The sequence below is a fragment of the Pseudomonas sp. WS 5051 genome, assembly GCF_012985715.1.
In the GTDB taxonomy this organism is placed as follows: domain Bacteria; phylum Pseudomonadota; class Gammaproteobacteria; order Pseudomonadales; family Pseudomonadaceae; genus Aquipseudomonas; species Aquipseudomonas bubulae.
In genome coordinates this window covers 342725-398185 of sequence record NZ_JAAQWV010000005.1, presented here as the reverse complement: position 1 = coordinate 398185, position 55461 = coordinate 342725, and the positions used below count along the sequence as shown (strand labels likewise).

Genomic DNA, 55461 nt, shown 5'->3' with positions numbered 1-55461 from the left:
GGTTTTTTACGGCTCGTAACAAATAGAACTGTAAACACACCTTGTGAGGCTGCCAGTGAGAGCGCACAGCGCTTCTCGTCAAAGTGTTGATAGAAGGTGGTCAAGCTTTGGCGCCACTCATAAAGGCAACAGGGCTCTCAGGTGAAGGCCATCGGATAGCAATTTTGACGGGCAGGGTAGTGGCATGCTTCATACCCTGGCGCGCACTGTCGTCCCCCCACCTCGTCTGCGGGCTAAGCAGGTCTTTTTTTTCGCAGTTCTGCGCCTGGTTGACAGCGGACAGGGCCGCGGGCTGGGCGGAGAGTTTTGGAAGACGAGAGCCCTGCGGATTCCTGCAAAGGTAGGACTTTTTGATGCAAAGGAGTCAATTCACATCAACGTGGCACTTGTTCATTTCGGATTCAAAAGCATATTAGCTTTGGTTTCTTCGTCGATGATATTGCGAAGCGCCTCGAATAGAGGGGCGGCATCTGTGTATTTTTTGCCATAGGCAAGATTGAATTCGTAATCGAAGTCCGGTGGGTTCTTGCCCTGGTTGTGCTGAAGCATTGTTTCCAACTTATCTAGCGCCTTGACGGCTACCGCCTCTGGTGACAAAGCATTTTCGTAGTCGTCCCAAAGTGCCAATATCTCGGCTTTTAATGATTCATCCAGAGTATTGGTCAAGAGAATGAGGTCGCTCCTCTCTTGCTCGCTCTTGTTGGGAAACGAATCTTTATTGACGGCGGGAATGTCACCGCTGATGGCCTCTCCCAAGTCGTGAATGACACACATCTTGAGCATTTTTAACCTGTCGAGACCGGTCAGATAATCTCCAAAGACGACGGCCATCAGGCATAAGCGCCAGCTGTGCTCTGCCGTGCTTTCGGTTCGCCCGGAAGAGGTGTGCGCGTTTTAAGTACATCCTTGAGCTTTTCCGCCTCACGTAGAAATTGGAGGCGCCCTTTGATTTTTTCGATGTCCATGAACACCTCTGACTCTGTGGGCCGGACAGAATGTCCGCTCACCTGGTTCAGCCAGACTAGATCTCAAGATCATTAGCGTCTACGCATAAAATATGCAGGGTGCAGTCAGAGCGACTCAACCAGGCGTGTTGTTGCTCCGTCCGAAAGGGGGATTCGTGTCCAGCGACATAAGCTTTGGCTGATCGGAACAATGGACGAATGATTGTCGCCCGTTAGAAATTCCAGCGCTGGTGGTGCGAAGGCTTCCCGCCAACCCAGTCTATCCAGGTCAGCCTCCATGCTAATAATAGTTGGCGTAGCGAAGCGCCATAAAGAACTACCCAGCAGCTCGCTGACAGGAGTCGCGAATTGGGCTGCTCGCGAAGATGAACAAGCAAGCAAACGGTGCGTCAAATCACAAATGAGATGAACGGGGCGCGAGCTTTCACGAACCATTCGGCCCAGCGCTTGATCAGCGGCTGTAGTGAGGCGAGCAGCCAGCAACTTCTCAAGCTTTTCGTGTGCGAGGGAATCCAAATCCAGTACGCCACTTTCCCAGCGAGAGATAGTCGATTGGGTAACGCTAAACAACTCTGCGGCATGGGATTGTTTGACTTGGTGCAAGAGACGCCATCGCCGGAGCATGACTCCAGGTAAGGAAGGTTTTAGCAACATATCAGGCATATTGAGTTACAGAAAAAGTGGGAGTCTTGGCGAGTTTGATCTGTGCGAGCCCTGCATGCAAATTGCCTGGATAGTTGGAAGCTGGATCGACGTGCCAGCAGACAATGTCTTTTGCGGAGCTGCTCTAAATGACGGCCATATCATCTGCCATTTCCTATGTGATTCCGGGGCATAACAACAGTTCATGGATAGGCATAGGCTCATTAGCTACAGAGGTAAACAGCCGCAAGAAAGGATATGGCCTAAGCTGCCTGTCAATGCTGCTAGAAGGATATGAGAAACAACAAGCAACTACAGGGTTTATGCTTTTTCAAGACGTACAAACCAACATCTACAGATCAGCTGGTTTTGTTGCAGCAGAATCAATAGGCTATACAGGACCTCACCCGAGCTTGCTGCTCAGAATAAATGAACGGAATAATCAGGAAGCTGAGTATTTTTTAAAAAAACCGCCGAGCTATTTTTAATTGTTCATGAGCAAGGTGCTTACTGTTCTTGCCTTTTTTCGAGGGCTAAACGCAAAGAATACACATGCCCTATCAGGCAGCAGATCCACAAGTTGACACACAACCCCATGGGGCTGCCATGGGGCCGCTTGTTAGTCAGCAGATTCTCTACAGTCGTTATAAGCCGGGGGCCGTGATTTGAAAAAAACGGGTATGGACGGTTTCGAACCCCTCCTTAACCGCCACATTAAGTAAACACAGCCCCCTGATTTCCTACAGGATGTGCGGTTGATAAAGGCTTAGCCAGTTCTGAAGGTCACTGGCTAAGGTGATATTTATAGGGCGAGATCAAACAAATAGAAGCGGGTTGATAGCTTAAGCTTCCGGTTGCGTAAAGCTGTAACGGTTTGAGCGCTTATAGGTGCCGAAGTCATTAAACCTGACACCGGCGTCCGCTAAAACTTTATGGGCGAAGGGCGCGGTCATTTGGCGCAGGTAGAACGGGTCCTTGACCACAAAGTGATGAATGCAATGGGTGCTCCCGAAGTTGAAGCAAAACAACTGGAATGGCCACAGCCACCACCGGTTCATGACCTGGGTTTGCTGCAAGGGATTGCGTGGCATGACGTCGCCGAAATAGTGAATGTTGGAGCTGATAAAAAACAGGCAGAACTGACGGATGATATTGGGCGCGACGATAATCACCACTGCAGCATTGACCACCTGTATCAGCAGTGATGCGGCAGCAGAGAGCTCAACAGTGAGGCCCATCAGCGAGTTCACCCATGTGTAGAGGTGGTAACCCAGGAATATATACCAGCAGCCCCAGTACAGAAGCCCCATGGGCGCATTCAACCGAAGCACCTTGACGGTCAACCTGATTTTTTCTTGCCAGGTCGGTGCGAACAGGGCATTGACAATGCCAAAGACAAAACCGTCGATGAGTTTTAAAAAGCGCTTGGCCCCCCACTTGCTGCCGCTGGTGGTAATCCAGGCTTCAACATCGGTGTGGGTGCCGGATTCTTTATGATGATGAAAGTGCAGTTCACGCCGTAACCAGGGGCTGGGCATGCCGGGGCGGGCTATCCAGCACAGCAGCATCATCAGGTTGTGCGCCACGGGGTGTTTTCTGAAATACAGGCGATGAATCAAGTCGTGTTCAAGTTCATGAATAAATGACGTCAACAACGCATTGATTACAATACAAAGCCAGCCGGGAATAAGCCCTTTTATATACAGTGTGCCCGTTATTATCATGCCAGTTACAGAAACAGCCATCACGCTGGCGCCTATGGCATTCTGGAAACCCAGTACGCGATAGCGTTTACGTAGCTCATTACTGTGCTGTGTGATTTTTTGAGTAACGTCGTTAATTAAATCCTGCTCGGTTTTTGGCAAAGTCGTACTGGGTGCTCGAGAGTCAGTGTTCATCACTTCATCCTTTGAAGACGATGGGTTGGGATCGCTTCACTAGAAAAGCACATTTATTTTATTGGGCAAGTTTTAATGTTTTTATGGCGGGTTGGTCGGACGAGCGGATATATATCGTTATATTGTCGGACAATAACTTTGTGGCGCGGGGTTAACTTTTGCGTCGGGTTAAATATCGGCCTGAAAACTAACGGTTGATATTATGTAACTGGCCTGAACCGAATTGTTGCGAATGCTCGGTCGTGTGGCGCCGGGATTGAAGGATTACTACCCGGTAGTGCCATTGAGCGCTCCCATTCGAGCTCAAATGGATTTAGACGATGATAAGGCTGCTCCCCCTTTGGCGTGCTGTTGCTGAATGCGGGCTGCGCGCAGGCCCGGCAGTACACGCCACCTGCCGGTGCCCCCGGGCGCAGCGCTACCCGGTCACGGCCCAAGACTTGATTCAGGAAGGCGGACTGTTCAGGTCCAGTTCTCTGGAAATTGCTTGTTCCGCTTTCACGAATGCTGGGGTTTTGCCGGCATCGGCATAAATCTCTTCACCTTCTTCAATCCTGATGACCTCAGAGCCCTTCACATAGGGCATGGCCTGCTCTGCTTGCTCAAGCGCGCAATGAATCAGGCTTTGGGTAATGGTGGCTTCATCCAGGCCGTAGGCTTGGGCGAAAGCCTTGATTTTGACCAAATCACGCTTGTGCAGTGAAAGGCTGTATTCAACCCGCTCACTGGACTCCTGAGATCTGGACTCCCAGTTGTCGAGCATGGCCCTGAAGGCGTCCATATGGCTTCTCCTGTTTGACGGAAAGTGCTGCTGGACAGTATGGCTCAGGGTTCGCTGAAGTGCCTTCAGTTGCCATCCGTCAGAAAAAACAGCTTTGATTTAAACCTTTGCCATCACGTGCCTTCAGATTCTGTGCAGGGAATAAACCTGCCTTTTTCTGGAGGACGTTATGAAACACCTGATTGGCCCCAAACGCTTTGTGGCAGGTTGTGCCCTGGTCTGCTCCCTGATCGTGGCGGCCACAGCAGTCGCAGCCAGTCCGGCAGACTTTGTTGATGAGGCTCATGCAGCAGGGATTGCGGAGATCGAGACCAGCCGTATGGCGATCAGTAAAACCTCTTCGACGGACATAGAAAGCTATGCCGTGGAAGCCATCAAGGACCATACCAATGCCAATCGGGATTTGAAGGATCTTGCCAGCCGACTGGGCCTGCAGGTGTCCAGCGACGAGCAGATACTCGACAAGGCGAAAAAGCTGATGCTGCAAGTGCAGGAGGGCGATTCGTTCGACGCGGCCTATGCGGCCAATCAGGTCAAGGCCCATGAACAGGCTATCGAGTTGTACAAGGAGCAGGCGCAAAATCCCGAGTCACCGGAGTTGCAGGCGTTTGCCGAAAAGTACCTGCCCAAGCTGGAAATGCATCTGCTGATGGCGCAGAAACTGGTGGATGCCCACCACAAGTCCTGATCCTTTAAGTGCAAAAACGCCCGGTGAGTGATCGACCGGGCGTTTTATGCAACGTGGCGTGGCTCAGACCGCGATTTCGTTGAACCCGCAGTACTCTTCCCAGCTCATGTCCAGGGCTTCGGCGACTTCCTGATGCACTTCAAGGCGCATGCTCTTGAGTTCTTCAGGGGAGCGGGCGATCAGTTCCAGGGCCAGTTCCCAGGCTTCCAGGCCGCGGCTTTCGGCTTCGTCCTCAAAGGCCCACAAAATCTGTTGCTGGCGGTCCTCGGCGCTCAGCTCTTTCATTTCTTCGATCAGTTCAGGGTGCGCCTTGATAAAAGTATCCAGGGCCAGTTCGTTACGGGATTCTTTAGGGATCATATGGCGTCTCGGATGGTCAGGGCATTTTTCGCATGCTAGCGAGTTCGCATTACGATGAAAAGTGCCATATAGCTGCTTAGCCCACCGGTTGCAGCTTGCTTTCGCGCTGCAGGCTGTAACCCCATACCGCCAATGCCAGTGTCGCGACCACGGCGCCGACCACGACAATACCGTCCCAGCCATAGGCCGGGTAGGTCTGCGCACCTACCAGTGAACCCAGTGCGCCGCCAATGAAATAACAGGTGATGTAGCCAGCATTCAGGCGGTTGCGGGCTGCCGGGCGGACTTTGAACACCGCGTTCTGGTTGCTCACATGGACCAGTTGCACGGCAAAATCCAGGGCCAGCACACCGATCAGCAAAGCCACCAATGAATGCCCGGCAAATGCCATGGGCAGCCAGCAGGCCAGTAGCACCAGCAGGCCAGCGGTGGTGGCCTGTTGCCCCTTGCCGCGATCAGCCATGCGTCCGGCCCAGTTGGCCGCTACCGCACCGACGGCGCCGGCCAGGCCGAACAGACCGATCACCGCGTCCGAGTAGCTGTAGGGTGGTACCGCCAGCAAAAAGGCCAGGGGGGTCCAGAACAGGGCGAACAGCGAGAAGGTCAGCAGGCCCAGCAGGGCGCGCAGGCGCAGTACGGGTTCTTCGATAAACAGAGTGAACACCGACTTCAGCAGTTTTGGGTAGCTCAGCCCGGCGCTTTGATGGTGGTTGGGCAGGGCGCAATACAGCGAGATGGCACTGATCAGCATCAAGGCGGCAGCCACCAGGTAAATGGTGCGCCAGTCACCTGCCGATGACAGCGCGCCCGCTACGGTGCGGGCCAGCAAAATGCCCAGCAACAGGCCACTCATCAGTGTCCCAACGACCCTACCACGGCTTTGCGGGTCGGTCAGGCTGGCCGCCATGGGCACCAGCACCTGGGCCGATACCGAAAACAGTCCGGTCAGTGCCGTGCCGATCAACAGCCACGTCAACGAAGGGGCAAATGCGCTTAGCAGAAGGCCCAGGGCGCTGAGCACGGTCATGGTGACGATCAGTCGGCGTTGTTCGAACAGATCACCCAGCGGCACCAGCAGTAACAGGCCAGCGCCATAGCTGAGCTGGGCAGTGATAACCACGGTACCGGCGCTGCCCATGCTCAAGCCCAGTTGCTGGGCGATGGTGTGCAGCAGGGGTTGGGCGTAATAGTTGCTGGCAACAGCCAGGCCGGTGGCGGTGGCCATCAGCAGAATCAGGGCGGTGCTAAGAGGTTTTGTTGCAGCAGTAGACGTGGACATTGACTGTCTCGTTGGCATGGGGAATGCGACGAAGTATCAGAATGTCAGCGGAGAATGTCACTGAATATGTCGGCGGTTTTAAATTTTAAACCGCACAGCCCCTGGCAATAAACACCAGGGGCTGTGCAGGCAACAGTGGCAGCCGATGTTAGTTGCGACGCCCCAGCAGCAGGCCAACGACCAGACCGAAACCGGCCGAGATGGCCACGGTCTGCCATGGATGGCCACCGATATAGCTTTCCGTGGCGTCGACCACAGGCTTGGTGCGCTCGCGCACGTTGGTCACTGAATCCAGTGCCTGCTTGAGCTTGAGGCTCACCTGGGCACGCAGGGTTTCGCCTTCTTCACCGACCAGGGACACGCTGTCCTTGAGCAGTTTTTCAGATTCGGCAATCAGGTCTTGCAGTTCGCTGAACGCTTGATCCTTGATTTGATCTTCAGCTTGTACGGCATTTTTTCGAGCCATTGCGGTACTCCTTGCAGGTTAAAGGGGTGATATGTAATGGAGTCAACCCAATGCTAAAAAGTTGCATCTGATTTGCGCCTGAGCTGACAGCGTAGTCAAAAACCAGACTGAGACACTTCTTTGTAGGGTGTAAGATGTCACCTAATTAACACCGCAGGAAATTCACATGAGCTTCAACCTCGCCAACAAGCCTCTCGCAGAGCGTGCAGCGCTTGAAGATGAAAAATCCCGTTTGTACGACCTTTGGCAGAGCAACCTGGGCAAGGCCAAAGGGGATGCGGCGCGTTTGTTTGGTGAGCGTGCCAAGCGCAAGGGCAAGTGGGCTGAATGGGTGCGCTCGGAACTGGACGCCATGTCACCGCCGGAATACGCCAACATGGTGCGCAGTGAGTTGAACCGCATGGTGGCTGCTGCCAAGTAAGGCATGCATCAAACTTTGGTAGGAGCGGGCTTGCTCGCGATTCAGGTGCCGCGGTTTATCTGCTTGACCGGGGCGATACTATCGCGAGCAAGCCCGCTCCCACAGTTGTCTAGAGCGTTTCGCAAACGCTAAACACCTGTACCGCACCGCCTACATTGATCTGCACTTCATCATCAAGCTGTTTGCCCTGCAAGGCGGCCCCCAGGGGTGAGCGCGGGGTGATGACGGTGACCGTCTGCCCGCTGTGGTCGAGCTTGAGTCCGGCGGCATCGGGGGCGAGGAACAGCCACTGTTCGCTGCCATTTTCGGCTTCCAGCCTGACCAGCGCTCCGATCTGAATGCCCTGCGCCGGGTTGTACGGCGCAAGGGTCATGGCCCGGCAGGTTTTCAACGCCTGGCGAATTTCCTCAACCCGGCGTGCCTGTCCTGTGGCCAGATAGGACGCTTCCAGGCCGAGGGTGTCGTATTTGTTCTCGGCGATGTTTTCCGCATGGGTGGCCGCTTCATAGGCGGTTTGCGCCGCGCGCTGGAGGACATCGAGGTCGATTTCGAGTTTCTCCAGCATCAGCAGGTGCACAGCAGTCTTGTTCATGGTCGCAGCTTGATAGTGACGAACGTCGATTGTCGCACGAGTGCCGCGCAGATTAATCCGCCTCAAGACTTCTGTACGCAGCCAATTATGCGGACAATCCCCCCTTTTGAATGTTGGAGCCCGGTATGAAAGCCTCCTGGGATATTTTTTGCAGCGTGGTCGATAATTACGGCGACATCGGGGTGACCTGGCGTCTGGCCCGGCAGTTGGTGGCCGAGCATCAGCAGGGCGTACGGTTGTGGGTCGATGACTTGCGTGCGTTTGTGCCGTTGTGCCCCGAGGCGGATGTCGGCGCTGCGCAGCAATGGCAGCAGGGGGTTGAGGTTTGCCAGTGGCCGGCGCAGTGGCCGGCGACGGAGGTTGCCGACGTGGTGGTCGAGGCCTTTGCCTGCAAACTGCCTGAAGGCTATCTGCAGGCGATGAAGGCTCGCGAAAAACCGGCGTTGTGGATCAATCTCGAGTACTTGAGTGCCGAAGACTGGGTCAGCGGCTGCCACGGCCTGCCATCGATGCGGCCTGACGGTTTGAAACGGATGTTTTTCTTTCCGGGGTTTGATGCCGGTACTGGCGGGCTGTTGCGTGAGGCAGACTTGTTGCAGCGCCGCCACGCCTTTGAGCAGGACCCGCAGGCCAAGCAGGTATTTTTGCAGGGGCTGGGGGTTTGCCCGGCGCACAATGCGCGGCTGATTTCATTATTTGCCTATGAAAATACCGGGCTGGCCAGCTGGCTGGATGCAATGGCGGCGGGGGCCGGGCCGACCCACCTGCTGGTGCCACAAGGACGGATCATGGGTGATCTGCTGCAGTGGCTGGGTATTGAGCAGTTACCCCTGGGTGCGGTCGAACAGCGCGGGGCGTTGACCGTTCAGGCGTTGCCGTTCGTCAGGCAAGAGGATTACGACCACCTGTTATGGAGCTGTGATTTCAACGCAGTGCGTGGTGAAGACTCGTTTGTGCGGGCGCAATGGGCGGGGCGCCCCCTGCTGTGGCATATCTATGAGCAGGAAGAAGACGCGCACTGGGTCAAGCTCAACGCATTCCTCGACCTCTACGTCAAAGGCCTTTCGCCACAGGCAGCCCGGGCGGTTACCGGGCTTTGGCATGCCTGGAATGCTGGCGCCGAGATGGGCGAAAGCTGGAATGGGGTGCTCCAATGCTGGCCTGAAATCGCTGCACACGCTGAACAGTGGTGTCTGGAACAGTCATTACAGGCTGATCTTGCGCAAGCGCTAGTACTGTTTTATAGAAATTGGATATGATACGCGACCTAGATTTTTGTAAATCTCAATCCAAATTCGGATATTCGTAATGAAAACTGGTAAAGAGCTTAAACCCGGTACAGTCATCAAGCTCGAAAACGACCCTTGGTTGGTTCAGAAAGCTGAATTCACCAAGTCCGGTCGTAACAGCGCGATCATGAAGACCAAGCTGAAAAACCTGCTGACTGGCTACAAGACCGAAATCGTATACAGCGCTGACGACAAGCTGGAAGACGTGATCCTGGATCGCAAAGAAGCGACCCTGTCCTTCATCAGCGGCGACACCTACACGTTCATGGACACCACTGACTACACCATGTACGAGCTGAACGCTGAAGACATCGAAGCCGTTCTGCCATTCGTTGAAGAAGGCATGACCGACGTTTGCGAAGCGATCTTCTTCGAAGACCGTCTGGTATCCGTAGAGCTGCCGACCACTATCGTGCGTCAGGTTGACTACACCGAAGGTTCCGCTCGCGGCGACACTTCGGGCAAGGTGATGAAGCCTGCCAAACTGAAAAACGGTACCGAGCTGAGCGTTGCTGATTTCGTTGAAATCGGTGACTGGATCGAAATCGATACCCGTGACGGTGGTTCCTACAAGGGCCGCGCCAAGGTTTAAACCTTGCGTTAACCGCACGATGAAAAAGCCCGGCCTTGATGCCGGGCTTTTTTTTGCTCGATGAAAAAGCCCCGGTTCTGCGCTTTGCCCGGCGCCGGGGACTGGTTAGCATGGGTGCTCACAACGAGGGGTGGTAATGCTGATCGATTTTGTAATGTATGCAGCCTTGGGTATCGCCATGGGGGCGCTGGGCGGGTTGTTCGGAATTGGAGGCGGTCTGATCGCGATCCCGGTATTGGGGTTGTGGTTCGGTCTGGACCAGCAATTGGCGCAAGGCACGGCCCTGGCCATGTCGGTGCCCAATGTGTTCTTGGCGTTGTACCGCTATCAGCAACGCAACAGGATCAATTTGCGTCAGGCATTGCCGCTGGTGCTGATGAGTTTTTGCTTCGCCTGGTTGGGCGCGATGCTCGCCGTTGGCGTGGATGCGCGGATCATTCGCTGGGGCTTTATCGTCTTTTTGCTGGCGATCACCCTCTATAACCTGATCAAAATGTACACCTCGCCAGCCCCGCCTGTGGCCGGTTCACGCTATGGCTGGCCGTGGTTCGGGGTGCTGGGTGCCGTGGCAGGCACGACCGGCGGGCTGTTTGGTGTCGGTGGCGCCGTGGTGGCGGCGCCCGTGCTGACCAGTGTGTTCGGCACCACTCAAGTTGTGGCCCAGGGCCTGTCACTGGCCCTGGCTGCGCCAAGTACGGCGGTGACTTTGCTGACGTATGCAGTGCATGACGAGGTCAACTGGGCCATGGGCGTGCCGATGGCCATTGGCGGTCTGTTGAGCATCAGTTGGGGTGTCAGGCTGGCTCACGCCCTGCCGGAGCGCCTGTTGCGCGGCTTGTACTGCGGGTTTTTGCTGCTGTGCGCGGGGTTGCTGGCGCTCAAAGCTTGAAGCCTTCGACGATGTATTCGGCAAAGCACTCAATGATCGGTGACGACGCGCTGTTGGCTTTGCGTAACAGCACAATACTGGCTGAGGGAAGCTCCGGCAGGTTCTCGGCCGCGCCGATGATGCGCAGGTCGGGCGTCAGCAGGCTTTGTAGCTGGGCGGTGACGGCGAGCCCGGTGCTGACCACGGCGTTGATCGCCGCGAGGCTGGCACTGGTGTAGGCAACCCGGTATTCACGTTGTTGAATATCCAGGGCATTACAGGCCCAGGTCCGGCAAAAACAGTCGGTATTGAACATTGCCAGGGGCAGGGGTGTTTGTTCATGGGGCGAAAAGCCTTGGGCCACCATCCAGACAAAGCGTTCCTGGCGCAGGATCTGGCCCATTTCGGTACCGGGTTTGCGGGTTACGATCGTCAGGTCCAGATCATTACGCTGCAACAGCTGGGATGACGGCTCGCAATGTACCTCGACGTTGATCAGCGGGTAGTCCTGGGCAAAGCGCGACAATACGCCGGGCAAAAAACGCATCACGTAATCATCCGGCGAACCTATCTTCACCGTGCCCACCATCTGTGGTTGGCGCAGGGTGTTGAACACTTCGCTGTGCAGCTTGAGGATACGCCGGGCATAGCCGAGCAGCACCACGCCTTCCTGGGTCAGGCTGACAGTGCGCCCTTCGCGCTGGAACAGCGCACATTGCAGCACGTCTTCTTCCAGGCGTTTCATCTGCATGCTGACCGCCGACTGGGTGCGATTGACCGCTTCGGCGGCGCGGGTGAAGCCGCCGTGATCGGCGATGGCGGCAAAGGTGCGCAGCAGGTCGGTGTCGATGCTGGGAAATTCAGCCATTGATCAATCTCGCAGATGTATCGCATAAGAAACATTCGTTGGATTGATCTTATGCCCGCGCAGAAACTTGAGCCATACCACAGGAGGGCTCAAGTGATGAAAGGTCAAATAGGCGTGGCGTGGATTGCCCGGATTTCTCGCTGGTATCAACTGTCGCGGGAGCGGGCGTGCTTGCGGCAGATCAGTGATGCGGCGCTCAAGGACCTTGGGTTGAGCAGGGCGGATATCGAGGCCGAAAGCCATCGGGCTTTTTGGGATGATCCGTTTAACAGGTGAGGGCGGGGTGTTTGCTGCCCCTCACCCCAGCCCTCTCCCTGAGGGAGAGGGAGCTGTTTGTCGGTGTTCTTGAACCCGCGTGCGGTCAGTCCCCTCTCCCTCCGGGAGAGGGTTAGGGTGCTCTTCAGCGTTTGACCTGCTTCAGCGTCTCGGCAATCAAAAACGCCAGTTCCAGTGACTGATCGGCATTCATCCGCGGGTCGCAGTGGGTGTGGTAGCGGTCCGACAGGCCGTCTTCGGTAATCGGATTGGCACCGCCGATGCATTCGGTCACGTTCTGGCCGGTCATTTCGATATGAATGCCACCTGCGTAACTGCCTTCGGCATCGTGAACCTGGAAGAACTGTTTCACTTCACCCAGTATTTGCGCGAAATCACGGGTCTTGTAGCCGCTGCTGGCCTTGATGGTGTTGGCGTGCATCGGGTCGCAACTCCACAGCACCTGCTTGCCTTCGCCTTCTACCGCGCGGATCAGCTGCGGCAGGTGATCGCCCACTTTGTCGGCACCCATGCGCACGATCAGGTTGAGGCGGCCCGGGTCGTTGTCCGGGTTGAGGATATCGATCAGGCGGATCAGGTCTTCGTTGTTCATGCTCGGGCCGACCTTGACCCCGATCGGGTTGTTGACCCCGCGCAGGAACTCGACATGGGCGCCGTCCAGCTGGCGTGTGCGGTCGCCGATCCAGAGCATGTGTGCCGAGCAATCGTAGTAATCGTTGGTCAGGCTGTCGCGGCGTACGAAGGCTTCTTCGTAATTCAGCAGCAACGCTTCGTGGGCAGTAAAGAAGCTGGTTTCGCGCAGTTGCGGCGAGCTGTCCATGCCGCAGGCACGCATAAAGGCGAGGGTTTCATCGATACGGTCGGCCAGCTGGCTGTATTTCTCTGCCAGGGCCGAGTTGGCGATGAAGTCCAGGTTCCACTTGTGCACCTGGTGCAGGTCGGCAAAGCCGCCCTGGGCAAAGGCGCGCAGCAGGTTCAGGGTGGCGGTGGACTGGTGATAGGACTGCAGCAGGCGTTCAGGGTCTGGCACGCGGCTTTTTTCATCAAAGCCGATGCCGTTGACGATATCGCCTCGATAGGCAGGCAAGGTCACGCCGTTGATGGTTTCGTCATTGGCCGAGCGCGGCTTGGCGAATTGCCCGGCCATGCGCCCGACCTTGACCACCGGGCACCCTGCCGCGAAGGTCATGACAATGGCCATTTGCAGCAGGACCTTGAACGTGTCGCGAATCTTGGCTGCCGAAAACTCCGCAAAACTCTCGGCACAATCACCGCCCTGAAGCAGAAACGCCCTGCCTTGAGTGACCTCGGCAAACTGTCGGCGCAGTTCCCGGGCTTCGCCGGCAAATACCAGTGGCGGGTAACTGGCCAGGCTTTGCTCGACGCGCAGCAGGTGCGCCGCGTCAGGGTAGTGGGGTTGTTGCTGGATCGGCAGGGCGCGCCAGCTGTCAGGGGTCCAGATTGGGCTCATCGCAGACTCTAGTATTTGTTGGAGATGGCCCATGTTAGCAGCAATTAGTGCGTGACCTGTTGCGCCGCAATGGCCGACAATCGCGCCTTTGCGCTCGATATCGAGTGGCTGTTTTTTCAGCGCCGCGGGTAGTACCGGGGCGCGGCAAGGAGAGGAAATGTCTGAGGAGCGCGTAGAGCGTCTGCTCGCCGAAGTTCATGATGACTTCGGCATGATTCGAGTGCTGGAAGTGGCTGACTACCGTTTCCTCGAATTCGGCGATGCGATCGAGCAAAGCTGCGTGTTCACTGCTGACCCCAGCTGGCTGGAATACGACTACACCCGCGCCATGCTGATTGGTGCGTTGTGCCATGACGCTCCGGAAAGCGCACTGTTTCTGGGGTTGGGTGCCGGAACCCTGACCCAGGCCTGTCTCAAGTTTTTGCCCCTGGAAGATGTCGAAGCCATCGAGCTGCGCCCGGATGTGCCGCGTCTGGCCATCGAATACCTGGGCCTGGATGATGATCCGCGTTTGTATATTCGTATCGGTGATGCCCTGGAGCTGCTGGACAGCGCCGAGCCCGCGGACCTGATTTTTGTCGATCTGTACAACGATCTTGGACCGGCAGCGGGTCACCTGGCCTGGACATTCCTTGAAAACTGCCAAAAGAAGCTGGCCCCCAATGGCTGGCTGATCATCAACCAGTGGGCCACCGACGATGGCAAGCCGCTGGGGGCTGCGTTGCTGCGCGGCCTGTATCACCGCCATTATTGGGAGCTGCCGGTCAAGGAGGGTAATGTCATCCTGATGGTACCTGCTGATCTGGAACAGGCACTCGATATCGACGCGCTGACAGTCCGGGCACAAGTCCTGGCTCCGCGTCTGGGTTATTCGCTGGAGTCCCTGATCAAGGCAATTCGCCCGGCGACTTGATGCCAAGCGGTGAAACGTTTTAGCGTTTCACCCAGAGTGGCCCGGCACGAAAAGCTTTTTCAAGGACGAAAAAAAACGTTAAAGCCCGGTCCACAGAGGGATACAGACGATTTTGTGGCAAAAAACCCCTTCTTTTTTTTGATAAATCCGGTATAGTGCGCGCCGGCCTTTAGCCGGGCCACGTTTAGGTGTCGCATTTCCCGAAGCACGCTTCGGCTGCTCGTCCGTTTCGCGGACAACCCTGAACGCTCCATTCATTTAAACGTTTTCGCAAATCCCCGCCGACAAAGCAGCCAGGGCGACTCTTGAGTCTTACACGGCATGCGCAGCTTTGGAGCATGGGTCTTTGCGGATGCACTTAGAGGCAGACCCATGACCCAGGAAACCGGCGGCTTCGCCGCTTTTAATCTTAATCCGAACATTCTTTCTGCTGTCATCGCGACTGGCTACGAAGAACCTTCGGCTATTCAGCAGCAATCGATCCCGATCATCATGGCCGGTCACGACATGATTGGTCAGGCGCAAACCGGTACGGGTAAAACCGCCGCGTTCGCCCTGCCGATCCTGCACCGCATCGATCCTGCTAAGCGCGAGCCGCAAGCCCTGATCCTGGCGCCAACCCGTGAGTTGGCGCTGCAAGTAGCAACCGCTTTCGAAACCTACGCCAAGCAAATGCCGGGCGTTACCGTTGTGGCCGTTTACGGCGGCGCCCCTATGGGTCCACAACTGAAAGCAATCCGTAATGGCGCACAGATCGTTGTCGCCACTCCGGGCCGTCTGTGCGACCACCTGCGTCGTGACGAAAAAGTGCTGTCGACCGTGAACCACCTGGTTCTGGACGAAGCTGACGAAATGTTGAAACTGGGTTTCATGGACGATCTTGAAGTTATCTTCAAGGCACTTCCGCCAACCCGTCAGACCGTATTGTTCTCGGCAACCTTGCCGCAGTCGATCCGTGCCATTGCCGAACGCCATCTGCGCGATCCGCAACACGTGAAGATCCAGACCAAGACTCAGACCGTTACCGCGATCGAACAGGCTCACCTGTTGGTTCACGCTGACCAGAAGACCTCGGCTGTATTGAGCCTGCTGGAAGTTGAAGATTTCGACGCCCTGATCATGTTCGTTCGCACCAAGCAAGCGACCCTGGATCTGGCCAGCGCCCTTGAAGCCAAAGGCTACAAAGCTGCTGCGCTGAACGGTGACATTGCCCAGAACCAGCGTGAGCGCGTTATCGACTCCCTCAAGGATGGCCGTCTGGACATCGTTGTGGCAACCGACGTAGCGGCACGTGGTCTTGATGTTCCACGTATCACTCACGTGTTCAACGTTGACATGCCTTACGATCCAGAGTCCTACGTTCACCGTATCGGCCGTACTGGCCGTGCCGGTCGCGAAGGTCGCGCACTGCTGCTGGTGACTCCTCGTGAGCGCCGCATGCTGCAAGTGATCGAGCGTGTAACCGGTCAGAAAGTTGCGGAAGTCCGTCTGCCGGATGCCCAGGCTGTTCTTGATGCCCGCATCAAGAAGTTGACCAACAGCCTGACGCCGCTGGTCGCTGACGCTGAATCGACTCACGGTGATCTGCTGGATCGCCTGATTGCCGATATCGGCTGCAGCCCGCGTGCCCTGGCCGCTGCTCTGCTGCGCAAGGCAACCAACGGTCAGGCCCTGACCCTGGCAGCCATCGAGCGTGAACGTCCACTGGTGCCTAACAGTGCACCGCGTGAGCGTTCCGAGCGTTCGGGTGACCGTCCTGATCGTGGTGATCGCGAGCGTCGTGCTCCGGTTCCATTGGCTGAAGGCCGTGCACGTTGCCGTACCGCGCTGGGTGCGCGTGACGGTATCGCTGCCAAGAACCTGCTGGGCGCTATCCTCAACGAGGGTGGCCTGGCTCGTGAAGCTATCGGTCGCATCCAGGTGCGTGACAGCTTCAGCCTGGTAGAACTGCCGGAAGCCGGTCTGGAAGGTTTGCTGGCCAAACTGAAAGACACCCGCGTTGCTGGCAAGCAGTTGAAACTGCGTCGCTACCGCGAAGATTAATCACTCTTGCAGTGATTGATCGCTAAAAAATCCCCGCCTGGTGCGGGGATTTTTTTGTCCGGGATTTGTATTTGCTGGCCTTTGTGGGAGCGGGGCGCTAGCCAAACCGGTAGATATCCATCCCCAACGCACCCAGTGTCCAGCCCTGGTGGGCAATGCTGAACTGGCCGCCCGCGGCACGGGCAAAATACAACGGCAGCAGGTGCTCGTCGCTGGGGTGGTTTTTAGCGGCGAAAGGCGCCTGTGTGCGGTAGGCATGCAGCGCCGTTTCGTCATCAGCCGCCAGTTTGTCGATCATCCAGTCACGAAACGCCTTGGCCCAGGGTTCAATGCTCTCAGGGCCTGCGTGCCAGTCCAGTTCGCGCAGGTTGTGGGTGATGCTGCCCGAGCCGATGACCAGAATCCCCTCGCTGCGCAAGACCGCCAGTGCATGGCCTACCCTGGTCTGGCCCGCCGGGCCCAACTGGCTGGGCAACGAGACCTGCACCACCGGGATATCCGCATCCGGGTACATCAAGGACAGTGGCACCCAGGCGCCATGGTCAAAAGGGCGTCTGGCGTCCAGTCGCGCCGGCAAGCCGTTGTCTGCCAGCAATTCCACAATGTTCGCGGCCAACTTCGGGTCGCCGGGCGCAGGGTATTGCACGGCAAACAGTGCTGGCGGGAAGCCGCCAAAGTCATGCCAGGTTTCCGGTGACGGGTGGCTGGCGACCCGCAGGTCGGGGCTTTCCCAGTGCGCAGACACCAGCACTATGGCCTTGGGGCGCGGCAGTTCGGCCGCCAGGCGTTTGAGCGCCGGGCCACTGGCGCCCGGTTCCAGTGCTAGCATGGGGGAGCCGTGGGAGATAAACAGGCTGGGGAGCATGAAAGAGGTCCTCGAAGTTGAGATGCGTCATCTTCATCCTGATCATTGATCTAAATCCAATATAAGTTTTAGTGCTTATCTATCGAATTTAAAGGTGAATCATGCAGCCCGAATTTTGGCACGACCGCTGGGATCGCAATCAGATTGGCTTTCACCTGTCGCAGGTCAACCCTTACCTTCAGCGCCTTTGGCCGGCACTGGGGGTGGAGGAGGGCGGTCGTGTGCTGGTGCCGCTATGCGGCAAAAGCCTGGATATGAGTTGGCTGGCGGCCAACGGTCATGAAGTGCTGGGCGTGGAGCTGACGCAGACGGCCGTGGAGCAGTTTTTCAGTGAACAACAGGTCAAGCCACAGGTTCGTCAGCAGGGCGCCTTCAAGGTGTACGAGGCGGGTCCTGTGAAGATCCTCTGCGGTGATGTGTTTGCCCTGACTGAGGCTGACGTGGCCTCCTGTGTGGGGTTGTATGACCGCGCTGCAACCATCGCATTCCCTCCCGAGATGCGTGCGGCCTATGCTCGGCACCTGAGCCGGATTCTGCCGCCAGGCTGTCGGGGGCTGTTGATTACCCTGGATTACGATCAGTCGCAAATGAACGGCCCGCCGTTCTCGGTGCCGGACGCCGAGGTACAAAGCCTGCTGTCGCCTGCCTGGGCGCTGGAAGTGCTCGAGCAGCCGGATGTACTCGATCAGGAGTGGAAGTTCCTCAAGGGCGGCGTGACGCGACTGGTGGAGCGGGTGTATCGCCTGAGCAAAATCGCCTGAAGCAAAACCCGGGCACAAAAAAGGGCGACCTGGGTCGCCCTTTTTATGTTTGCCGTGGGGTTAGCCGCGGCGACGCAGTGCGTCGATACGTTCTTCCAGTGGCGGGTGGCTCATGAACATCCGCGCCAGGCCTTGTTTGAGGCCGCCGTTGATGCCGAAAGCCGCCATGGTGTCCGGCATGTGAACCGGCAGACCCTGCTCGGAGCGCAAGCGCTGCAGGGCGCTGATCATTGCCGAGGTGCCGGCGAGCTGCGCACCGGCTTCGTCAGCCCGGAATTCACGTTTACGCGAGAACCACATCACAATGGCGCTGGCGAGGAAACCCAGGACCAGTTCGGCGAAGATGGTCGCAACGTAGTAGGCAATGCCGCGGCCCTCGTCGTTCTTGAACACCACCTTGTCGACAAAGTTGCCGATGATCCGGGCAAAGAACATGACAAAGGTGTTCACCACGCCCTGCACCAGCGCCAGGGTGACCATGTCGCCGTTGGCAACGTGGCCGATTTCGTGGGCCAGTACCGCTTTTACTTCGTCGGGCGAAAAACGCTCCAGCAAGCCCTGGCTGACTGCGACCAGTGCATCGTTTTTATTCCAGCCCGTGGCAAAGGCGTTAGCCTCGTATGCCGGGAAAATCCCCACTTCAGGCATCTTGATCCCGGCTTCGCGGGACAGTTGTTCAACGGTTTGCATCAACCATTGTTCATGACGAGTACGAGGTTGTGTAATCACCTGGGTGCTGGTGCTCATCTTCGCCATCCATTTGGATATGAATAGCGAGAACAGAGACCCTGCAAAACCAAAGACCGCACAGAACACCAACAGCTGACTGAGGTTCAGATCAACCCCGTTGGCCGCCATGAACCCGTCAAAGCCGAACAGGCTCAGGGTGATGCTGGCAATCAGCACGACCGCCAGGTTAGTGGCCAAAAACAGCAGAATGCGCATCATGGTTGTATGGATCTCCTCGTCTTAAGGGTGTTGCCGTATGCGGGGTATATAAGGTGCTGCCACAGGCTATTCAACCAGGTGACTATTTCAAACTGTGTCCTGCAGCCTGATTTTAGTAGTTTGCTGGGGATTTCCTAATATGAAGGAGCGTTTTTTTTGGCCAGAAGTTCCACTGAGCGCCAGTAAATAAAGGGCTTTATGGTTTTCATGAGGCTATTGAAGGCGGGGGAGGTCCGTAAAGACGCAGAATGAAGAATGTTTCATCAGACACATGTTGTGCGACTTTTGATTGGTCGCACAACATGTTCAGAAACTACTGACGATAAGTCTTCAGAAAGTTACCGATCCGGCCAATGGCCATGTCCAGCTCGTCGACACGAGGCAGGGTCACGACACGGAAGTGATCCGGCCACGGCCAGTTGAAGGCGGTGCCTTGTACCACCAGCAGTTTTTCCGAGAGCAGGAGGTCCAGCACGAATTTCTCGTCGTTGAGGATCGGGCACACTTTCGGGTCGATACGCGGGAACGCATACAACGCCCCCATCGGTTTCACGCAACTGACACCGGGGATCGCGTTGAGCAGTTCCCAGGTGCGGTTCCGTTGCTCAAGGAGGCGTCCGTTGGGCAGTACCAGATCATTGATGCTCTGGTAGCCGCCCAATGCGGTTTGAATGGCGTGCTGGCTGGGCACGTTGGCGCACAGGCGCATGTTGGCCAGCATGTCGATGCCTTCGATATAGCCCTGAGCGTTTTGCTTGGGCCCGGAGATGGCAATCCAGCCCGAGCGGAAACCCGCAACCCGGTACGACTTGGACAGGCCGTTGAAGGTCAGGCACAACACGTCAGGGGCCAGTGAAGCGGTGCAGATATGCACCGCGTCGTCGTAGAGGATCTTGTCGTAGATCTCGTCCGAGAACACCACCAGATTGTGCTGGCGGGCAATCTCGAGCATGCCCAGCAGGACTTCCTTGGAGTACACCGCACCCGTCGGGTTGTTCGGGTTGATGATGACCATGGCTTTGGTGTTTGGAGTGATCCTGGCTTTTATGTCCTCAAGATCAGGCCACCAGTTGGCTTGCTCGTCGCACAGGTAGTGCACCGGATGGCCGCCAGCCAGCGTCACGGCAGCGGTCCACAGCGGGTAGTCCGGTGCTGGTACGAGAACTTCGTCGCCATTGTTGAGCAGCGCCTGCAGCGACATCACGATCAGCTCGGACACGCCGTTGCCCAGGTAGATGTCTTCGATGCCGACACCTTCCACCTGCTTTTGCTGGTAGTACTGCATGACTGCCTTGCGGGCGCTGAACAGGCCTTTGGAGTCGCTGTAGCCCTGGGCTGTCGGCAGGTTGCGGATCACGTCCTGGAGGATTTCGTCCGGCGCTTCAAAACCAAAAGGTGCCGGGTTGCCGATGTTCAGCTTGAGGATGCGATGGCCTTCCTCCTCCAGTCGTTTGGCGTGCTTGAGCACCGGGCCGCGAATGTCATAACAGACGTTGGCGAGCTTGTTTGATTTGCTGACCTGCATGGCGATGTGATCCCGAAAATGAACGATCCAGGCGATGTGATGACCACTGCACTGGGAAATTCTGTGTTTGCACACAGTGGCTAACACCGCTTTGCTTCAAGAATCCGTTTGAATGCAGCTAGGGCGGGTGCCAGACTGGTGATTAACGAGGCGCAATCATACGTGCCACCCGATCCCTGGAAAAGCCACCGGTCGGGGTTTTTCAGTGACAGAGGCAGAACCATGGAAAAGTTGAACAAAACCCTGGACGAATGGAAGGCCATGCTCGACCCGGAGCAATACAACGTGTGCCGCCTCAAAGGCACCGAACGGCCGTTTTCGGGGAAATACAACGCCACCAAAACTGACGGTGTCTATCACTGTATCTGCTGCAACGCGCCGCTGTTTGACTCCAGCGCCAAGTTTGACTCTGGCTGCGGCTGGCCGAGCTTTTCCCGGCCCATTGGCGACAGTGCGATGGTCGAGATCCGTGACGTCAGCCACGGCATGGTGCGTACCGAAGTGGTCTGCGCCAAATGTGATGCGCATCTGGGCCATGTGTTCCCTGACGGTCCGCCCCCGACCGGGCTGCGCTACTGTATCAACTCGGTGTGCCTGGACCTGGTCCCTCGCGTCTGACTTCTTGAGGTGTTGCCATGAACGATAACCTGCTCGATATTGCCTGTACCACGCGGGTCGGTGAGCAAAAGGCCCTTGGCGATTTCGGCGGCAAGGCGCTGCTGGTGGTCAATACGGCCAGCAAGTGCGGCTTTACCCCACAGTACAAAGGGCTGGAGGCGTTGTGGCAGCAGTACAGGGATCAAGGGCTGGTGATTCTGGGCTTCCCCTGTAACCAGTTTGGCAAGCAGGAGCCGGGCGACGAAGCGGCCATTTCCGGGTTTTGCGAGCTGAATTTTGGTGTGAGCTTCCCGCTGTTCAAGAAGGTCGAGGTCAATGGCCCCCAGGCTCATCCATTGTTTGTCCAGCTCAAGAGGCGTGCGCCGGGGCTGTTGGGCTCGCAGGGAATCAAATGGAACTTCACCAAATTCCTGGTCAGTGGCGATGGCAAAAGCGTAAAGCGCTATGCCCCGACCACCAAACCTGAGGCGCTCAAGGCCGATATCGAAGCGTTACTGGGTTAAAATCGCTCTATCTGTAGCCGCTGACGAGTGGAACGAGGTTGCGATCGGCGGCGCAGCCGTCGCAAATCCTGCAAACCGTGCCTGTCTGGTGCACCCTGGTGCATCATTTTGCGACCGCTTCGTCGCAGTGGCGCACCATCTCGATCGCGGCCTCGTTCTACTCGTCGGCGGCAACACGGTTGGAGTCTCTGTCTCGCCTTTGCGGCACCCATACCTCAATCAACGCCGCCAGCTCTTCGCGCCGAAACGGCTTGGCCAGATAATCGTTCATCCCCGCCGAACGGCAGCGCTCACGCTCTTCGGGCATGGCATTGGCGGTCAGGGCGACGATGGGCAACTTGGGCCAGCGCCCGCGATGGCGGATTTGCCGTGTGGCTTCGTAGCCATCCATGACTGGCATGTTGCAGTCCATCAACACCAGGTCAAAGGTCTTCTGCTCCAGCCGACTCAGCGCCTCGCCGCCGTGGCTCGCAACCACCACTTCACAGCCCAGCTTGCTCAACATGCCCTTGGCCACCAGCTGGTTGACCGGATTGTCTTCGACCAGCAGGATTCGCGCGCGGTGGACCGCAGGAGTATTCACGGTTTGAGTGCCCTGTACCTCGCCGTCGTCCTTGAGCAGCAAATGTTGCAAGGTCTTGTACAGTGCCTGACGCGACAGGGGCCGGGCTTTTTGTTGCAGGGGTGCCAGCGCATTGACCTGGTCACCGGGCATAAAGTTGCCATACGCGGTCACCAGCAGGATCGGCGCACTGATGGCCGGGCGCAGGCCAAGCAGGCACTCGGCACAGTCGGTAATCAGTAACTGTGGATGGGTGTCGGTCAGTGAGTCGTCCTGGGAGTAGCGTGTGTAGTCCAGCCCCCACAGGGGCAAAAAACTGCCAAGCATTTCGCTCAGCCCGCTGCTCGCTGCACTCACCACAATAACCCGGCCGGACAACGGCTTTGGCTGGATGGCGGGGGTATGGCAGGGCAGGGGGAGTTCGGCGCAGAACTGGCTGCCAAAACCGACTTCCGAGCTGATGGTCAGGCGTCCGTGCATGACTGCGCACAGACTGTTGGTCAGGGTCAGACCAAGCCCGGTGCCACCATACTGGCGGGTGATGCCGGCCTCTGCCTGAGTGAAGGGGCTGAAAATTCTGGCCTGGGCCTCCTGGGCGATGCCGATGCCGGTATCGCAAACCTCGATACGTACCTGATCGCCTTGCGCGCTGAGCCGTACATCCACCCGCCCGAATCGGGTGAATTTCAGCGCGTTGGACAACAAATTGCTGACGATCTGTCGGACCCGGGTCGGGTCCCCCATGACCAGTGCCGGAAACTGCGGATCGATCAGGCAGGTCAGTTCCACGCTGGGTGCGGCGTTCTGTGACAGCAGGTTGGCGGTATCTTCGATCAGCGTGCCCAGGTCGAAGGCAATATGTTCAAGCTCCAGTTGGCCCGCGTCGAATTTCGACAGGTCGAGAATGTCATTGAGCAGCTCGACCAGAACCTTGCCGGAGTCATGGGCAATCGACAATTGCTGGTGTTGCTCGGCATTCAGCGGGCTGTCCAGGCACAGCGCCAGCATCCCGAGCAAACCATTGAGCGGGGTGCGTATTTCATGGCTCATATTGGCCAGAAACGCTGAGCGTGCCTGGGCCATTTCCAGGGCAGTAGTGCGCGCAGCCTCAAGCTCTTCATTGGAGTGGCGCAGTTGCTCGTTGCTGGCCTCCAGTTCCTGGGTGCGCACAGAAACAATGGTTTCCAGCTGTGCCAGGTACTCGGTCAGGGTGTTTTCGGCGCGGCGCCGGTATTCCATTTCACGGGCCATGGCCTCGAACTGCTGATTGGCAGCGTTCACCAGTACGCCAATTTCATCGTTTTCGTGACCGCTGGGGCAGTGCACTTTCGACTGCCCCGGATCTGCGGGCTTGCCATCGCTGATCTCACGAATCACTCGCACCAGCGGCTTGGTCAGCATGACGTAAAACAGGCCCAGAAGAATAAAGGTGAGCACGATGCTGCGAATAAAACCGCTGAGCAGTGTGACTTCCGCCCGCTGCAAAAACCGCTTGCCGAAGGGGTAGGTATCCACCTCAAGGTGCAAGACCCCCATGCTTTGTTCGGGGAGGTGATTGAAGTACAGTCGCTGGTCAAATGAGCGGTTGGCACCGAACAGAGAGTCGCTCAGCGCCCGATAACGGCCGGTTTCAGGCAGATCCTGCACCGCCGAGAGCACCAGATAGTCGTTGTCGAGCAGTTGTGCGGCGGTGATCGCCGGTGAGCGCACCAGCCCTTGCAAAAGCTCTTGGGCAAGCTCCGAATCAAGGTTGTAGGCAATGCGTGATGCCGGGTTGTGACTGATCTCGAGTAGCGACTGGATTTCGCGATCGATGGCGGCGTTTTCACTGGCATAATCGATGCCGATTTGCAGCAGGCTAAGCAGGGTCCCCAATATCAGACCGACCAGCACAGTCAGTTTGGCTTGCTTGAAAGACAGGCGGTGGGTGAGTTTTATGTCCATTGGGGGTGTTGCACCTGTTTCCATTTCCTTGCGGCGTGCAAGAGTAGTCGATTCGTGGGTCAACCGGCAGGCATTACTGCGGTATTTGCGACCTGGCGATGTGAGTCGTAATGTGGTTTGAGCTGAATGTAGGTCATATCAATATGCCATCATTGTGTATCAGTCTGAGGAAATGTTGTGAATTCTAATCTGGATGCCTTTCTGCAACGGGCCGAAGCGGTCCTCGCACGTCTTGAACCCTTGCTGCCTGCTCAGCGTGAGCCGATCGAATGGCATCAATGCCTGGCGGCCCGTTGGCAGCGGGAGGGGCGTTCGGGTTACCTGATGCCATTGCAAGTCAGCCTTGATATGCGCCTTTCGGACCTGATCGGCGTCGATAACCAGCGGGATCAACTGGGTCGCAATACCAAACAGTTCCTTGATGGTTTGCCGGCCAACCACGCTCTGCTTTGGGGCTCGCGCGGTACTGGCAAGTCTTCGATCATCCGTGCACTGCTTGCCGAGTATGGCAATGCGGGCCTGCGCCTGATCGAGATCGAGCGTGACCATCTGGCCGACCTGCCGCGGGTGGTCGAGCAATTGCAAGGTTTGCCCCAGCGCTTTGTGCTGTTTTGCGATGACTTGTCATTTGAGGCGGGTGAAAGCGATTACCGGGTGCTCAAAAGCGTGCTCGATGGTTCCCTTGAGCAAGCGCCGGATAACGTCCTGCTTTACGCCACGTCGAACCGCCGTCATCTGGTGCCCGAAAAGGAAAGCGATAACGAAAACTGGAAGAATGTCGACGGTGAGTTGCATCCCAATGAAGCCGTGGAAGACAAGATCGCCTTGTCTGATCGCTTCGGCCTGTGGCTGTCGTTTTATCCGTTCACCCAGGACCATTTCCTGAGCGTGGTTGAGCACTGGATCGATGTATTGGCCACCAAAGCCGGTTTGCAGTGGCAGCGCGACGAGGCACTGGATATTCTGGCGGTGCGCTGGGCAACCGGGCGTGGCAACCGCAACGGCCGTTGTGCCTATCAGTTCGCGCGTTATTGGGTGGGTTTGAAATTGTTGGAGCAAGTGAATGATTGATTTGAACGCCACAGGTGCAGGCCTGAACGGCTATGGCCTGTTGCAGGCTCAGTTGGAGTCGTTGTTGGCAGATGAGCGTGACTTTATTGCCAACGCTGCACAGTTCTCGGCGTTTTTGTATCACCAGCTCGATGATCTGAACTGGGCCGGGTTTTACCTAAATCGTAATGAGGAGCTGGTACTGGGCCCGTTTCAGGGGCAAATTGCCTGTGTTCGTATCCCGTTTGGGCGTGGCGTCTGCGGGGCTGCAGCGGCGAGCCGGCAAACGCAGCGAGTTGAAGACGTGCATGCATTTGCCGGGCACATCGCTTGCGACAGTGCCTCCAACAGTGAGTTGGTCGTGCCGTTGATCAAGGATGGTCGCCTGATCGGCGTGCTGGATCTGGACAGCCCGAGCATCGGGCGCTTCAGCGAGCAGGATCAGTTGGGCATTGAAGCGCTGGCGGCCATCTTTTTGCGCTTGAGCGAGTGCTGATCCGCATCAGTTTTTCAGCCCGGCCTTGAGCATCAGCGCATCGATATCGACCGTATCGATTTGTTGAGGGTCAAGAAACTGCCGGGCGTATTGCAGGTAAATCTGTTCGTGCATGAACAGCGCGAACAGTTGCGGATCAATATGGGCGTCATGGCACATGGCGGCCATGATGTTCAGCGCCTCACTCAAGGTTTTGCTGCGTTTATAGGGGCGATCCGACGCGGTCAATGCCTCGAAAATATCGGCAATTGCCATCATCCGTGCCTCCAGGCTCATTTCCTCGCGTTTCAGGCGTTTTGGATAACCGCTGCCATCCATTTTTTCGTGATGCCCCCCGGCAATTTCGGCAATGTTGCTCAGGTAGGCAGGTAGCGGCAGGCTGCTGAGCATCAGGATGGTTTGCACGATGTGGTTATTGATGATGTAGCGCTCTTCGCGGGTCAAGGTGCCGCGCCGGGTACTGAGGTTGTACAGCTCGCCACGGTTGAATTTGTAGGGTGGTACTTCGAGTTTGAAGCCCCAGGGGTTTTCGGGGTCAATCAGGTCGGCCTCGGGGCGAGTGAACAGGTGCTCGGGCTTGTCGGCCAGCAGCGACTCGGTCACCGGCAAGGCTTGCTCCTGGCGGGTGGACTGGCGTTTGTTTTCTTCCCAGGAAACGCCCAGGCGATCATCCAACGTGCGGGTCCAGGTGCGGCGCGCAATGGCGTTCAAACGCTGCAGGTCTGCCTCCATCATGGCTTCCCCGCCCAGATTGCACTGGGCGACAAAAGCGAAGTCATCATCCAGCTCAAGCAGGCAGGCATCTCGCAGGTGCGCCAGCTGTTGATCGTCGCCACCCAGGGCTCGTGCCTGCCAGTAATTGACCCAGGCATCGCTCTTGAGCACTTCAAAGCGGGTGCGGATTTCGTGAATGCGGTCGTACAGGGTTTCAAGCTTGGTGGCCTTGTCGACTACATATTCCGGTGTTGTGACTTTGCCGCAGTCGTGCAGCCAGGCGGCGATACGCAGCGCCTCCCATTGCTCATCCGTGGGAGCGTACTGCTCAAAGGGTGGCTGCCGGCTCGCCGCAGCCGCCTGTGCCAGCATCAATGTCAGGATTGGAACCCGTTGGCAATGGCTGGCGGTGTACGGGCTTTTGGCGTCGATAGCCCCCGCCAGCAATTGGATCAATGCATCCAGCAACTGTTTCTGCCGAGCCTGCAGGCGCTGGCTTTCAATAGCAACGGCAGCCGTACCGGACACCGCCTGGATAAAGGCAATCCGGTCGGCCCGCAAGTGATCCTGATCGTCAGTCGAACCACTGTCGTTCAATACCAGCACAAGAATACCCACCGTTTCGCCCTGGCGGTTGTGCAGGCGAATGCCGATCAGGTGGATACTCTGGCTGCCCAGTTCATCCATCACAGACTGCAAGTCACCCGCCTGTTCAAGGGTGAGTGAGCGGGCGACACTGTCATGACCTTCGAAAAGCGCCCGCAACCACTCGGGGCTCTGGCTGTCGTCAGGGTTCAGCACGGGCGCGGGCTGGGTTGCCAGATCCTGGGGCTGGCCGTTGATGATCAGGCCTTTTAACTCCAGTTGAGTACTGTCGTTCTTTGCAAGGTAGATCAGCCCGGCCTCTGCCTGAGCAATCTTGAGAGTCTCGAACAGTACGGACTGCAGCAAGGGTTCAAATCGGGTATGGGCCGAGAGGCTGGAGGTGATTTCAAAAAAGCTGGCGAGGGTTTCTTTCATGCGGCCCATGGATGCCTGCATCTGATCGATTTCGAGCACGGGCGATTGTCGTGTGAATGGATAGTTGAAATCGAACCGTCGAACCGCATCGGCTTCACGCACCAATTCGCGCAAGGGCCTCACCAGCAACCTGGAGGTCACCCACCCCATGGGCAGGCACAGCACCAGGGCGCCCAATGTCACCAGGGCCCCTTGCCAGCGCAACTGATAGGCATCGGCCAACAGCTCGTCTTGCGGGACCATCATTGCCAATTGCAAGCCATTGGCACTGCCATCGTCCACCTTGAACCGCGAAACGATCCATTGGCGCTGGCCGTCGTCCAGGCGCTGCTGAGCATCTGCCCCTTGATTGATCAGCAGTCCAAGGGCCGGATTCAGCTCCGAGACTTTGGGCAGTTTGGTGGGGTCCATGGCGTTCAATAATTTGTTGAAGTCCGGGTAAGCGATGGCCCGGCCATCATCGCCGAACAGAACAATCTGTGTACCAGGCGTTGTTTGATGGTCGGCCAGGGTGGCGGACAGTTGAGACAGCGTTACATCGGCACCCATCACCGTATTGGCAGTACTGCGTTTGGCGAGTGTAGTACCAACTTCGTGGGTGGTAAAAAACAGGTAGGGGCTGGTGGTGGTCTGATTTTTGTCGGCATCCTGCGCAATAAACCAGCTGCGCAGCCGGGGGTCATAGAGCTCATTGGGGATGTTGCGCTGTTCGAGCTGTTTCAGATTTGCATCCAGATACAGTTTTTTTGAATTAACCGTGCCTTGCCGGGCTGCACGTGTTATCGACCATACTTCGAAGCTAGCTTGGGGTGGGGCTTTTAACTGGCGCCGGACCTCTTGATTGCGCAAAGGCCGGACCAGGAAAAAGTTGCCGTTGTCATCGCCCAGGTATAGAGCTGACAGCGTGTGGTTGTCTTCGAGTGCTTGTACAAAGGGCTGCAGCAGGCCTGTTCGAAGCTCGACCTGGTCGGTTGTGGCCGCAGAATCAAGAATTAGCAGGTTGAGCGCATGCCGTATGGGTTGATAGGCATCCAGCAGGTCATCCTGAACATCCTGTTCTATGTAGCTGAACAACTTTTGGCTGCTGTCGAGAATGATGCGGGTGGTTTGCTGGTAATTGAATACGCCCAGTACAACGCCCAGCAATAGCAACAAAAATGTAAACATCGCACTTATGTGAGCATGCAGCGGGTACTGGCGCCGATGGGAGAGCGCACTGTTGCGCATGGGCTGATTCTCCGCTGATGTAGGCGTGCTGGTATCTATCAGCATAGTAAAACCGCGCCAACCTGCCTTTGATTGGCGCTCAGGTGTGCTTCGTCAACGATTCAAGTTGCAGGGCCAGCGCCTGTCCCAGTGCACGCATGGAGACCTGCACTTGCTCGCGGGCCTGCACGAGGTTAGCGGGCGTGGCTTGCTCCAGTGCCTCGCAGTTGTTGATCAGGCTTTGGGCGCCCACAATGCGGGCAGCGCCTTTTATCCTGTGGGCAATTTCGACAAACGCCTGCAATTCGCCGTTGTCAGGTAACTCAAGCAGCGTCTTGAGATCCTGGCAGTTGCTGCGGAGCAGTTCTTCCAGCAAGAGTCTTGTTCGTTCCTTGTCGCCTCCTGTAAGCGGGCTGAGAGCGTCGGCGTTGAAGGCTTCCGGGCAGTGGAATAGCGGCTCAAGCATGGCCAGTCGTTGACTCAACAGGGTCAGGCTGATGGGTTTGAACAGGCAGTCGTCCATTCCTGCCTGCTTGCAGCGTTGCCGCTCTTCCGGTTGGGCATTTGCAGTAAACCCCAGCACGGTACATGGCCGTTGGCTGGAGGCCAGCTCATGCTTGCGTATGGCTCGAGTCAGTTCATAGCCATTCAGGACAGGCATGTTGCAGTCTGCAATGACCAGGTCGAATTTGCCTGTCTTCCAGGTTTTCAAACCTGCGGCGCCGTCGTGCTCGGTGGTAAACCTGTGCCCTAAAAATCCAAGTTGCTGGCACATCAGCAAGCGGTTGGCCGGGTGATCATCCACCACCAGTACGTTAAGCGGATGAGCGGCAGGGTTGATTGAGGGTTCTTGTGCGGGGGTGCACTGGGACGGCGTCAGGGTCGGCACTTCAAGTTTTATCTGAACCTGGGTACCTGCACTTTCCTGGCTGCTCAGTACCAGGGTACCGCCCATCATTTCGCACAGGCTACGGCAGATGACAAGGCCAAGACCGGCACCATTGAGCGCCAGTTGCCCGCTGTTCTGTGCCTGGGCGAAGGGCTCAAACAGGCGTGCCTGATCACGCTCGCTGATGCCGATGCCAGTGTCTTTGACGCTCAAGTGCAGTTCAGTCCGCTCAGGGGTGCCGGCTGGCAGCAAGTTGATTTCAAGCGTCACCCGGCCTTGTTGGGTGAACTTGATCGCATTGCTGATCAGGTTGGTCAGGATTTGCTTGAGACGAAGCGGATCGATCAGTACGTCGGGTAGATCGTCTGTTGCATCGAAACGCAGGTCGAGCGTGAGGTTTTTTTGCCGCGCCAGGCCATCAAAAATCCGCATCACGGAGTGTGCCAGTTGGTGCAGATTGACGCGTTCCGGGCACAGGTTCAGGCGGCCGGACTCTATACGGGCAATATCAAGAATATCGCCTATCAGCTCCAGCAGGTCTTTGGCCGAGTTATAAGCAACTTCAATGGACGGGCGGTCGAGATGCCCATGGTCGGCGCGCTTGAGCGTCAGTTCAAGCAAACCGATCACTGCGTTCATCGGTGTACGGATTTCATGGCTCATGGTTGCCAGGAAGGTGCTTTTGGCCCGGTTGGCATCATCTGCCAGCTCCTTGGCCGTACGCAGCTCATACAGTAGCTGATGACGTTCACTGATATCAATCCAGCCACCGATGATGCCCTGTACTTCGCCCAGGGAGTCCCGATAGGGAAGAATCCAGTGATAGATAGTGAGCGTTTTTTCGCCGATTCTCAGCGGGCGATCAGTCACCAGCGGAGTACCTTCACGCATGACACGCAGGTAGTCGGCCTGATAGTCACGGGCTTCACATTCGTTGCTCAGGAGGTCGCAGGTTTGCATCACGGTCTTGCCGATGACTTCTTCGCGCCTGGCTGAAAAGGCATTCAAGTAGCTGTCATTGCAGGTTTTCAGAACACCTTCGCGATCACGCACATAAATAGGATGAGGCGTACCGTTGACGAGCGCACGCATGAACTCGAACTGATCGCTGAGTGCACGTTCGGCCGATTTTCGTTGCCGGATCTGGCGCCGCATATAGGCATTCCAGATCAGGGACAGCAACAGTAAAAGGCTGGTGCCAATGATGAACTGGTAGAACAGGCGATGGTAATTGTGCCAGTAACTATCAGATGCCGGCACATAGCCCCGCCAGCGGCTGTTGATAATGCCCAGCTCATCAGGCGCGATACTCAACAACGCCTTGTTGAGGATTGAGGACAACTCGCTGGCATCCCGGGCAGTGGCGAGGGAAAACATGGCGGGTTGGGTGCCGATGGTGGCACTGATTTGTAACCGGTCCTGAAACAACCCCGAGGCCAGCAGGTAGTTGGCGATGACCAGCGTACTGACTGCACCTTGCACTTTCTCTTCGGCCAGCAGTTCTGTGGCGCGATAGATATCCCCGGTTTCTACCAGTGTTATCTGCGGGTATTGACTGCGCAGGTAATCGGTCAGGGGATTGCCTCGGGTCAAGGCCAGTTTTTTACCCGCAAGTTGTTCAAGGCTCGCAGGTTGCCCATCACCTTTTGCCGTAAGCAGGACAAAGGAGTTCACCAGATAGGGACGGGTGAAACTGAGGGCGCTTTCTCGTGAGGCTGAAGGATTGATGGCCGAGATAATGTCGGTTTCGTGCCGACTGATCATTCGGGTCATGGTGTCGAGGCTGTTCGCGCGTTGTATTTCGAAGCGCAGCCCCGTGCGCAGACGGATCATCTCCAGCAGGTCGGCAGTAATGCCTCGGAAATCCCCGCTGGCATCAAAAAATGTCAGGGGTGCCATGGTTTCGTTGACCACTACGTTGACCACAGGATGCTTGAGCAGCCAACGGGCTTCTCGCTGAGTAAGCTGCAGCTTCTGATCGGACAGTAGAATGTCACTGCCAGCGCTCCAGCGTTTGGCAATGCTTTCTTGTTCACTGTTGGGTACGGCCTTGAGTGTGGCGTTGATGATGCCTAGCAGGGGCGAGTTGTCCCGACGCACTGCAAAGCTGAATCCATGGGCTTCGTGTTTGCCAAAATTGGCCATCTTGATGTTTTTCAGGTACCCCTTGTTGATCATGTAATGGGTCGACACAGTGTCCCCCAGAAAAATATCCGCCTGATCGAAAGCCACGGCATTAATGGCATTTTGATAGGACGGATAAGACTGGATGATTGCCTGGGGATAAAGCGCCTTTACTTCCTCCTGGGGCAGATAGTGGTACACCATACTCAAGCGCAAACCGGCGAGGCCTTGGGAGAGTGAGCGTGTTTCTCCCTCTCGGGTCACCAGTACGGGTTGGTCGATGGCATAGGGAATGGAAAGTACAAGGTGCTGGTTCGCGGCCTCAAAGCCGTTGGAAGTACCCAGCAGGTCAATCTGGCCGTCCTCGAGTGCCTTGATGGCTGCTTCTCTGGAGGCAAAGCGCTGGATCCTGATCGACAGCTTGAGGGCTTTGCGCAGAAGGCCGGCGTAATCTGCGGTGAGGCCTTCGTAGTCCCGACCGCTATCGGTCATGTCGAACGGTGGATAGTCGGCAGCAGAGGTGCCGATCACGAGTTCGCGCTTATTTTGCAGCCAGTATCGTTGAGTGTTGTCCAGGGGGACTTCAATGTGGCCGGAACTCGAGCGGCTGAGCAACGTAAGGGTTTCACTGCGGACCGGGGCGGCCAGCACGGGCACGCACAGAACTAACCCCGCAAAAAGTGACAGGTACTTGATTAATCGTGCGGGCATCCTGTTTTTCATACAAGACCATTACGTTTTGCCAGCTCGATAAGTTCCACCAGCGAATGGGCTTTCAGTTTTTGCATGAGGCGCTTTTTGTAAGTGCTCACGGTTTTGTTGCTTAAAAACATGCCGGCTGCAATGTCCTTGTTTGTTTTGCCTTGTGCGAACAGCTTCAGAACCATAAGTTCCCTGTCGTTGACAAGTTTGAATAACTCGATTTCAGATGAGTTGTTGTGATCGTTTGTTTCAGAAGTCAATGCCTGGCTTGGAAAATAGTTGTAGCCAGAAAATACCGCTTTTATTGCACTGGTAAGCTCACTCAGCTCTTCTTGTTTGCACACATACCCGGCTGCACCGGATTGCATGCAGCGCATGGCGAAAAGTGTCGGTGACTGCGATGTGAGAACCAGCGTCTTGAGGGCTGGGCTTATTGAGCTGAAGCGTGACAGCACTTCCAGGCCATCGAGTTTGGGGATGCTGATATCAAGAATTACCAGATCAGGAGTGCACTCGCGGATCATCTGCATGGCGTCTACTCCATTGTCGGTTTCTCCGACTATTTCATAACCTTCATGTTCTAACAACATGCGAATTGCGAGCCGGATTACAGGATGGTCGTCGACAATAAATACGGTGTTCATATTGATTCCCCATAAGGTGCTGAATAGAAAGCGCGACCTTAGCTCAGATGTAAGAGCTGGGGCAGGAACCGGGGAGCCTACAAACGTAGTATGGGAATTATCCTACGCAAAATAAGGCGATGGCTCACTAAATACACAAGGGGAGAGGCGTATTTAAATGCGCGTTTAAAGATTTTTTGAGTTTAACGCTGGGCGCGCGAGTATATTTCTTTCTTGTGTATGGAAAAGTCTTACTTGCTACTTCATGTGGTAAACATAGTGTTTGATCAAGTGGAGCTGCGTGCCCTCCCTGTTTGGCAGGGGAGGGCAGCGGTTGTCAGGCGGGGGGTGGAGTGACCTGTCATTGCTCTGGCCATTTCAGTGGCATAACTGTCGGTCATGCCGGCAATAAAGTCGTTGATGCGCATAAACGATCGATGTAATGGCCACTGTGGGTCGGGAGCATTGTTGCCCAGCAAATCGAGGATTCGACGGTTTTTGAACGATGGGGTACGACCGCAATGCTGCGAAAGCGCGGCGCCACAGAATGCATTGAGGAGGATTTCCAGGGACGTATAGGCATCCATTTCATGCAAGGTTTTGCATTTGTCCTGGAAGATTTTTTTGCGTGCCATGTCTTTGTTGTCCAGCACGCAACGTGGCCGTGCCGTGCATATGCTCGACCAGATCCCCTGGTGCCAGCAGTGCTTGCTGTTGTTCGACAAAAGCCCGGGCAGCGGCGTTGGTCAGATGTTCGATGGCCTTGCCGCGCAGTATTGCCCGTTTTCGCCGTCGTGAGTCGTTGGGGCCAAGCAGGCGAAAAGTTTCAGGCAAATCATCGCCCACCAGGTTCAGCAGCAGGGACTCGACACATGGAGAAGCTGCGTTTGCGTTTGGGAACCTCTCTTGGTGATAAATGGACAAGGCTAGTTACATCATTGCAGTTTTGGATATTTTGAAGAGGCCATGATCTGCCGTTGAGGGTCTTCAGGTTTAGAGTATATATGTGTTTGGTGGGTTGGTTTATGTAAGGTTTTCCTTAAGTAATAAGTGTTTTTTATGTGCGGTGAACTCTATTTACTTCCTGTTGACTGGCTATAGGCGGCAAAATACCCAGTTCCTTTTGTTTAGTCAGGTTGGGCTGTTAGGGGGGTGTTTATAAGTCGTGATTTTTCTCTAACTGTTATAGCTTGTCGAGTGAGCTGGGGTGTTTGTAATCTGTACTTTAGTCAGGGGGGGATGCTAGCTGTAAGGGGTTGTTAAATTTCCTGTTGCTGTTTGTCTGTCAGGTATAGCAGTGGAGAAGTTATTAGCAGGTTGTGAATTTATTTTTGTGTAGGGGGTAGTGGCATTTTACAATCAATCGTTTTGTGATAGGATTTGTCCGTTCTAGCGTTGATTGGTTTATGCAATCTATTAAATGGAAAAGGAAAAAATGGATAAAATTATAAGTGTTGTATTTGCGTCGTTGATTGCGGTTTCGTCGTTTGCAGCATCAGCAGAAACCTTTGAGCGAGTAGAACTTGATAAAGATAGAACCAGTGTTCAGTACGCAGGCCCTATTAAGTCAGTCACTAAATCGCTTGAAGGTTATAAGTGGCTTGGTCAATCAGATGACATGAATGGTGGCGTGGTTTTTGAACCCCATGTAAATAATAGTTTTGGTAAAAATGACACTGAAACGGGTGGGGCTATAATGGTAAGAGCTACTTACTACCTTTATGATAAGCCGGTTAAAGAAGCTTTGATGATTGCCCGTCAAAGCCAAGTTGCGGGGTTTGTTGAGTTTTATAGTTTGGACTCAAGAGAGCTTCAACTTCACATAAGAATGGTGGGTGCTGACACCTTTCAAGCTTTTTCTAGCGATGACCAATATTAAAATCCAGCGAAAAACCTAATGACTTACAAAAAAGTTGAAGAGTTTAATAAGAGTAATTATAAAGACAAGCTTAAATCCGCGAGAGATAGTGGTATGATTTTCTAGTAAAGAGAGATAAGAAGGGCTAATCGAGCAGTCTTGTTTATTGTTTAAAGCTTTATTGGGCTGTGTAGCCGATTAACTAAAAAGGAGAGATAAGTGAAAATAATTGGATTGTGCTTCGCAGTAGTATTGGCTACTTCATCTTCTGTTGCTAGTGCAGAAACATTTGAGCGTGCAGAACTTGATAAAGATAGAACCAGTGTTCAGTATGCTGGACCTATCAAGTCAATCACTAAGGCTCTTGAAGGTTACAGATGGCTTGGTCAATCAAAAGACATGAATGGTGGTGTGGTTTTTGAACCTTATGTAAACACTCGTTTCGGTAAAAATGACACTGAAACGGGTGGGGCTATAATGGTAAAAGCTACTTACTACCTTTATGATAAGCCGGTTAAAGAAGCTTTGATGATTGCCCGTCAAAGTCAAATTCCGGGATTTGTTGAGTTTTATGGTTACGAATCGAGAGAACTTCAACTGCATATTCGGATGGTTGATGACAGCACCTTCCAAGCATTTGCAAGCGATGACGAATATCGTAAGCCGGACAAGTTAATGACTTACAATAAAGTTGAGAAATTCAATGAGAGTTATTACAAGGATCAGTTGGAGTCGGCAATGGATGACGGTACATTTTTTTAATAAATAAGTATAAAAAAGACTATTTAGATAGTCTTTTTTTGTATTCGTATTTAAATTGGTGGCATTGTTTGTGTCGTAGGTGGATGGCTATTGTTCGGGTTGATGCTCGGGCTTTGCGATAATATAAGTTGATACGGGTTAAAGTGTGTTTTGAAATATTGTTTAAGTAAGCTATGCTGGATGTTGTATAAATGGTTTGAGAGGTAAGCATGGGAAGCATGAGTTGGGACAAGTTGCTGAATAACACCCGTCTTGGCGGTCGTCCTCCTAAATCTGAGCTAGGCCGTTCACCTTTCCACTCAGACCACGACAAGGTTATTTTCTCCGGAGCTTTCAGACGCCTTGCCAGAAAGACTCAGGTTCATCCTCTTGCCACTAATGACCACGTTCATAACCGTCTCACACATAGCTTGGAAGTGGCTTGTGTAGGCCGTACCCTGGGGGTGAGAGTAGGCCAGGAACTTCTGAATGAAAGACTTATTCCTGAGCAACATTCAGCTTCTGATATTGGTGATATTGTCCAGACTGCTTGTCTCGCTCATGACATTGGCAACCCTCCCTTTGGGCATACAGGTGAAGAAGCTATTCGTCACTGGTTCACCAATGATGTTGGGGCGAAGATAATAGAGCAATTGCCTTTTAATGAAGCTACTGATTTACGTAGATTTGAAGGCAATGCACAAGGGTTTAGGGTTTTAACGACCTCGGAATATCATCCCTATGAAGGGGGGATGCGTCTTACTTATGCGTCGCTTGGCGCTTTCATTAAGTATCCTTGGCTTGCTGGTGATGCTGTTAATGGGCAAAGACCTATTCAGAACAAATATGGTATTTACTGTTCTGAATTGGGTTTGTTCAATGAAGTGGCGGACGCTACTGGCTTGTTAAAGCTGGGTGATGGTTGGCGGTGTCGCCATCCACTGGCTAACTTGATGGAAGTGTCTGATGATTTTTGCTACGCCATTCTTGATTTAGAGGATGGTGTAGAGATGGGTATCCTTGAGTGGGATAAGGTCTTTGAAATACTGTGCCTTGTCCTTGATGATCACCAGAAGAATCAGTTAGTCAAAGAAATTCAAGGCATGAAGGTTGGCCGTAGGCTCTCTATGATTCGTGGGAAAGTTATTTCAGCTTTTGTAGATGCTGGAGCGACTGCTTTCATGAATAACCATAATGAAATCATGACTGGCAAGGTTCTAGGTATTTTAGAACTTTGTGATAAGAATGTCCGTGAGTGTGTAGCCGCCGCCAAAGGTCTTGCGCGTGATGAAATCTTCCAGCATCCCAGGAAGGTTGAGTTAGAAATAGGGGCTTATAGCACTATATCTACGCTGTTAAACGTTAGCTGCTCTGCTGCTTTGGAATATGTCAGAAAGGGCGGTGTAGCTGATTCGAAGACGAGAAGGGTGGTAGAGCTTCTTGGGCTGGACTTGAATAATTTAGACGCCAGTGGGGGTGTTTCCAAGGAGTACGGTGCAATGATGCAGGTTCTGGATTACGTGAGTGGCATGACCGATAACTATGCCATGCACTTGGCTCGACAGTTTAATGGTATGGGCGGGGAACGTTGAGCCTGCGTGTACATATTAGGCAGCTGTTTTATTATGTGATTGCAAATGTGCTTTTCATTGAAAAGGCCACTTAAGTGGCCTTTTGTATCACAGTTCAGCTTTTAGTTTGTCGAATTCATTTTTTATTTCGCGAAGCATTAACTTGCGTCCCTCATTTGCTTTGGAATTTCCAATAATGGCAGAGATGGAAAATCCAACGGCAGTAAGGGCTGTTCCTACTACATAGCCAAACCATCCTTTGGCAATGTATACGCTAAGGGCAGTAACTGCGAGTCCGGCGGCGACAACAATTTTGTTGCCGTTATAGGTTTTGAATTCCCCGTGCTCGTAATACGTTTGCGTAACTGCAAGTGAGGCCAGGCTAAAAAATGTGCCTACGCCCGGCAATGCAAACATTATAAAGTCTTGAAAAGTAAAAGTTTCTCTTTCGCTAATATACCCGAGTGTGTAAATCTCTCCATTCGGGGTCACTTGATAGGCGACTGGTTCACCACTTTTAAAAGCCATTAGAATTTTTTTGCCAACAGGAGCATGTAAACTCTCGTCAATGAGGATCGCTGGCAGCAAGTCACCGTTCTGAAACTCAAGCAATGCCTCAAGCTTGACATGAGTTCCTATATTGTTACTAACTGAAACGTTGTTGCCTTGCTTAGTGGTTGTAACTGAGCCACTTGTGTGGGAGGTGACTGTTTTGTCCCTTAAAATGACTGCTGCACAATCGAACGCGGGCCTTCTACTCATGGCTATTCCTTAGCTTGCTAGCAATAAAAAAACGACTAACTCAAAAAATTAAGCGGGAGGCTGGCCTAATGCCATTATTTGATGAGGGCCAGGAACTTATCAAATTTCCAAAGCCTGATCAAGCGGCTGTAGAGGCTTCATTCTTTTATGCGTTCGTTAGAGGCTAACAGGATAGGGTTTCGCTGCTGCGCCAGAGGCGTAGAGCAGGTGACTTATAGGCAGGCGATGGCTAGTGTCTTTGTTTTGCTGGTGATGCAAACAACCGTAAATCCCTAGTCAGTTCGAACGGGCTGTTCGAAGGGTGGTGTATCGGCTCTATAATTGTCCTGACAAAAACCGAGGTTATTCCTAAGTGGTACAATTTCGTCTTCTTGTTCTTATATATTCTTATTTGTAACTAGTTGGCTGTTGACCCTGTAATAAGGTCGTTTTTGGCTGCGGAGCCTAAATACAGTTCGCTCGGTAGCAGCCGAACCGGTGCTTCTTGTCACCCAGGGAGCGGCCGACGCAACTGACTTCGAGGGAGTGGGTGAGGCGGGTGTGGATATGGTCGTTGCTGTTGACCGGATGGACCTGTGTTTTGCGCCCCAGCAGCTTCTCGTTTCAGAACGGATGACGCAAGTGGAGGCATGATCAGGGGCGCCATCTGTGGCAGCGGGCTTGCTCACGATGCAGGCAGCGCGGTGTTTCAGTCAAACCGCGTCGATGCCATCGCGAGCAAGCCCGCTCCCACAGAAGGAGGGGGGGAGGCTTTCTGTTCAGGGCTTGCGCGAGGCCTGGATCACCATCTTGATCAGTGGTATCAAGCCAGTGGTCAAGCTGATCCAGCGTGACGTGCCCCCGGTGTTTTTGCTTTTGGCGCCTCTGCCGGTCAGGAACCCGAGCAGGGTGACAATCCCCACACCCCACAAGGGTGCATGCTTGATCCCCAGGGTTTCCTGCCAGTTGCTGGTCATTCCGCGCATTTTTTGCAGGGGTTGCAGCAGTTGTTGCGACTCATGACGAATCTCCTGACGGTGCATTTCCATGCGCAGGCGGATCAAGGTTTTGCGCAACTCCTGGCGTGAAGCATTTTTCGGCAATTCAGGCAGGCTCATGGCAACAAACGCTCGCGGTCTTTGGCCAGCTCTTCAAGCGTGGCATTGAAAGGAGAGGATTCATCGAATATCGCGGCGTTGAGGCGCAGCCCGCAGAACACCGCGGCCAGTGTATAAAACACACAAAGCCCGATAATGCCGGGGATGCGGTAGCTGTCCCAGAGCAGGATCATCACCAGCGCCGACAGTCCGATCAGCAGCAACAGCGCGAACACCAGTGCCAGCCCGGCAAACAACAACAGGCTGACGGTGCGTGCCTTCTGCTCTTGCAGTTCGATGCCCAGCAATTCGACATGGCTGTGCAACAGACCCAGGAATGCGGCACCCAAGCGCCGCGGTGAGGAACGGGGGGAACCGGATTCGTCTGTCATATCAGCGCCGGGTTGCCAGCAGGCCCAGAACAAAGCCGATACCGGCCGCGATGCCCACAGACTGCCAAGGGTTTGCCTGCACATAATCTTCGGTGGCCACCACAGCCGCCTGACTGCGGTCTTTCAACGATTCCTTGGTTTCTTCCAGGGTTGCGCGGGCCTTGAACAGGCTGTCCTTTATCTGGGCGCGCAGTTCTTCAGCCTGGTCACCGGCCAGGGACGCGGTGTGTTCCAGCAACTTTTCGGCATCGAGTACCAGCGTCTGGAAATCGGCCATCAGGATTTCTTGAGCATTCTTTGCTGTTTTACGGGCCATGATTCACTCCATTAGTGGCTTGATAATCGTTCGAGTGTAGGCCTTCGGTGAAGGTTCACTCGTTTCCTTGGCATTGCTTACGCTGTTGGATGGGCAATGCCAGAGATGTCTTTTGTGTACAGAGGCAAAACCTTACCTTAAATCAGTCGTTTTCGCGGGGGATTGCAGCTTCCCGCGCGTCTTCGCTTTCAAAACAGCCTTCGAGCAGGTGATAGCGGTCATGGCGTACCTGGTCGACCCGGCGTTGCACGATTTTTTCTGACAGGCCCAGCAAAATCAAGGCATGGGAGGCGAGCATCAGGCTCGACTCGAGCAATTCCGGTACCACTTCAGTTGCCCCGGCGGCCTTCAGCTCGGTGAGCTGGCTGTCATCGCGGGTCCTGACCAGGATAGGCACTTCGAGGGTAATCAGCCGGGCTTCCTTGAGTACGCTCATGGCCACCTCGGTGTTGTCCACGGCAATCACCAGCAGTCGCGCACGATCCAGGCCTACAGCGCGCAGCAGATCACCCCGGCGGGCGTCGCCGTAGTGCACGCAGCTGTCCGCTTTAGCTGCTTCCTCAATGCGATCGGGGTCGTAGTCCAGCGCGACAAAGTCCTTGTGTTCGCTGCGCAGGAAACGGCCAATGGACTGGCCCACGCGGCCATAGCCGCACATCACCACGTGCCCGTGCAGTTCGGCGTTTTGGCTGGCGATTTCTTCCAGCTCCGCCTCTTCATAGGATTGCCGGTGCAGGCTGGCTGCGATAAGTGGCGCGGCGCGCAGCAGCAGGGGTGTCAGCAGCATCGAGCAGAACGTGGCGGCCAGCAGATAGGCAGCCATATCCGCCGGGATCAGCGAGTTGCTCTGCATCTGCGCCATCAGGGCAAAGCAGAACTCACCGCCCTGGGCCAGGGCCAGGCCACTGCGCCAGGCGGTTTCTCCGTCGCTGCCACGCAACTTGACCAGAATCGCGACCACGGCACCCTTGATCAGCATCAGGACCAGGGTCAGGCCTAAAATCAGGAAACCGTGGTGAATGAAAAGCTGCAGGTCGATCAGCATGCCGATGCTGACGAAAAACAGACCCAGCAGAATGTCCCGGAAAGGTCGGATATCGGCTTCAATCTGGTGTCGATAGTGGCTTTCACCCAGTAGCATGCCGGCCAGGAAGGCGCCGAGCGCAGGGGACAGGCCCAGCAGGTGGGTGAGCCAGGCGGTGAGCAGCACGATCACCAGCGCCAGCAACACAAACAGCTCTGCCGAGCGCGACGCCGCCACCTCGTGGAACAGGCGCGGCAGCAGGAAGCGACTGGCAAACAGCAGCCCCAGAAACAGGATCACAGTCTTGCCCAAGGTAACCGGCAAGGCCCAATACCAGGCCTGGTCGCTGCTGCCGGCGAACACCGGCACCAGGGTCAGCAACAGTACCGCGACCACGTCCTGAAACAGCAGTACGCCAATGGCATTCTGACCGTGACGGCTGAAGATTTCCCCCAGGCTAGTCAGCTCTTTACTTACGATCGCCGTGGATGACAGGGCGAGTCCGGCACCGAGCAGGAACGCGCCGTTAAGGCTCATGCCAAAGGCATACAGCAGGCCGCCCAGCGCCACTGCCGAACACAGCACTTGCAGGCTGCCCAGGCCAAATACCACCCGACGCAGCTTGAGCATCTTGGGCAGCGAGAACTCCAGCCCCAGGGAAAACAGCAAAAACACCACTCCAAGCTCTGCCAGGTCAGGCAGGTCGGGGCTGTCATTGATCCAGTCGAGGGCGGTGGGACCTACAAACAGGCCGACACACAGGTAACCCAGCACCGGCGGCAGCTTCAGGCGCCGGAACAGGGCAATGACCACCAGTGACGAGGCAAGGATGATTAACAGATTGGCAAACACGAAAGGCTTCCTTGGCAGGTCGGGAAAAAGGTCGCGAGCATCCGGCAAATACGAAGGTCTGTCGCTGATGTGGGTCAAGCGTAGTCGCAAGCAGGGGAATAGAGCGATTGTATTGGCAAATCAGGCATACGGCTGCGGCTATCTGCTACGGGTCGACGTCACCGGGCCAGGCTCTTAAGATAAACACTTTATTTCTAAGGTCGTTATTTATGCCTCCCGAATGCCAATTGTTCGGCACCCTGGGTTGTCACCTGTGTGAACTGGCCGAAGCGGTTTTAATGCCCTTGGTCGAGCATGGGTTGATGGTCGAGCTGGTCGATATTGCTGACAGCGACTCGTTGTTTGAAAGCTACGGCTTGCGTATTCCGGTATTGCGCCGGGTCGATACGGGCCAGGAGTTGGGCTGGCCGTTTGATACTGCGCAGGTGGTCAATTTTCTTGGATAAACCTGCATAATCACCGGCTGCATTTTCCGCTCGAGACCCTTTATGTCGTCCCAGCCTTTCATCGCCGCCGAGCATCAAGCCAGTACCTTGCACCTGCCGCCAGGCAGATGGTTGACGGTGCTCGACTGCCTGAGTGAACACTTCAGTGCCATCAGCCGCGAACAGTGGCTTGACCGTATCGCCCGTGGCCGGGTGCTGGATGCCGACGGTGCGCCTATCAGCCCGCAGCTGGCGTACCGGGAAGGCCTGCGCATTCATTACTTTCGCGAAGTGCCCAACGAAACGCCCATTCCGGTGCAGGAAACCATCCTGTATGCCGATGAGCATCTGGTGGTGGCGGACAAGCCGCACTTCCTGCCGGTGACCCCGGGCGGTGAGTATGTCGAGCAAACACTGCTGCGGCGCTTGATCCGCACCCTGGGCAACCCCCATCTGGTGCCCCTGCACCGTATCGACCGGCACACGGCGGGCCTCGTGCTGTTTTCTGCCAATCCGGACACTCGTTCGGCGTATCAGTCGTTGTTTCCCACGCGCAAGATCGACAAACGCTATGAGGCCATTGCTCGCGCATTGCCTGAACTTGAGCTGCCGCTGGTGCATAAAAGCCGCCTGGTGGAGGGCGAGCCTTTTTTCCGCATGAAAGAAGGGCCGGGCGTCAGCAATACCGAGACCCTGGTCGACGTTTGTGAGAAAAACGGTGAGTTGTGGCGTTATGCGTTGTACCCCGTCACCGGGAAAAAGCATCAGTTGCGGGTGCATATGGCGGCGCTGGGGGCAGGGATATGCAATGACCCGTTCTACCCGGACGTGATCAGGGACGCTGTCGATGACTATGCCGAGCCGCTGAAACTGCTGGCCCAGAGTTTGCGCTTTGTTGATCCGCTCACGGGAGAAGCACGCTTGTTCGAGAGCAGGATTCATCTGGACTGGTAAAACAAAACCCGCACTAGGCGGGTTTTGTTTTAAGTCCAGAGAGCGGTATTACAGCTCTTTAACGGTACGAATCTGGTCTTTGTTGATGCGGGTTTCTTTACCGTCCAGTTGCTTGAACTGGTAGAAGCCTGAGTCGTCATCGTATTTTGGCGCGTCGACAGTCTGGATTTCGCGACCGTCGTTCAGGGTGATCACCGAAGGCGAGGAGCAGCCGGCAAGGGCGGCCATGCCAGCAGCGAGCATCAGGGCGGCGAGAGTCCGGTGAGTCATTGTGTATCTCCAACAAGTGAATGTGCTGTTAATGATTACTGTCCTTGAGACGTATACATCGTCTGCAAGTTCCATTGCTAGCCCCAGGCAGACACTGGCGCGGATTATTTCAGCCAGTCCGGGGTATTGAAATTGGCCAGCCGCGGGTCATTTTCGGCGCATTGCCAGGCCCGTGCATTGAGCTGGAGCATGATTTTGCGCGGGCTGCGTTCACCTGCCTGCCAGGCTGCCTCGAATGCATCTTTCAGGGCTGTGGGGATCACGCACAACAGCGGTTCCCAGTGCTCCCCGTGGCGCACCATCAGCGGCTGATCGGGATGTTGAGCGGCAGCGCCCAGCAGGGCATCGAGCAACCCGCGGTCGATTTTCGGTACATCGCAGGGCAACACCAGCAAGTGTGAGTGGCGGGCCACGGCCAGCCCGGCGCGGATCCCCGCCAACGGCCCGGCAAAGTCATCATTGCCATCACTGACCAGTTGATCGGCCAGGCGGGTGTACTGTTCGTGGTTGCGATTGCACGAAATGATCAGGTCATCGGTCAGCGGGCGGGTGACGCGCTGGGCATACGCGATCAGCGGCTGACCCTGCCATCTCACCAGCCCCTTGTCCTGACCGCCCATGCGCTGGCCACGGCCACCTGCCAGCAGCAAGATGGAGCATTGAAACCGGTTCATATGGAACTCCGCGCAACCAGGCAAAAGAAGCGCTGTGATATAACACCGGGCTGTTTCTCCTACAACTGGACCTCGTCTATGAAAGCCAAGGTTGATGCACCTTTCGTACCTTTGAATATCGCCGTTCTTACCGTCAGTGACACTCGAACCCTGGAAACGGACACTTCGGGTCAGGTTTTTGTCGATCGCCTGCGTGATGCCGGGCACAACCTGGCGGCACGGGTGTTGCTCAAGGATGACCTGTATAAAATCCGCGCCCAGGTCGCCACCTGGATCGCCGACGATGGGGTGCAGGTGGTGCTGATTACCGGCGGCACAGGTTTTACTGCACGGGACAGCACGCCAGAAGCCGTCAGTTGTCTGCTGGACAAGCAAGTAGATGGCTTTGGTGAACTGTTCCGCCAGATCTCCGTGGCCGATATCGGCACTTCGACCGTGCAGTCCCGGGCTCTTGCCGGCTTGGCCAACGGTACGCTGGTGTGCTGCCTGCCAGGTTCGACCAACGCTGTACGCACCGGTTGGGACGGGATATTGGCCGAGCAACTGGATTCCCGTCATCGCCCCTGCAACTTCGTCGCCCACTTGAAGCAGGCACCGGCCTGTGAAACCCGTGGATAAGCCGGGCCGAACTGGCGCGCTGATGCCCGTCGAGGTGGCACTTGAGCGTTTGCTGGCACTGGCTGAGTCGGCGCCGATCCTTGACACCGAATCGGTTCCGGTGGGCGCAGGGGATGGCCGCGTACTGGCCCACGACTTGATTGCAAGCCTTGATCTTCCCCCTTGGCCCAACAGTGCAATGGACGGTTATGCGTTGAACCTGGGCGACTGGTCCGGGGATCCGCTAACCGTTAGCCAGCGAATTTTTGCCGGTACTGCCCCGGAGCCACTGGCGCCAGGCACCTGTGCACGCATTTTTACTGGTGCCCCGGTACCTGCGGGCGCGGACTGCGTCGAAATGCAGGAAAATACTGTGGTGCAGGCCGACGGACGAGTGGTATTTACCCATGCCTTGCGTGCAGGTCAGAACATTCGTCCTAAAGGGCAGGAAACCACCATTGGTGAGGTAGTCCTTACTGCGGGGACGCGCTTGGGGCCGATCGAGCAGGGGCTGGCAGCATCCCTGGGCTGCGCCGAGCTGCGAGTCATGCGACGGGTCAAGGTGGCGGTGTTATCCACTGGCGATGAACTGATCGAGCCCGGGCAGCCGTTGGGCCCGGGGCAAATCTACAACAGCAACCGCATAGTGCTGTGCAGCTGGTTGGCGCGCATGGGTTGTGAAGTGGTCGATGGGGGGATTCTGCCTGATGACTTGCCCGCCACCCGCCAACGCTTGGGTGAGTTGGGAACGGTTGACCTGATTTTATCCACCGGCGGAGTGTCGGTCGGTGAGGCAGACTTTTTGGGCATTGCGTTGCGCGAAGAGGGCGAGCTGGCGCTGTGGAAATTGGCAATCAAGCCGGGCAAACCCCTGACCTGCGGGCATTTTCGCGGTGTGCCGGTGATCGGCCTGCCAGGTAACCCTGCCTCGACTCTGGTGACGTTCGCGTTGCTGGCAAGGCCTTATCTGCTGCGCCTGCAAGGCGTGCAGGCTGTCGAACCGCTGAAGTTCCAGGTGCCTGCAGGATTTGTCTGGCCCAAGCCGGGCAATCGACGCGAGTACCTGCGCGGGCGTTTGGAGCAAGGGCGTGCGGTGATTTACAAAAACCAGAGTTCAGGCGTGTTGCGCAGCGCGGCATGGGCTGAAGGGCTGGTGGAAGTCCTTGAGGATTGCACCCTGGCCGAAGGCGACCGGGTGGGGTTTATCCCGTTGAGTGAAGTGCTGGGCTAGCACTGTTGCGTCACCCGTGGGGGCGGGCTTGCTCGCGATTGCGGGTGATCGCCATCGCGAGCAAGCCCGCTCCCACAATGATCTCAGACAGGCGCGCGCCCATAGATATCAGTCAGGCGCACGATGTCGTCTTCGCCCACATACTCGCCGCTTTGCACTTCGATCATGACCAGTTCAGCCTCCCCGGTGTTGCCCAGCCGGTGTGGGCTGCCGGGTTTGATAAAGGTGGACTCGTTGGTTTCGAGGGTGAAGTCCAGGCCATCATTGTTCACTTCGGCCCTGCCACTGACCACGATCCAGTGTTCGCTGCGCCGTTGGTGCACCTGCAGGGACAGCGCGGCTCCGGGCTTGACCACGATGCGTTTGATCTTGAACCCCGGACCTTCCTCCAGCACGGTGTAGGTGCCCCACGGGCGGGTCACAGTGCGGTGCAGGCGATAGGCGTCGTGGCCCTGGAGTCTGAGTGTTCGGGCGATGTGCCTGACGTCCTGGCTGCGTCGGGCGTCGGCCACGAGCAGAGCATCCGGCGTATCGATAATGATCAGGTCGTTTAGTCCGACCCCGCCCACCAACCGTTTCGGCGAATCGATGTAGCAGTTGTGTACATCGTGCAGTACGTTTTCGCCAGTACACTGGTTGCCATTGGCGTCGGCCGGGGTCAGCTCGCGCACCGCCTGCCATGAGCCTATGTCACTCCAGCCCAGCTGGCAGGGCACCACGGCAACTTTTTGCGAGCGCTCCATCACGGCGTAGTCTATGGAGATATCGGGCACCAGGGCGAAACTCTGGCTGTCCAGTTCGAGGTGGCGTTGTTGTTTGCCCTCAAACATCTGGCTGTGATCAAGGCAGTGGGTCACGGCATCCAGTACCAGAGGCGCATGGGCCCTGAATTCTTGCAGTACGCTGTCGGCGCGCATGCAGAACATGCCGCTGTTCCACAGATGCAGGCCGCCGTCGAGGTAGCCCTGGGCCGTTTTGGCGTCCGGTTTTTCAACAAACTGCGCCACTTCAAAGCCATCCTGGTTCAGCTTCTGGCCTTTTTCTATATAACCAAAGCCGATTTCGGCCCGGGTTGGCAGTATGCCAAAGGTCACCAGCCAGCCCTCGTCGGCCAGTTTGCGGGCGTTGTCGACGGCCCGGCCGAAGGCGGCAATATCGGTGATCAGATGGTCGGCGGGGAGCACCAGCAACTGCGTATCACCGCCGTAGCGCCGCGCAATCTGCAAGGCGGTTGCGGCAATCGCCGGGGCAGTATTGCGGCCAAATGGCTCGAGGATAAAGTCCAGTTCGATGTCGTCCATGCTCTGTGCGCGGTAATCATCAAGCGTGCGAAAAAACACCTCCCTGTTGGTTACGGTCAGCAACGGGCCAACGTCACGCAGGCCGGTTGCGCGGGCAAAGGTCTTTTGCAGCAGGCTCTGACCATCGGGCAGGCACATAAAGGGCTTGGGCATGGCCTCGCGCGACACTGGCCATAGCCGGGTGCCAGCGCCACCGGCGATGATGCAGGGAACCAGTGTGCTCATACAGAACGCCTCTAGAATCATTGGACAACTTACAGGGGTTGAAGTCTGACCGGTTCTGCGCTTTTGATCGAGCCGTGAAGGTTAAATCACGGGTGCATGGGCCTTTTCGGTCTGGCTGTTGTCCAAGCAATCAGACCGTTATGTCGAGGGATGGAATATGAGTGCAGGTAAGGCTTTTTTGATTTTGCACGGCAAGCAGGCGCTCAACGAGGACGTGCGCGCTGCCGTTGAGCAGCAGCGGGCGGCGGGGTGGGAACTGGCGGTGCGGCTGACCTGGGAGGCCGGGGATGCGCAGCGTCTGGTACGCGAGGCGCTGGAGGGCGGCTACACCCGGCTGATTGCCGGTGGCGGCGATGGCACTTTGCGTGATATTTGCGAGGCGATGGCACTGGCCGATACCGAGGCCAGTCTGGTGCTGTTGCCGTTGGGCACCGCCAATGACTTTGCCCGGGCGGCCGGTGTGTCCCTGGAGCCCGCTCAAGCCCTGGCCTTGCTCGATGTGCCAGCCTGTCCCATCGATCTGGGTGAAGTCGACGGCCAGTTGTTTTTGAACATGGCCACCGGTGGCTTTGGTAGCCAGGTCACGGCCAATACCTCCGAAGACCTGAAAAAGGTCCTGGGCGGCGCTGCCTATCTGTTTACCGGGCTGTCGCGCTTTACTGAGCTGCACGCGGCCTATGCCGAGCTACAAGGGCCGGACTTTCACTGGCAAGGCGAGTTGCTGGCGCTGGGCATCGGTAACGGTCGTCAGGCCGGGGGCGGGCAAGTCCTGTGCCCTGAGGCGCTGGTCGATGATGGCATGCTGGATATCAGCATTTTGCCTGCACCCACGGAAATCGTCGGCACGCTCAAAAGCCTGATGACCGAAGGCTGGGGGCTGGATAACCTGTTTGTCCGCGCGCGTTTGCCCTGGGTCGAGATCAAGGCCGCCGAAGGGCTGGCGATCAACCTCGATGGTGAGCCGCTTGCGGGCGATGCGATGCGCTTTGCCGTGCGCAAGGGCGCTTTGAAGGTCCACTTACCCCAGGGGTCGCCTTTGCTGGGCCAGTCAGAACTGCGGGTTGGTTGATAGCTAAACGATATCAAGGTCCTGGGAATCCGGCCGATAAGGTCAGGCATCAAGTACCTACCCCAGGAGTTACTCATGGCCGGCATTCTCGACACGGTAGACCAGCGCACTCAACTGGTCGGTGAAAACCGACTGGAACTTCTCATGTTTCGTCTGGCCGGCAGGCAGTTGTTCGCGATCAACGTGTTCAAGGTGCAAGAAGTCCTGCAATTGCCAAAACTGACCTTGATGCCGCACCGCCATCCCCATGTGTGCGGCGTGGTCAACCTGCGCGGTAAAACCCTGCCGGTGATCGACCTGTCCCAGGCCATCGGCATGCGTGCGCTGGTGCCGGGCCCGGACAGCACCATTATCGTCACCGAGTACAACCGCTCGGTGCAGGCCTTCCTGGTGGGCGGGGTTGACCGTATCGTCAATATGAACTGGGAGGCCATCCTGCCTCCACCCGCCAGTGCCGGGCGCAGTCATTACCTGACGGCCATCAGTAAGGTCGAGGAGCAATTGGTCGAGATCATCGACGTGGAAAAAGTTCTTGCCGAAATCGTGCCGTACAACGCCAAAGTCTCGCGCGAGAAGCTTGCCGATCCGATCTTCGAGCAAGTGCGCGGGCGTGAAGTGCTGCTGGTCGACGATTCCAGTGTAGCGCTGGCGCAACTGCGTGAAACGCTTTCGCAACTGGGGGTCAAGATGCATATCGCCAGCGATGGTTTGAAGGCGCTGAACATGCTCAAGGGCTGGGCCGATACAGGGCAGGTAATGACCGACAAGTTGCTGATGATCTTCACCGATGCCGAAATGCCGGAAATGGACGGTTACCGGTTGACCACTGAAATCCGTAATGACCCGCGTTTGCGCGCGCTGTATGTGGTGTTGCATACCTCGTTGTCCGGCAGCTTTAACGAGTCGATGGTGAAAAAGGTCGGGTGCGACAATTTTCTGTCCAAATTCCAGCCGGACAAGCTGGTGGATGTCGTACGTCAGCGCCTGATACTGGACCAACAACCTGCATGAAGTCCCGCACCTTTGCATCAGTGATCGGCTCGTATACTGTGGCTTTTTTAACCCCGCAGGGAGCTGAGTCATGCTGCGTCTAAGCGCGCTTTATCGTTTTCCACTTAAATCCGGCAAGGGTGAAAGCTTGCCTCTGGCCACGCTGGACAAGCTGGGGCTGGTGGGCGATCGACGCTGGATGTTGGTGGATGAAGCCAGCGGGCGGTTTCTGACCCAGCGTGCCGACCCCAAAATGAGTCAGCTGTCTGCGCTGTGGAATGTCGCCGGTGGCTTGACCCTGAATGCCGAAGGGTTCGAGGCACTGGAGGTCACAGTGCCGGATGCCGACACCGACCTGCGTGGCGTGACGATATGGCGCGACACCTTGCGTGTACCGGATGCAGGGGATGCTGCTGCTGACTGGCTAAGCCGCTTTGTAGAAAAGCCGGTGCGGCTGGTGCATGTACCACTGCAAAGGGCGCGCACCACGGAGTCGGGCTACGGCCGGGATGATGACCAGGTTGCGTTCGCCGATGGTTATCCGCTTTTGCTGATTGGCCAGGCATCGCTGGATGATATTTCGCACAAGATCGGCCGGCCGATGGACATGCTGCGCTTTCGCCCCAACCTGGTGATCGAAGGCAGCGAAGCCTTTGCCGAAGACGGCTGGAAGCGTATCCGCATCGGCGATGTCGAGTTCCGCGTGGTCAAGTCCTGCTCGCGCTGCATCCTCACTACTGTTGATCCGCATACAGGGGTGCGTGATGAACAGCGCGAACCGCTGGCGACCCTGATGACCTACCGCAAGCAGGAAAACGGCACCATGTTCGGTCAGAACCTGGTTAACGAGGGTAATGGCGTTCTGGAAGTCGGCATGCCGGTAACAATCCTGGAGTAGCCAAGCCCTGTAGCAGCTGCCTCGTTCCTTCGGCAGCTGCTACAGGCTACCTGTCACTGATCATCAAAATAGCGCTCATGCCAGTCCACTACAGGCTGTGGCGCATTGAGCTTTTGCCCGTAGATCACCGAATAAGACAACACGTTCTGCACGTACTGGCGGGTTTCGTCGAACGGGATGCTCTCGATCCACACGTCGAAGCCCAGGTGGTTGGCACCCTTGAGCCACTGGCGCACACGTCCCGGCCCGGCGTTGTAAGCCGCTGAAGCCAGCACCCGGTTGCCGTTGAACTGGCCATGCACCTGGCTCAGGTAAGCGGCACCCAGCTGGATGTTCTTGTCGGGGTTAAGCACTTGCTGCGGCGAGGCCAGCGGGATGCTGAATTTTCGTGCGGTCTCTTTGGCGGTGGCGGGCATCAACTGCATCAGGCCGCTGGCGCCAACGCCGGAGCGGGCGTCATCCATAAAGGCACTTTCCTGACGGGTGATGGCGAATACCCAGCTGGAGTGCAAGCCGCGGAGTTTGGCTTCGCGCACCAGGGTATCGCGGTGGGCCATCGGGAAGCGAATGTCCAGGTCATCCCAGTACTGGGCCTGGCTGATGGTGCGGATAGCCGGGAAATACCACTTGAGGTCGTAAGCCAGCTTGGCCTGGGCGACCATTTCGTCACGGCTGAACAGGCGACTGACGTAATACCACTCACGACGACCATCGACCACCTGGCCGCGGTCATGGAATTCAAGTGCGCGCTGCACGCCTGGCGTATTGCGCACTTTTTTGATCAGTTGCGGGCTGAGCACCAGCGGCCGGTTGTTGAGTTGATAAGGGGTTTGCGCCCGGTCAGCGGCCAGGAACCCGTAGAAATCACGTTCGTTGGCGACTTTTTTGAACAGGACCTGAGCTTGCGGGTTTTTGGGTTCGGCCAGTTCAAGGCTGCGGGCCTGCCAGTAGCGCCAGCGGCTGGTGGTTGCCAAGTCTTGTGGGAGTTTGCGGGTGAGCTGGTAGGCATCTTCCCAGCGGCCCAGACGCAGCAGCAGACGCAGGCGCCACTCGGTGACGGTATTGTCCCGCAGTTCGGGGTCGTACTGGGTCATGATGTCCAGGCCGCGGCTGTCGTAGCGGCGGGCGAACGTCAGGCCGATTTCCCGGGCGATGGCGACTTTTTCATCGCGGGAAAAATGCATGTTGGTGGCGTAGGTGTCGAGCAGGGACGCGGCTTTTTCCGGGTCCTGACGTGCCAGGCGGCGCAGGCCCAGGCCTACGGCGTCAGACATGGCCTCGCTGGCCGGGGCAAAACGTGACGGCTGGCTGAGCATGTCGGGTTTTTGCGCCACGTCAATCATCAGCCGGGCTTGTGGGCCAAGCGTATTGAGGCCGTTGGCGAGTTGCGTGGCCAGGGCGTAATTACGTGCTTCAGCGGCCAGTTTGACCCGCTGCCAGCGTTTTTGCTCGGTCAGCTGGCCTGCCGCGGCCCATTGGCTGAACAGGGCATCGCAGGCGGCCGGTTGCGCCTTGCCGACCATCCAGAGTTTTTCTGCGCTGGCATAACCCTCGGCCTTGCGGTTGTGTTGCAACTCATATTGGCCGTTGAGGCAGTCCAGCTCGGTGAAGTTGAGCTTGGGGTCGTAGTACTTTGCGAAAGTGGCCCAGTCGCCACGGTCTGCCAGCCAGCGCAGCCAGCGCAGTTTCATCCAGTTGGCTTGCGGCAGGTCGCCATGTGCGGCGAGAAACTGTTCGATTTCTGTGTTGCTTGCGGACTTCAGGCGTGCGGTCAACTCGTCATAGGCCAGATACGGCGTAAGCGGGTAGCTGCGCAAGGCTGCGGAATTTTGAAAGTAAGGGCCGGAATCGCCTTTGGCCAGGGCGCGCTTGGCCTGGTCGTAGAGCTGGCGTTGTTGGGTCAGGTCTGCGCCATGGGCGGCTTGCACGGCGCAGCTGGTGAGAAGCAGGCAGGATAAAAAGTTGAAGAGACGACTGCGCATGAGGCTTCCGTACTGATAAAAAACGTGACGAGCGCAGGCCGAACCTGCACTGATTATTTCGTAGCTTAGCCTTTTGCCAGCGACGCGTGAACGTCTTGGCGGCCAACCATAGCAACTTGGCACTAAATGAAGGCAAGACGGCACCGTACAAGAAATACCCGGCCGCCCGGGGGTTCAAATCAGGTAGAATGCGCGCCCAGTTTTTGGAGAAGCTCATGACCCTGCTCAAATTCAGCGATGTGTCCCTTGCTTTCGGCTCTATGCCGTTGTTGGACAAGGTGTCCTGGCAGATCGCCCGTGGAGAGCGGGTGTGCATCATCGGCCGCAACGGTACCGGCAAGTCCAGCATGATGAAGCTGGTTAAAGGTGATCAAAAACCCGATGACGGCTCTGTTTGGCGCGCGCCCGGCCTCAAGATTGGCGAATTGCCGCAAGAGTTGCCGGTTGCCGACGAGCGGACTGTATTCGACGTTGTGGCCGAAGGCCTGGACGGTGTTGGCGAGTTACTGGCCCAGTACCATCACTTGAGCCAGAACATCGTCACCGATGCTGACCTGGACAAGCTGATGCACGTCCAGCAAGACCTCGAAGCCCGTGATGGCTGGCGCTTGCAGCAATTGGTGGACAGCACCCTGAGCCGCCTGCAATTGCCCGCCGACAAAACCCTGGCCGAATTGTCCGGCGGCTGGCGTCGTCGCGTCCTGCTTGCACAGGCTCTGGTTTCCGAACCGGACCTGCTGCTGCTCGACGAACCGACCAACCACCTGGATATCGGCGCAATCGCGTGGCTGGAAGAGGCCCTCAAGGACTTCCAGGGCGCGGTTCTGTTTATTACCCATGACCGTTCATTCCTGCAGAACCTGGCCACCCGGATTCTGGAGCTGGACCGTGGCGGCCTGATCGACTGGAATGGCGACTACGCCAGTTTCCTGGTGCACAAGGAAGCTACCCTGGCCGCGGAAGAAACCGCCAATGCGCTGTTCGACAAGCGTCTGGCTCAGGAAGAAGTCTGGATCCGCCAGGGCATCAAGGCCCGCCGCACCCGTAACGAAGGCCGCGTGCGCGCCCTGAAAGAACTGCGCGTAGAGCGCAGCGAACGTCGCGAGCGTACCGGCAAGGCGAATATCCAGCTGGACACGGCAGACAAGTCCGGCAAGCAAGTGATGGTGCTGGAAAACGTCAGCTTTGCTCACCCGGGTGGTCCGTTCCTGCTCAAGGACTTCTCGATGGTGCTGCAGCGCGGCGACCGTATCGGCCTGCTGGGTGCCAACGGTACCGGTAAAACCACGTTGCTCAAGCTGATGCTGGGCGGCCTGGTGCCAACCGAAGGTACGGTTGAAGAGGGCACGCGTATCGACGTGGCTTACTTCGATCAGCTGCGCCATCAGTTGGATCTGGAAAAAACCGTGATCGACAACGTGGCCGAAGGCCGCGACTTTATCGATATCGACGGCCAGAGCCGTCACGTGCTCAGCTACCTGGGTGACTTCCTGTTCAGCCCTCAGCGTGCCCGCACGCCGGTCAAGGCGCTGTCGGGTGGTGAGCGTGCGCGTCTTTTGCTGGCCAAGCTGTTCAGCAAGCCGGCCAACCTGCTGGTGCTCGATGAGCCGACCAACGACCTCGACGTTGAAACCCTGGAGCTGCTTGAGGAGGTGCTGCTGACCTTCAAGGGCACTGTGCTGATGGTCAGTCACGACCGGGCATTCCTCGATAACGTGGTGACCAGCACCCTGGTTTTCCAGGGCGAAGGCAAGGTTCGCGAGTACGTGGGCGGTTATCAGGACTGGCTGCGTCAGGGCGGTTCACCGCGCCTGCTGGGCGTGACCGAGAGCAAGTCGGGCAAAGCCGACCTCAACTCGGCCGTGGTCGAGGCTGCACCGGCACCTGTGGCTGCTCAGCCTGCTCCTGCGGCGAAAAAGAAACTCAGCTACAAGCTGCAGCGTGAGCTGGAAGCCCTGCCGGCCGATATCGACGCCAAGGAACAGGCCATTGCTGCGGTTGAAGCAGAAATGGCTGACGCTGGTTTCTATCAACTGCCTGCGGCCAAAACCGCGGAAGTGATTGCCAAGCTTGAAACATTGCAAGCCGAGCTTGAGCAGCTGGTTGAGCGCTGGGCCGAGCTGGATGCCTGATTGACCCCGTGCTGAACTGAAAAAGCCCGGCCCTTTTATAAGGGGCCGGGCTTTTTTGTGGTTGCTGCAGATAAACTCAGTCAGGTTTTTTCAGGCTGACCGCCAGCACGTCGCACGGTGCACCATGCAGTACGTCGTTGGCGGTCGAGCCCAGCAGCAGGGCGAGGCCGTGGCGGCCGTGGCTGCCAACCACGATCAGGTCGCAGTTTTGCGCTTTGGCCAGGGCATGGATTTCCTGGCGCGGCTGGCCGTAGTTCAGGTGGCAGTAGTCCTTGTGCAGCTGCGGGTATTTGGCGATCAGGCGTTCAAGGCGTTCCTTGGCCTGGTCGAATTGTTGCTGCTGCAGTTGCGAGAGATCCATTGGCACATCGCCGCCGAACGCCATCGCCATCGGTTCGACGATATGGATCAGTGACAATTTGGCGCCGTTGGCCTTGGCGCTTTCACTGGCGCGGTTGATCACGGGGTCACATTCGTCGGTCAGGTCGACGGCGACCAGGATATGTTCGTAGGGCATGTGGGGTGCTCCTGTAGATGGCGATTAATTATGAGTATGGCCCTTTTCCAGAGCCTTGGTTCAAGTCTGGGTCATGCGTTTATCAAGCAGTGAGAGTACAGATATGACGGTATGGATAGTGGTGTCAATCCTGGCACTGGTTCTGAGTCCCCTGGCGTGGTTGCGCCCGTCCCGGGGGCAAAGTGGTCGGATGGACCTGCGCATGGAGGCGCGGCGCATGGGGTTGTCCATGCAGCTGGCGCCTCAGGAGTGGCCGCACTGGCTTGAGCCGCAACCGCCCGGTTCCTGCGCGCAGTACCACCGTCCGCGCCGCAGTACTAAACCTGATGTTTGGTGCTATTGGCAATCGGCACCGGGAAAATGGCTCAATCGCTGGCAGGAAGAATGCGAGGACGAGCGCCTGCTGGCGCAGTTTCGCAAGCTGCCAGCCAATGTCTACAAGGTTGAGGCCGATAAACAAATGATTGTGCTGGTCTGGGGCGAGAAGGGCGAGGCTCAGGTGCTCAAGGCCATTGACGAGGTGCTCAAGGCGCTGGCATGACCCTTGTGGGGGCGGGCTTCCCGCGATGGAATCGGCCGGGTGTGGCAGACAAACCGCGGCGTCTGAATCCCGAGCAAGCCCGCTCCCACACTTTTCACCTG

At 56.4% G+C, this 55461-nt stretch carries 52 protein-coding genes and 2 pseudogenes; 26 read left to right on the top strand and 28 right to left on the bottom strand.

All coding sequences use genetic code 11. The annotated features are described in order from the left end of the window. Window positions 1–390: 390 nt before the first annotated feature. Both HBN79_RS11160 and HBN79_RS23975 read right to left on the bottom strand, forming a co-directional pair. Window positions 391–965 (bottom strand): annotated as a pseudogene (locus HBN79_RS11160) (HD domain-containing protein). A gap of 105 nt (window positions 966–1070) precedes the next feature. Beyond that, complete coding sequence (locus tag HBN79_RS23975; RefSeq protein ID WP_095002257.1) at window positions 1071–1628, bottom strand: helix-turn-helix transcriptional regulator; 558 nt, start codon at window positions 1626–1628, stop codon at window positions 1071–1073. Window positions 1629–1756: 128 nt separating this feature from the next. Here HBN79_RS23975 and HBN79_RS11150 point away from each other — a divergent pair, with 128 nt between their 5' ends. Beyond that, on the top strand, window positions 1757–2095 hold the full coding sequence (locus HBN79_RS11150) for a hypothetical protein (protein WP_169916723.1): 339 nt from the start codon (window positions 1757–1759) through the stop codon (window positions 2093–2095). Window positions 2096–2449: 354 nt separating this feature from the next. Here HBN79_RS11150 and HBN79_RS11145 read toward each other — a convergent pair whose 3' ends face one another. Both HBN79_RS11145 and HBN79_RS11140 read right to left on the bottom strand, forming a co-directional pair. Continuing rightward, complete coding sequence (locus HBN79_RS11145) at window positions 2450–3505, bottom strand: fatty acid desaturase (protein WP_095002256.1); 1056 nt, start codon at window positions 3503–3505, stop codon at window positions 2450–2452. Window positions 3506–3950: 445 nt separating this feature from the next. After that, on the bottom strand, window positions 3951–4286 hold the full coding sequence (locus HBN79_RS11140) for a hypothetical protein (RefSeq protein WP_095002255.1): 336 nt from the start codon (window positions 4284–4286) through the stop codon (window positions 3951–3953). A gap of 169 nt (window positions 4287–4455) precedes the next feature. Here HBN79_RS11140 and HBN79_RS11135 point away from each other — a divergent pair, with 169 nt between their 5' ends. Next, window positions 4456–4974, top strand: coding sequence for a DUF4142 domain-containing protein (locus HBN79_RS11135; RefSeq protein WP_095002254.1), 519 nt, complete (start codon window positions 4456–4458; stop codon window positions 4972–4974). 63 nt (window positions 4975–5037) lie between these two features. On the opposite strand, the gene HBN79_RS11130 is transcribed toward HBN79_RS11135, so the two are convergent. The 3 genes from HBN79_RS11130 to HBN79_RS11120 form a co-directional block, all read right to left on the bottom strand. Then, on the bottom strand, window positions 5038–5334 hold the full coding sequence (locus HBN79_RS11130; RefSeq protein ID WP_016779995.1) for a DUF6388 family protein: 297 nt from the start codon (window positions 5332–5334) through the stop codon (window positions 5038–5040). 76 nt (window positions 5335–5410) lie between these two features. Beyond that, a complete protein-coding gene (locus HBN79_RS11125; protein ID WP_095002253.1) occupies window positions 5411–6613 on the bottom strand; it encodes an MFS transporter in 1203 nt (400 codons plus the stop codon). A gap of 148 nt (window positions 6614–6761) precedes the next feature. Then, window positions 6762–7079, bottom strand: coding sequence for a DUF883 family protein (locus tag HBN79_RS11120; protein ID WP_095002252.1), 318 nt, complete (start codon window positions 7077–7079; stop codon window positions 6762–6764). A gap of 166 nt (window positions 7080–7245) precedes the next feature. On the opposite strand from HBN79_RS11120, the gene HBN79_RS11115 reads away from it, so the two are divergent. Further along, window positions 7246–7500 carry a hypothetical protein gene (locus tag HBN79_RS11115; protein WP_095002251.1) on the top strand — a complete coding sequence of 85 codons (255 nt, stop codon included), beginning with the start codon at window positions 7246–7248 and terminating at the stop codon, window positions 7498–7500. 109 nt (window positions 7501–7609) lie between these two features. On the opposite strand, the gene HBN79_RS11110 is transcribed toward HBN79_RS11115, so the two are convergent. Next, window positions 7610–8092 (bottom strand): GreA/GreB family elongation factor, encoded by a 483-nt coding sequence (locus HBN79_RS11110; protein ID WP_169916722.1) that lies wholly within the window; start codon window positions 8090–8092, stop codon window positions 7610–7612. 125 nt (window positions 8093–8217) lie between these two features. Between HBN79_RS11110 and earP the strand changes: the two genes are divergently transcribed. The 3 genes from earP to HBN79_RS11095 all read left to right on the top strand — a co-directional run bounded on the left by earP (window position 8218) and on the right by HBN79_RS11095 (window position 10862). Continuing rightward, window positions 8218–9351, top strand: coding sequence for an elongation factor P maturation arginine rhamnosyltransferase EarP (gene earP, locus HBN79_RS11105; RefSeq protein WP_095019386.1), 1134 nt, complete (start codon window positions 8218–8220; stop codon window positions 9349–9351). 49 nt (window positions 9352–9400) lie between these two features. Further along, entirely contained in the window at window positions 9401–9973 is a 573-nt protein-coding gene (locus tag HBN79_RS11100) for an elongation factor P (protein WP_016780001.1), read from the top strand. A gap of 139 nt (window positions 9974–10112) precedes the next feature. Next, window positions 10113–10862, top strand: coding sequence for a sulfite exporter TauE/SafE family protein (locus HBN79_RS11095; protein ID WP_169916729.1), 750 nt, complete (start codon window positions 10113–10115; stop codon window positions 10860–10862). Here HBN79_RS11095 and HBN79_RS11090 read toward each other — a convergent pair. Then, window positions 10852–11709, bottom strand: a complete 858-nt coding sequence (locus HBN79_RS11090) for a LysR substrate-binding domain-containing protein (protein WP_095002248.1) — start codon at window positions 11707–11709, stop codon at window positions 10852–10854. The genes HBN79_RS11095 and HBN79_RS11090 overlap by 11 nt on opposite strands. A gap of 96 nt (window positions 11710–11805) precedes the next feature. Here HBN79_RS11090 and HBN79_RS11085 point away from each other — a divergent pair, with 96 nt between their 5' ends. Beyond that, complete coding sequence (locus HBN79_RS11085) at window positions 11806–11985, top strand: DUF1127 domain-containing protein (RefSeq protein WP_138738786.1); 180 nt, start codon at window positions 11806–11808, stop codon at window positions 11983–11985. Window positions 11986–12109: 124 nt separating this feature from the next. Here the strand turns inward: HBN79_RS11085 and HBN79_RS11080 are convergent, their stop codons facing one another. Then, entirely contained in the window at window positions 12110–13456 is a 1347-nt protein-coding gene (locus HBN79_RS11080; protein WP_095020307.1) for a 3-deoxy-7-phosphoheptulonate synthase class II, read from the bottom strand. 157 nt (window positions 13457–13613) lie between these two features. On the opposite strand from HBN79_RS11080, the gene HBN79_RS11075 reads away from it, so the two are divergent. Then, on the top strand, window positions 13614–14369 hold the full coding sequence (locus tag HBN79_RS11075) for a spermidine synthase (RefSeq protein WP_095002245.1): 756 nt from the start codon (window positions 13614–13616) through the stop codon (window positions 14367–14369). Between the two features lie 372 nt (window positions 14370–14741). Beyond that, entirely contained in the window at window positions 14742–16412 is a 1671-nt protein-coding gene (locus HBN79_RS11070) for a DEAD/DEAH box helicase (RefSeq protein WP_095002244.1), read from the top strand. 97 nt (window positions 16413–16509) lie between these two features. Here the strand turns inward: HBN79_RS11070 and HBN79_RS11065 are convergent, their stop codons facing one another. Then, window positions 16510–17277: a class III extradiol ring-cleavage dioxygenase gene (locus HBN79_RS11065; protein ID WP_095019382.1), complete on the bottom strand. Its 768-nt coding sequence runs from the start codon at window positions 17275–17277 to the stop codon at window positions 16510–16512. Window positions 17278–17378: 101 nt separating this feature from the next. Between HBN79_RS11065 and HBN79_RS11060 the strand changes: the two genes are divergently transcribed. Next, window positions 17379–18038, top strand: a complete 660-nt coding sequence (locus tag HBN79_RS11060) for a thiopurine S-methyltransferase (RefSeq protein WP_095032177.1) — start codon at window positions 17379–17381, stop codon at window positions 18036–18038. A 60-nt stretch (window positions 18039–18098) separates the two neighbouring features. On the opposite strand, the gene htpX is transcribed toward HBN79_RS11060, so the two are convergent. Both htpX and HBN79_RS11050 read right to left on the bottom strand, forming a co-directional pair. Beyond that, window positions 18099–18986, bottom strand: a complete 888-nt coding sequence (gene htpX, locus HBN79_RS11055) for a protease HtpX (protein WP_088379295.1) — start codon at window positions 18984–18986, stop codon at window positions 18099–18101. A gap of 313 nt (window positions 18987–19299) precedes the next feature. Next, on the bottom strand, window positions 19300–20511 hold the full coding sequence (locus HBN79_RS11050) for a pyridoxal phosphate-dependent aminotransferase (protein WP_095002241.1): 1212 nt from the start codon (window positions 20509–20511) through the stop codon (window positions 19300–19302). 222 nt (window positions 20512–20733) lie between these two features. On the opposite strand from HBN79_RS11050, the gene msrB reads away from it, so the two are divergent. Continuing rightward, on the top strand, window positions 20734–21129 hold the full coding sequence (gene msrB / locus HBN79_RS11045) for a peptide-methionine (R)-S-oxide reductase MsrB (RefSeq protein WP_095002240.1): 396 nt from the start codon (window positions 20734–20736) through the stop codon (window positions 21127–21129). Between the two features lie 17 nt (window positions 21130–21146). After that, window positions 21147–21632: a glutathione peroxidase gene (locus tag HBN79_RS11040; RefSeq protein ID WP_169916721.1), complete on the top strand. Its 486-nt coding sequence runs from the start codon at window positions 21147–21149 to the stop codon at window positions 21630–21632. 157 nt (window positions 21633–21789) lie between these two features. On the opposite strand, the gene HBN79_RS11035 is transcribed toward HBN79_RS11040, so the two are convergent. Next, window positions 21790–24138, bottom strand: coding sequence for a response regulator (locus tag HBN79_RS11035; RefSeq protein ID WP_095032176.1), 2349 nt, complete (start codon window positions 24136–24138; stop codon window positions 21790–21792). Between the two features lie 177 nt (window positions 24139–24315). Between HBN79_RS11035 and HBN79_RS11030 the strand changes: the two genes are divergently transcribed. Further along, complete coding sequence (locus HBN79_RS11030) at window positions 24316–25209, top strand: ATP-binding protein (protein ID WP_095002237.1); 894 nt, start codon at window positions 24316–24318, stop codon at window positions 25207–25209. Beyond that, the gene (locus tag HBN79_RS11025; protein ID WP_095002236.1) at window positions 25202–25684 is read left to right on the top strand and encodes a GAF domain-containing protein; all 483 of its coding nucleotides are present in this window, start codon (window positions 25202–25204) and stop codon (window positions 25682–25684) included. Before HBN79_RS11030 ends, HBN79_RS11025 begins: the two co-directional genes overlap by 8 nt. 6 nt (window positions 25685–25690) lie before the next feature. On the opposite strand, the gene HBN79_RS11020 is transcribed toward HBN79_RS11025, so the two are convergent. From HBN79_RS11020 to HBN79_RS11005, 4 genes and pseudogenes are all read right to left on the bottom strand, one after another. Beyond that, entirely contained in the window at window positions 25691–28645 is a 2955-nt protein-coding gene (locus HBN79_RS11020; RefSeq protein WP_169916720.1) for an HD domain-containing phosphohydrolase, read from the bottom strand. Window positions 28646–28724: 79 nt separating this feature from the next. After that, window positions 28725–32348, bottom strand: a complete 3624-nt coding sequence (locus HBN79_RS11015; RefSeq protein WP_169916719.1) for a transporter substrate-binding domain-containing protein — start codon at window positions 32346–32348, stop codon at window positions 28725–28727. A gap of 8 nt (window positions 32349–32356) precedes the next feature. Further along, window positions 32357–32983 carry a response regulator transcription factor gene (locus HBN79_RS11010; protein ID WP_095002233.1) on the bottom strand — a complete coding sequence of 209 codons (627 nt, stop codon included), beginning with the start codon at window positions 32981–32983 and terminating at the stop codon, window positions 32357–32359. A gap of 266 nt (window positions 32984–33249) precedes the next feature. Then, window positions 33250–33832, bottom strand: a pseudogene (locus tag HBN79_RS11005) (deoxyguanosinetriphosphate triphosphohydrolase); the annotation flags it as partial. 550 nt (window positions 33833–34382) lie between these two features. Between HBN79_RS11005 and HBN79_RS11000 the strand changes: the two are divergent. The 3 genes from HBN79_RS11000 to HBN79_RS10990 all read left to right on the top strand — a co-directional run bounded on the left by HBN79_RS11000 (window position 34383) and on the right by HBN79_RS10990 (window position 37153). After that, window positions 34383–34841 (top strand): hypothetical protein, encoded by a 459-nt coding sequence (locus tag HBN79_RS11000; protein ID WP_169916718.1) that lies wholly within the window; start codon window positions 34383–34385, stop codon window positions 34839–34841. A 198-nt stretch (window positions 34842–35039) separates the two neighbouring features. Beyond that, a complete protein-coding gene (locus HBN79_RS10995) occupies window positions 35040–35582 on the top strand; it encodes a hypothetical protein (protein WP_095026081.1) in 543 nt (180 codons plus the stop codon). A 218-nt stretch (window positions 35583–35800) separates the two neighbouring features. Further along, a complete protein-coding gene (locus HBN79_RS10990; protein ID WP_095019392.1) occupies window positions 35801–37153 on the top strand; it encodes a deoxyguanosinetriphosphate triphosphohydrolase in 1353 nt (450 codons plus the stop codon). A gap of 87 nt (window positions 37154–37240) precedes the next feature. On the opposite strand, the gene HBN79_RS10985 is transcribed toward HBN79_RS10990, so the two are convergent. The 5 genes from HBN79_RS10985 to HBN79_RS10965 form a co-directional block, all read right to left on the bottom strand. Further along, window positions 37241–37894: a hypothetical protein gene (locus HBN79_RS10985; protein ID WP_095002231.1), complete on the bottom strand. Its 654-nt coding sequence runs from the start codon at window positions 37892–37894 to the stop codon at window positions 37241–37243. A 758-nt stretch (window positions 37895–38652) separates the two neighbouring features. Further along, on the bottom strand, window positions 38653–38991 hold the full coding sequence (locus HBN79_RS10980) for a hypothetical protein (protein ID WP_095002230.1): 339 nt from the start codon (window positions 38989–38991) through the stop codon (window positions 38653–38655). Next, window positions 38988–39362, bottom strand: a complete 375-nt coding sequence (locus tag HBN79_RS10975) for a phage holin family protein (RefSeq protein WP_095002229.1) — start codon at window positions 39360–39362, stop codon at window positions 38988–38990. The genes HBN79_RS10980 and HBN79_RS10975 overlap by 4 nt, the downstream gene beginning before the upstream one ends. A gap of 1 nt (window position 39363) precedes the next feature. Next, window positions 39364–39678 (bottom strand): YqjD family protein, encoded by a 315-nt coding sequence (locus HBN79_RS10970; RefSeq protein ID WP_095002228.1) that lies wholly within the window; start codon window positions 39676–39678, stop codon window positions 39364–39366. Between the two features lie 142 nt (window positions 39679–39820). Continuing rightward, complete coding sequence (locus HBN79_RS10965; RefSeq protein WP_095002227.1) at window positions 39821–41554, bottom strand: monovalent cation:proton antiporter-2 (CPA2) family protein; 1734 nt, start codon at window positions 41552–41554, stop codon at window positions 39821–39823. 209 nt (window positions 41555–41763) lie between these two features. Here HBN79_RS10965 and HBN79_RS10960 point away from each other — a divergent pair, with 209 nt between their 5' ends. Both HBN79_RS10960 and HBN79_RS10955 read left to right on the top strand, forming a co-directional pair. Further along, window positions 41764–42000, top strand: coding sequence for a glutaredoxin family protein (locus HBN79_RS10960; protein ID WP_095002226.1), 237 nt, complete (start codon window positions 41764–41766; stop codon window positions 41998–42000). A 42-nt stretch (window positions 42001–42042) separates the two neighbouring features. Next, window positions 42043–42933 carry a pseudouridine synthase gene (locus HBN79_RS10955; protein ID WP_169916717.1) on the top strand — a complete coding sequence of 297 codons (891 nt, stop codon included), beginning with the start codon at window positions 42043–42045 and terminating at the stop codon, window positions 42931–42933. 48 nt (window positions 42934–42981) lie between these two features. Here the strand turns inward: HBN79_RS10955 and HBN79_RS10950 are convergent, their stop codons facing one another. Further along, complete coding sequence (locus tag HBN79_RS10950; RefSeq protein ID WP_095002224.1) at window positions 42982–43203, bottom strand: YgdI/YgdR family lipoprotein; 222 nt, start codon at window positions 43201–43203, stop codon at window positions 42982–42984. Between the two features lie 104 nt (window positions 43204–43307). Continuing rightward, entirely contained in the window at window positions 43308–43877 is a 570-nt protein-coding gene (mobA, locus tag HBN79_RS10945) for a molybdenum cofactor guanylyltransferase MobA (RefSeq protein ID WP_095023999.1), read from the bottom strand. A 78-nt stretch (window positions 43878–43955) separates the two neighbouring features. Here mobA and moaB point away from each other — a divergent pair, with 78 nt between their 5' ends. Then, window positions 43956–44495: a molybdenum cofactor biosynthesis protein B gene (gene moaB / locus HBN79_RS10940; protein WP_095002222.1), complete on the top strand. Its 540-nt coding sequence runs from the start codon at window positions 43956–43958 to the stop codon at window positions 44493–44495. Then, window positions 44479–45705, top strand: coding sequence for a gephyrin-like molybdotransferase Glp (gene glp / locus HBN79_RS10935; RefSeq protein ID WP_095026084.1), 1227 nt, complete (start codon window positions 44479–44481; stop codon window positions 45703–45705). The genes moaB and glp overlap by 17 nt, the downstream gene beginning before the upstream one ends. An 83-nt stretch (window positions 45706–45788) precedes the next feature. Here glp and HBN79_RS10930 read toward each other — a convergent pair whose 3' ends face one another. Further along, the gene (locus tag HBN79_RS10930; RefSeq protein ID WP_169916716.1) at window positions 45789–47231 is read right to left on the bottom strand and encodes a mannose-1-phosphate guanylyltransferase/mannose-6-phosphate isomerase; all 1443 of its coding nucleotides are present in this window, start codon (window positions 47229–47231) and stop codon (window positions 45789–45791) included. A 157-nt stretch (window positions 47232–47388) separates the two neighbouring features. On the opposite strand from HBN79_RS10930, the gene yegS reads away from it, so the two are divergent. The 3 genes from yegS to HBN79_RS10915 all read left to right on the top strand — a co-directional run bounded on the left by yegS (window position 47389) and on the right by HBN79_RS10915 (window position 50188). Continuing rightward, window positions 47389–48300 carry a lipid kinase YegS gene (yegS, locus tag HBN79_RS10925; protein WP_095023996.1) on the top strand — a complete coding sequence of 304 codons (912 nt, stop codon included), beginning with the start codon at window positions 47389–47391 and terminating at the stop codon, window positions 48298–48300. Window positions 48301–48375: 75 nt separating this feature from the next. Beyond that, a complete protein-coding gene (locus HBN79_RS10920; protein WP_095019373.1) occupies window positions 48376–49311 on the top strand; it encodes a chemotaxis protein CheV in 936 nt (311 codons plus the stop codon). A gap of 70 nt (window positions 49312–49381) precedes the next feature. Then, window positions 49382–50188, top strand: coding sequence for an MOSC domain-containing protein (locus tag HBN79_RS10915; RefSeq protein ID WP_095020295.1), 807 nt, complete (start codon window positions 49382–49384; stop codon window positions 50186–50188). A gap of 53 nt (window positions 50189–50241) precedes the next feature. Here the strand turns inward: HBN79_RS10915 and HBN79_RS10910 are convergent, their stop codons facing one another. Continuing rightward, window positions 50242–52170, bottom strand: coding sequence for a transglycosylase SLT domain-containing protein (locus HBN79_RS10910; protein ID WP_095019371.1), 1929 nt, complete (start codon window positions 52168–52170; stop codon window positions 50242–50244). Window positions 52171–52385: 215 nt separating this feature from the next. Here HBN79_RS10910 and HBN79_RS10905 point away from each other — a divergent pair, with 215 nt between their 5' ends. Continuing rightward, the gene (locus HBN79_RS10905) at window positions 52386–54302 is read left to right on the top strand and encodes an ATP-binding cassette domain-containing protein (protein ID WP_016780043.1); all 1917 of its coding nucleotides are present in this window, start codon (window positions 52386–52388) and stop codon (window positions 54300–54302) included. Between the two features lie 76 nt (window positions 54303–54378). On the opposite strand, the gene HBN79_RS10900 is transcribed toward HBN79_RS10905, so the two are convergent. Then, window positions 54379–54819, bottom strand: coding sequence for a universal stress protein (locus HBN79_RS10900; protein WP_016780044.1), 441 nt, complete (start codon window positions 54817–54819; stop codon window positions 54379–54381). A gap of 103 nt (window positions 54820–54922) precedes the next feature. Between HBN79_RS10900 and HBN79_RS10895 the strand changes: the two genes are divergently transcribed. Further along, window positions 54923–55360 (top strand): hypothetical protein, encoded by a 438-nt coding sequence (locus tag HBN79_RS10895; RefSeq protein WP_088379313.1) that lies wholly within the window; start codon window positions 54923–54925, stop codon window positions 55358–55360. Window positions 55361–55461: the final 101 nt, after the last annotated feature.

What these genes read in the sequence shown, in the direction of transcription:
- HBN79_RS10910 (WP_095019371.1), bottom strand. Translation starts at nt 52,170, where the DNA reads ATGCGCAGTCGTCTCTTCAACTTTTTATCCTGCCTGCTTCTCACCAGC.
- HBN79_RS10950 (WP_095002224.1), bottom strand. Translation starts at nt 43,203, where the DNA reads ATGACTCACCGGACTCTCGCCGCCCTGATGCTCGCTGCTGGCATGGCC.
- msrB (WP_095002240.1), top strand. Translation starts at nt 20,734, where the DNA reads ATGGAAAAGTTGAACAAAACCCTGGACGAATGGAAGGCCATGCTCGAC.
- HBN79_RS11040 (WP_169916721.1), top strand. Translation starts at nt 21,147, where the DNA reads ATGAACGATAACCTGCTCGATATTGCCTGTACCACGCGGGTCGGTGAG.
- htpX (WP_088379295.1), bottom strand. Translation starts at nt 18,986, where the DNA reads ATGATGCGCATTCTGCTGTTTTTGGCCACTAACCTGGCGGTCGTGCTG.
- HBN79_RS11015 (WP_169916719.1), bottom strand. Translation starts at nt 32,348, where the DNA reads ATGCCCGCACGATTAATCAAGTACCTGTCACTTTTTGCGGGGTTAGTT.
- HBN79_RS11035 (WP_095032176.1), bottom strand. Translation starts at nt 24,138, where the DNA reads ATGGACATAAAACTCACCCACCGCCTGTCTTTCAAGCAAGCCAAACTG.
- HBN79_RS11140 (WP_095002255.1), bottom strand. Translation starts at nt 4,286, where the DNA reads ATGGACGCCTTCAGGGCCATGCTCGACAACTGGGAGTCCAGATCTCAG.
- HBN79_RS11100 (WP_016780001.1), top strand. Translation starts at nt 9,401, where the DNA reads ATGAAAACTGGTAAAGAGCTTAAACCCGGTACAGTCATCAAGCTCGAA.
- mobA (WP_095023999.1), bottom strand. Translation starts at nt 43,877, where the DNA reads ATGAACCGGTTTCAATGCTCCATCTTGCTGCTGGCAGGTGGCCGTGGC.
- HBN79_RS11070 (WP_095002244.1), top strand. Translation starts at nt 14,742, where the DNA reads ATGACCCAGGAAACCGGCGGCTTCGCCGCTTTTAATCTTAATCCGAAC.
- HBN79_RS11135 (WP_095002254.1), top strand. Translation starts at nt 4,456, where the DNA reads ATGAAACACCTGATTGGCCCCAAACGCTTTGTGGCAGGTTGTGCCCTG.
- HBN79_RS10975 (WP_095002229.1), bottom strand. Translation starts at nt 39,362, where the DNA reads ATGACAGACGAATCCGGTTCCCCCCGTTCCTCACCGCGGCGCTTGGGT.
- HBN79_RS10985 (WP_095002231.1), bottom strand. Translation starts at nt 37,894, where the DNA reads ATGAGTAGAAGGCCCGCGTTCGATTGTGCAGCAGTCATTTTAAGGGAC.
- HBN79_RS10955 (WP_169916717.1), top strand. Translation starts at nt 42,043, where the DNA reads ATGTCGTCCCAGCCTTTCATCGCCGCCGAGCATCAAGCCAGTACCTTG.
- HBN79_RS11050 (WP_095002241.1), bottom strand. Translation starts at nt 20,511, where the DNA reads ATGCAGGTCAGCAAATCAAACAAGCTCGCCAACGTCTGTTATGACATT.
- HBN79_RS10980 (WP_095002230.1), bottom strand. Translation starts at nt 38,991, where the DNA reads ATGAGCCTGCCTGAATTGCCGAAAAATGCTTCACGCCAGGAGTTGCGC.
- HBN79_RS10930 (WP_169916716.1), bottom strand. Translation starts at nt 47,231, where the DNA reads ATGAGCACACTGGTTCCCTGCATCATCGCCGGTGGCGCTGGCACCCGG.
- HBN79_RS11060 (WP_095032177.1), top strand. Translation starts at nt 17,379, where the DNA reads ATGCAGCCCGAATTTTGGCACGACCGCTGGGATCGCAATCAGATTGGC.
- HBN79_RS11150 (WP_169916723.1), top strand. Translation starts at nt 1,757, where the DNA reads ATGACGGCCATATCATCTGCCATTTCCTATGTGATTCCGGGGCATAAC.
- HBN79_RS11120 (WP_095002252.1), bottom strand. Translation starts at nt 7,079, where the DNA reads ATGGCTCGAAAAAATGCCGTACAAGCTGAAGATCAAATCAAGGATCAA.
- HBN79_RS10895 (WP_088379313.1), top strand. Translation starts at nt 54,923, where the DNA reads ATGACGGTATGGATAGTGGTGTCAATCCTGGCACTGGTTCTGAGTCCC.
- HBN79_RS11020 (WP_169916720.1), bottom strand. Translation starts at nt 28,645, where the DNA reads ATGCGCAACAGTGCGCTCTCCCATCGGCGCCAGTACCCGCTGCATGCT.
- HBN79_RS11065 (WP_095019382.1), bottom strand. Translation starts at nt 17,277, where the DNA reads ATGCTCCCCAGCCTGTTTATCTCCCACGGCTCCCCCATGCTAGCACTG.
- HBN79_RS11130 (WP_016779995.1), bottom strand. Translation starts at nt 5,334, where the DNA reads ATGATCCCTAAAGAATCCCGTAACGAACTGGCCCTGGATACTTTTATC.
- HBN79_RS10990 (WP_095019392.1), top strand. Translation starts at nt 35,801, where the DNA reads ATGAGTTGGGACAAGTTGCTGAATAACACCCGTCTTGGCGGTCGTCCT.
- HBN79_RS11025 (WP_095002236.1), top strand. Translation starts at nt 25,202, where the DNA reads ATGATTGATTTGAACGCCACAGGTGCAGGCCTGAACGGCTATGGCCTG.
- HBN79_RS10920 (WP_095019373.1), top strand. Translation starts at nt 48,376, where the DNA reads ATGGCCGGCATTCTCGACACGGTAGACCAGCGCACTCAACTGGTCGGT.
- HBN79_RS11125 (WP_095002253.1), bottom strand. Translation starts at nt 6,613, where the DNA reads ATGTCCACGTCTACTGCTGCAACAAAACCTCTTAGCACCGCCCTGATT.
- HBN79_RS10960 (WP_095002226.1), top strand. Translation starts at nt 41,764, where the DNA reads ATGCCTCCCGAATGCCAATTGTTCGGCACCCTGGGTTGTCACCTGTGT.
- HBN79_RS11110 (WP_169916722.1), bottom strand. Translation starts at nt 8,092, where the DNA reads ATGAACAAGACTGCTGTGCACCTGCTGATGCTGGAGAAACTCGAAATC.
- moaB (WP_095002222.1), top strand. Translation starts at nt 43,956, where the DNA reads ATGAAAGCCAAGGTTGATGCACCTTTCGTACCTTTGAATATCGCCGTT.
- HBN79_RS23975 (WP_095002257.1), bottom strand. Translation starts at nt 1,628, where the DNA reads ATGCCTGATATGTTGCTAAAACCTTCCTTACCTGGAGTCATGCTCCGG.
- HBN79_RS11000 (WP_169916718.1), top strand. Translation starts at nt 34,383, where the DNA reads ATGGAAAAGGAAAAAATGGATAAAATTATAAGTGTTGTATTTGCGTCG.
- yegS (WP_095023996.1), top strand. Translation starts at nt 47,389, where the DNA reads ATGAGTGCAGGTAAGGCTTTTTTGATTTTGCACGGCAAGCAGGCGCTC.
- HBN79_RS11010 (WP_095002233.1), bottom strand. Translation starts at nt 32,983, where the DNA reads ATGAACACCGTATTTATTGTCGACGACCATCCTGTAATCCGGCTCGCA.
- HBN79_RS10970 (WP_095002228.1), bottom strand. Translation starts at nt 39,678, where the DNA reads ATGGCCCGTAAAACAGCAAAGAATGCTCAAGAAATCCTGATGGCCGAT.
- HBN79_RS10900 (WP_016780044.1), bottom strand. Translation starts at nt 54,819, where the DNA reads ATGCCCTACGAACATATCCTGGTCGCCGTCGACCTGACCGACGAATGT.
- HBN79_RS11145 (WP_095002256.1), bottom strand. Translation starts at nt 3,505, where the DNA reads ATGAACACTGACTCTCGAGCACCCAGTACGACTTTGCCAAAAACCGAG.
- HBN79_RS11115 (WP_095002251.1), top strand. Translation starts at nt 7,246, where the DNA reads ATGAGCTTCAACCTCGCCAACAAGCCTCTCGCAGAGCGTGCAGCGCTT.
- HBN79_RS11080 (WP_095020307.1), bottom strand. Translation starts at nt 13,456, where the DNA reads ATGAGCCCAATCTGGACCCCTGACAGCTGGCGCGCCCTGCCGATCCAG.
- HBN79_RS10905 (WP_016780043.1), top strand. Translation starts at nt 52,386, where the DNA reads ATGACCCTGCTCAAATTCAGCGATGTGTCCCTTGCTTTCGGCTCTATG.
- HBN79_RS11075 (WP_095002245.1), top strand. Translation starts at nt 13,614, where the DNA reads ATGTCTGAGGAGCGCGTAGAGCGTCTGCTCGCCGAAGTTCATGATGAC.
- HBN79_RS11090 (WP_095002248.1), bottom strand. Translation starts at nt 11,709, where the DNA reads ATGGCTGAATTTCCCAGCATCGACACCGACCTGCTGCGCACCTTTGCC.
- earP (WP_095019386.1), top strand. Translation starts at nt 8,218, where the DNA reads ATGAAAGCCTCCTGGGATATTTTTTGCAGCGTGGTCGATAATTACGGC.
- HBN79_RS11085 (WP_138738786.1), top strand. Translation starts at nt 11,806, where the DNA reads ATGAAAGGTCAAATAGGCGTGGCGTGGATTGCCCGGATTTCTCGCTGG.
- HBN79_RS10915 (WP_095020295.1), top strand. Translation starts at nt 49,382, where the DNA reads ATGCTGCGTCTAAGCGCGCTTTATCGTTTTCCACTTAAATCCGGCAAG.